Below are 57,671 nucleotides of genomic sequence, written 5' to 3'. Positions count from 1 at the left end.
ATTTGTGTAAATTATTACAGCACGCAGTTGCCATTCACTCTTGGTGGCTACCCCGTGACTAATGAGGAGTTTTACAACGATCACCAGTTGTATTCGCTCCAAGTGATTATCAGAGAATGGGCAACAGATGAACAATTGACAATGGAATTGGACTATAAGATAGCCGAGTACACGGAAGAGGATATTGACCGAATAGCGGATCATCTCATAAGGCTTCTCCATCAGATGATCTCGATTCCAGAAGTACCGCTGTCCAATTTGAACTTCCTTGCTGACGAAGAGTTGGCACTACAACTCCATACGTGGAATGATACTGCTGCTTCCTATCCCAGCGAGAAGACGGTTGTCCAGTTGTTTGAAGAGCAAGTAATACGCTCACCACAGGGAGTTGCGTTGGAGTCAGAAGGGCGCACGCTGACATTTCAGGAACTACAGGATCAAGTGAATCGACTCGCTCAGTCATTGCGAAACCGAGGAGTTGGCCCTGGCGTAATTGTGGCGTTGCTGGCAGATCATTCGCCAGAGATGATCATCGGGCTGTTGGCAGTGCTAAAAGCTGGAGGGGCTTACCTTCCGATTGATCCTCAACTCCCTTCTCAGCGCATCGAATATCTGCTGTCTGATTCTGGAGCGGACCTGTTGCTTCGTCACACTTCGCGAACAGAGGATATTTCGTGGTCCAAAAAAATCCTAGAGCTTGGTGATTCGTCCCTGTATATAAAGGATGGCGCAACTCTGGAATTGGTTAGTCAGCCAGATGATTTGGCCTATGTCATTTATACATCAGGCTCTACTGGAAATCCGAAGGGAGTCATGGTTACTCATCGAGGACTGGTCAACTATATTTCGTGGGCGAAAGACCGCTATCTCTCCGGTCCTGAAGAAGCGTTCGCTTTCTATTCCTCGCTAGCATTTGACTTGACGGTTACGTCTATTTTTTGCCCGTTGGTAAAGGGAAATCGGATGGTTATCTATCCGCACTCCGATTCAGAGTTTGTATTATCGCGAATCTTTAGCGATGGACGCTCCCATGTTGTAAAGCTGACACCTGCCCATCTGTTTTTGCTGCAAGAAATCGCTTTGCCTAGTACCACGGTAAAGAGAGTGATAGTGGGCGGCGAGGACTTGAAGGTGAGTCTGGCTGAGGCAATTCATGCGAAATGGAACGGACAAATTGAAATTCTCAATGAGTATGGCCCTACCGAAACAGTAGTTGGGTGCATGATCTATCAATACGATCCAGTGATCGATACCGAAGGATCTGTACCGATTGGACATCCGATCAGTAACGTGCAGCTCTACATTTTGGATTCATATGGCAACCCAATCCCAATCGGATCGACGGGAGAGCTATTCATCTCAGGAGATAGTGTGGCACGGGGGTATCTCAACCGCGAGGAATTGACGCAAGAGCGTTTCCTACCTGATCCGTTTCAGCCAGGTAAAGTGATGTACAAGACGGGCGACCTGGTTCGCTATCGGCCTAATGGAGTCATGGAGTATCTGGGGCGGGCTGACTATCAGGTGAAGATTCATGGTTACCGTATTGAATTGGGTGAAATTGAACAACAGCTACTTGGTTATTCTTCTGTGCGTGAGGCCGTGGTGATTGATCGCATGGATACGTGGGGGCGTAAGTACCTTTGTGCTTACTTGATCACGGAAACATCTTTCCGGGAAAATGAGCTCCGCGAAGAACTGGCGAGTCGATTGCCCGCATACATGATCCCTTCGCAAATTGTGCAGCTTGAACAGTTTCCGTTGACCTCAAATGGCAAGGTAGATCGAAGACTGCTTCCCGAACCTGTCATGGAGCGAAAAGGTGTGGGGGATGAAACCAGTCCTCGTGACGAGTTTGACAAGCTATTGGTTGACGTGTATGAGGACGTGCTTGGTCATTCGCCGTTTGGTCTACATGACCCATTTTCCCAACTAGGCGGGGATTCGATCAAGGCGATTCAGGTTTCCTATCGATTGCATCAGCGAGGAATCAAGATTCCCGTAAGAGACATCTTGATTTATGACACGATTGCAGAACTAAAAGCGAGAAGTGACTGGAGCTGGGGAGTGGAACAGATCTCGCAAGAGCCGTGTACTGGCGAGTTGCCGTCATCTCCCATCGTTTCTTGGTTTTTGTCACAACAGTTCCGCAATGCTGATCATTGGAACCAGTCATTGCTCCTTGAAAGCAAGGAAAAAGTAACGCTGGAAGAGTTTGAAGCGAGTCTGTATGCACTGGTTAACCACCATGATTGTCTGCGACTCAATTACTCTGCAAAAGATGGGAAGCTCTTTTACAATGAGCGCCACCTGACCAATCGCGTGTCAGTGACTTGCGTCGATCTTTATTCCTTACCGCAAGAAGAACAGGAGAGTAGAATGCTTGAGGCGATGCGAGCTTGCGCTGTTAGCTTCAAGTTGGAAGAATCTTTGCTGTTTACCGGTTGTCTCTTTGAATTAGGTCCTGATCGACCTCAGCGATTGTTTCTGACGGCCCATCATCTTGTAGTGGACGGTGTCTCCTGGAGGATTCTCCTGGAAGATTTGATGAGTGCCTTGGCCAGTCTGAAACGTAATGAGCCGATTGTTTTGCCAGATAAAACACATTCGATGCAAGCGTGGATCAAGGAAGTCTCCGCCTTTTACCAGTCGGATCAGGCAAGCAAAGAAAAAGCATATTGGGACATGTTTTCCATCCCGGAAGACAAACTACCGACTGACTTCGATTTTGGCGAAGATTTGGTAGAATACAGCGCTACATCTACGCGCACACTTTCAGCCGAGATGACATCGCGACTGTTGACGACGGCCAACCGAATGTTCAATACGGGTCCCCAAGACTTATTGGTTGCAGCACTTACCCGGACATTATCTGATGTATTTGATAGGGAGCGTCTCTTACTGGTAATGGAGTCTCATGGGCGGGAGTCTTCTATCCATACGATGAACATAACCAGAACAGTAGGATGGTTCACCAGCATGTACCCTGTTTTGTTCGAAACGAATCTATCCAATCGGACCGATCACCTAAAAGGGGTAAAGGAGAAGTTGCGCCAGATTCCGATGGGTGGGCTTGGGTTTGGCTGGCTAAAGCCTCAGCTGCTCGCGGCTGTGGAAAAGTCCCAAGTTCGATTCAATTATCTGGGATCGGTGGATAATCAACTAAGTGATGATCTGGTACTAATGGGAGGAAACTTGGCAGTTGATGCCGGGGTGGGGAATCATTTGACTGCACTGCTTGACGTGGCTGCTCTCATTCGTCAAGGAGAACTTCAGGTTTCTGTTACGTACAGCTTGCGCAAGTATAGCGAGGAGACCATGGAGAAGATACTTGCGCTGTTTTTCAATGAATTGGAGCAGCTCATTGATCATTGTTGCCGTCAGGAGGTCCCTGAATTCACTCCATCGGATTTTGAAGATGTGGAATTGTCGCAAAAAGAGCTGGATCTGCTGTTTGGTTAGCAAGCGAATCTCATGCGTGTTTAATGAATGACAGGAGGGATTACATTGAGTGTTAAGGTATTAATGGGAAAAAAAGGATTTGAGGAGTTCGCAACAATTGTCAGGTTTACAGAAGCTGAGAGGGAAGAACGCAGTGCATTACTGGAGCAGTCTTATATGCCATTCAAGGTGACTCGCTATTATGCCGAGTTGATTGCGAGTCAATCAGAGCCTTATCGTACCCAGATGATCAATATCGTGCTTCCGCCACCGGGAATAAAGCCCTATAAAGGCCGTTTTGATCCCTATGGAAACAAGTCGTACCGTCAGGATGAAACAGCTTTTCTGCAACACAAGTATAAGAAGACGTTGTTGCTTCACATCGACGATTTTTGTATTGCCAACTGCCAGTTCTGCTATAAAGTGAATGAAATCCGCCATGAGGATATTGGATACACCAATATTATGGACAAAGCAGAAAGGGCAGTACAGTATCTGGAAGCCCACCCGTACATCGATAATGTCCTCTTTACCGGTGGAGACCCTGCTTCCTTCCGTAAAACTTCTGACTTAATCAAGCTGATCAGCACGCTATTGAGTGTGAAGAGTATTCGACTCGTTCGCTTTGCAACCAAGGCTTTGGCCTATGACCCTGCTCGTTTTCTTGATGGAGAGCTGCTGGCGTTTTTCGACCAAGTTAGACAGACGCCGGGCAAGCAGGTAAGTGTGATTTCTCAGTTTAACCATCCTGGGGAAATAAGCGACGTTTCAATTCAAGCAACGCAAGCACTGCTATCCGTCGGTGTCCAGATTCGCGGACAGCCTGCCATCATTCGTGGCGTTAACGATTCTGTCGAGACCTTGATCGACTTGCAGCGCAAGTTTTTGGATAATCGAATCATTTCGTATTATTTGACGGTATTTATGCCAGTCAGGGGAGTCGAGCAGTATGCCATTCCGTTGGACGAGGCTTTCCGGAATGTGGCCGAGTCCAAGCGCAATCTGGGTGGCTTGGAGAAAAAAGGGGTACTTCTTACTTCCCACGACTTTGGAAAATTAGAGATTTGTGGCTTTTATCCGACAGCCGAGCGCCCTGAAAAAATCGTTTTGAAATGGCATCAAGCAGTCGGACCAGACTATCTTCCAGCGCGGTTGAAGGAATTAATTCCAACTCGTTCAGAAGACCTGATGATTTTGGACTACAAACAGGGAGAGATGTACTGCCTCGACCATGTCTTCGAACACAATGGCTTGCCGTACGTGAATGCAGATGGGGAGATCGTGGAAAACCTGCCGAGTGAAGCAGTTCGGTAAGGGAGTCAGGAGAGAAAAATTGTGATGAACAAGATCGACAAAAACAATATAGCTGACATTTTGCCGTTAAGTCCGACGCAGGAGGGCATGCTGTTTTATTACCGACTCCAAAAGGACTCCAATCTGTATTTTGAACAGCATCGGCTAACCCTTCGTGGCAAGTTTCAGCTGGAGTTGTTTACGCAGGCCGTTACGATGGCGTTTGAGGCCAACGAAATGCTCCGTACGGTTTTTCGCTGGGAGGGGCTTCAGGCCCCTGTTCAGCTCATTCTCAAGCAAAAGACATTGGAGATTCCTTATTTCGATTGGAGCGAGTTACCATCTGGAGCGCGTGAAAGAAAACTGTCTGCTTTGTTGTCACAGGACAAGCAAACACCTTTCACGCTTGAGTTGGGCAATACCATTCGCATTCAAGTAGTGAGGATGGAGTTGTATCGTTATGAAGTCATATGGTCATTTCATCACATTCTCATGGACGGATGGAGTTCCGGCATTCTCCTAAGAGAGATATTTACAGCGTATGGGCAATTGTGCTCGGGACAGTCCCCTGCGATCAAGCAGAAGGCGAAATACAAGGAGTATCTGCGTTTTCTCAAAGAAGCTTCGAATGAACAATCGTTATCGTATTGGAAAGATTCCTTACAAGGAATTAGCTCTCCTACGCCGCTTCCCTATATGCGGGATCGTAACGAAGAGCAGCGTTATTCTTCTTATCATCTTCGGCTTAGTCGAACGCTTACGGATACATTGGAGGAAACATCCAAGCGTAACCGCGTGACAATCAGCACACTGTTGCAAGCCGCGTGGGGGATTTTACTGCAAAAATACAGCGATACGCGGGATGCTCTTTTTGAAGTGGCGTACGCTGGTCGTCCTGCCCATCTCACTGGAGTAGAGGAAATCGTCGGACTCTTCATCAAGACGTATCCACTCCGGGTCAAACGGACAGAAACGACAACAGTCAAAGATCTGCTGGGTGTCATGATGGAAGAACAGCACCAGATGGCCCCGCATTTGTACGTGCCATCGGTTGAGTTGAAAAACTGCTCAGAGATGGACGCACAAACCCCTTTGGCGCACAGTTTGTTCGTTTTCCAAAACTATCCCATCGACAAGACGCTGGCCGGATTGGAACTTGACTTCGAGCTGGAGAATATCACTTCACATGAAACAACCGATTATCCATTGGTGCTGGAAGTAACACCAGGCGATGAATGGACAATCCATGTCAACTACCAGGCATGGAAGTTTCAAGCGACGGAAATCGAACGCCTGGCGCTTCACTACCTGAGCCTTCTCGAGCAGATTGCGGCTGATTCGGATCAAGAGATTCGTGACCTTACCCTGCTCAGTGATCGTGAGCGGCAAGAGATGATTGAGGAACAGATGAAAGTCGTGCCAGTTCCGAGTAATTACTGCGTGCACGAGTTGATTGATCAAGCTGCAGAAAAAACACCGGATGCAGTTGCGCTTATACACGGAAAGCAGACTGTGACCTACAAGGAGTTACAAGAACAAGCGAATCGCCTGTCTTGGGCTCTGCAAAAGGAGGTGACAGATGCAGGCCGACCGATAGTTATCATGTGTGATCGTTCCCCTGAGATGATTACTGCACTGCTGGCTATCCTCAAAGCTGGGTGTTACTATGTCCCGCTTGATCCAGACTTGCCAAAAGCGCGAATTGAACAGATCGTAAGCCAGATTCAGCCTAGTCTGATTGTGACAGAAGGCAGCTATCTGGAACTCGTCGCTGACTTGCAAACAAGGGTGTTTCGACTGGATGAACCAGCATGCTGGGCACAGGAGTTAACTCCAACACCACAGCGAAAAGCAGCACCTTCAAGTACGGCTTATGCCATCTTTACTTCTGGTTCGACAGGTACGCCAAAAGGTGTGCGTGTAAAGCATGATCAATTAATCAACGCTCTTTGGTGGCATATAGAATTTGTCGGGTTCGGAGAGCAGACGAGAACGTTGCAGATCGCCACATTAACTTTTGACGCATCGGTTGTCGAGATTTTTTGCACACTGATCAGTGGCGGTACCCTTTGCTTATTGCAGCGACTCGAAAACAAGTCCCCGCAAAAATTAGCGGCTGCCATCGAGAGTCAACAGGCAAACGTGATACTCGTCGTCCCTACGATGTATCACGCTTTGCTTGACCACGTGGCTGATGGCTCGCTGAATTCGATTCAAAAAGTGTTGTGTACAGGAGAGATGCTGTCTTCTTCATTAGTGGAAAGACATGCAGCCTTGCTCCCTCAAGCGCAGATGTACAACTTGTATGGTCCGACGGAAAATAGTATCTCGGCATCGGGGTATTGTGTACCTCGACAAGGGCCTTTTGAAAACCCGCTTCCGATTGGACATCCGAGTTACAATGTTCGTGTCTTTCTTCTGGACCAAGATTTTCATCTGTTGCCCAAAGGGGTAATAGGGGAGATGTACGTAGGCGGGATGGGAGTAACGGAAGGGTACATCGCTGACGAGGAAAAAACCAGAGCGTCTTACTTACTGACCCCATATGGCAGACTTTATCGTACAGGAGACTTGGCTTGCTGGACGGATGAAGGACATCTGCAATATTTTGGTCGCAAGGATTTCCAGATCAAGATTCGTGGCAACCGCGTTGAATTGGAGGAAATAGAAGCTGTCCTGCGCCGTCAGCCTGGTGTCAGGGAAGCAGCGGTAGTGGCCATTCAGGAGTCAAAGCGCGATCCTTATCTGGTTGCATGCTTGGCTGCAACGCATCCCATTGAGGACCACGTACTGCGAGAAGCAGTGCTGACTTATTTGCCTGACTATATGCTACCTGCCTTTTTTGTCCATCTTGATGCCTTGCCTCGGACGCAGAGTGGAAAAGTAGACAAGACTGCCTTGCAACGTCTGGATTACACGAAGTATCGCGCGGGAAAGGAAGAGGCCCCGGCAGATGAACTTGAGCAGCAATTGGCCCAAATATGGCGCGAGCTTTTGGCAATCGAAAAAATAAGCGTGCACGATCATTTTTTCTCGCTGGGAGGCCACTCGCTGAAAGCCGCTCAACTCGTGACCAGATTGCAAAAAGAAAGAAAAACAGACATCACGATCAGGGATGTATTCCAGAACCCCACCATTCGACAATTAGCGGACCGCATCAGGGGGAGACAGCCGATATCCTACGAGCCGATTGATCGGGTCAGTCAAGCCGAGAGATACAGGGCTTCTTCTTCACAGAAACGAATTTTCGTGATGCACGGGATAGAAGGCGAAAGCACCAGCTACAACATGTCGGGTGTAATCTCGGTAAACGGTCATCTGGATGTAAGTCGAGTGAAACGTGTGATTAAGGAAATCATCCAAAGGCATGAAGCATTCCGTACTTCGTTTGCGGTACAGGATGGAGAAGTGTATCAGTACATCAGCGACAAAGTGCCATTTGAGATCCAAACCATGCATAGCGATGGCAGGACATTGGACGAACTGATGGAAGACTTCCGGCAATCCTTTGATTTGATGAAAGCCCCTCTCCTTCAGGTTTGCCTAGTTGAGGTCACAGCTACTCAGCATTATCTGTTGTTCAACTCTCATCATATTATTTTGGATGGTATTTCTCTGAACGTGTTAATGGAAGACTTCGCCAGGTTGTATATGGGTGAAGAGCTGCCTGCACTGCCTATTCAATACAAGGACTACGCCGACTGGCAGTGGCAGAAGCGGGGGAGCGAGCAGTGGAATCAGCAGGAAAAATACTGGGTGGACACTTTCAGCGACCGAATCCCGCTCATGTGTTTTCCACTGGATTACCCCCGTCCTTCCGTTAAGACATTCCAGGGGGATCACCATACGTTCTTCATTTCTGATTCTACGTACAGTGATTTGCATGCATTTGCTAAGCAGAACGAAGTCACAGTCCATGCTGTTTTGATGTCGGCTTATTACGTGTTGTTGATGAAATACACGTCTCAGGAAGATTTCGTTGTCGGTTCACTGGTAGCTGGTCGAAACCATCCCGATTTGGAGCGAATCGTTGGCGTCTTTATCAACTTCCTACCGATTCGCAATCGTCCACGTGCCGATCTTTTGTATACCGATTTTGTACAAGAGGTTCAGCGCAGTCTGTTACTGGCCTACGAACATCAGGATTATCCGTTTGAAGAAATCGTTGCCCGTAGCGCCGCAGGCATTCAGCAAACGCAAAATCCATTGTTTGATACGATGCTGATCTTCCATAGCCAGCGCGAGCAAGAAGTCAAATTTACCCTTGGCGACGTGCAATTTGAAGAGGTTCCGCATGAATCGAAGACGTCGAAGCTCGACTTTAAGCTGGATATTACACCACTCGCCGATCAATTCAGGTGCGTGCTTGAATACGATACCCAGTTGTTTAAAGCAGAGACAATGGAAGGCTTCGCTGGCAACTATTTGCGTGTACTCGCAGCGCTTCTGAAGAATCCAAAACAGCGATTGGATGATGTTGACATCGTGCATCACCAAACAGAAAAAGAGGGCGTGATGAACCGCCTTCATCATGTCGGAGTTGCCGTTCCAGAACTGGGTCCGGCTCAAATCATGTATGGCACTCTCGGATTTGATGCGAGCGATTCCCTCCATGATCCAGAACAAAACGTGTATCTCTCGATGTGCATGAAACCGGGCTGTGTGCCAATCGAGCTAATCGCGCCTGTAGATGAAACGTCACCTTGCGTTCGTTTGTTGGAAGAGAAGGGGACGGGTCCGTACCATCTATGTTATTCTATTTCCAATATTGCTCAATTTTTGAAAAGGTTAGTTGATTCGGATTTCAAATACGATTTGGTCAGCGCACCTAAGCCAGCGGTGCTCTTCAATCATAGACTCGTTGCCTTTCTCTTTGTGGAATCGGTAGGCTTGATTGAACTTGTAGAGAGCGAGGATATGAAGCATGACGAATGGTACAGCAGCGATCAGCAATCTGTTATCCGATTGCTTACATCAGATGCTGATCAGGCACTATCGTTCTTTACCTTCCTCGGCTACCGTGTTCACGAGAAATATCTGGATCGGCAATCGCAAGCCAGTATCATCACACTAGGCAAAGCGGAAGAGAGCAGCATTCAGTTAGTTCAGCCTCGAATGGAGCACTCGCAAGAACAACGGGAGCTCATGAAAAGTGGTTGTGGCGTCTATCAAATCGAGGACAGAGTAACGAATCTGACCGAACGGATCGACACACTGATTGCGTGTGGCATTCCCGTTACGTTTGCAGACCAGGCAGGACGTAATCTGCAACTGACAGATGCCCCCTACCTGATTTTAACGGACGGGAAATCAGCCGCACAAAGAGCTAAGCCGATTCTAGGCGAGTTTCAATCGGAAACAACGCCCATTTATTCCTTCATTCAAGAACGATTGCTGAAGCAGGAACAAGAAGAGGGGATTGTGGCTGTCAGATGTTTTGACATCGAGCTGCGGGGCAGAATCGAACTGGCGTATATGCAGCAAGCATGGCAAGCTCTCGTGCGACGTTTCCCTCAGCTGTCGCCACAAGGCCTATCGGAACCGATTCCGCTCGCGCTTTGTGATTTACAGGAGAAAAGCGAGGCAGAGGCAGCGGTATGGTTGCGAGAACGCTTGACTGCCGAGCAGAAGAGGCCGTTTGAGGACAAAGCAGGATGTTTGGCTCGATTTGAATTGGTAAAGCTGGCGGCTGATCGCTATCGGTTGATTGGAGGTCTGCACAGCTCCTTGAGTGATTGGCGAGGTCTCGGAATTCTCCTGGAAGAATGGGAGGCTCTTTATCAGGCGATTGCACAAGGGCATGAACCAACTGTGGAAGAACCGCCTCGCTACGAAGCATTCGCTGTTTGGCAGAAAAAAATGCTTTATTACGGACATCTCGAGGCCCAGCGTCACGAGTGGTTGACAGCAATAAATCCACATTCTGCTCAACCTTTTGGTACGGGTGGGGTAGCAAAACGAAAGGTCGAGCAGTATATCGACCCGACAAGTCACGCGGATTTACTGCATGTATCTGCTCATTCCAATCAGGAGCTGGGAAACATTTTGCTTGCCTCCTACCTGTTGTTGCTTCGTCAGGTCACCCAGTTGCCGAGTTTGACACTTGGGGTGGTAACGACGAACCGGACGCCAGGTGTGCTGGAACAAACGCTAGGCAACTTTGACAACATCGTACCGCTCACCATCGATATGCAGACGATTCATTCGTTTTCACAATTAGTGGATCATACGAAGCAAGTACGTGCCCGGATGCAAGCGCTCGCGTTGTATCCGTCAGAGCACTGGCAAGCGACGATGAACATGGAATGGCCGACACTTTTTGTCAACCAGACCATTCCGTTCAAAGCTCAGTCGGCAGTTTGGAAACGTGAAGTCAAGCGATCAGTCGAGCCAGAAATGGCCGGAAGTCCGTTAGTTCTTCAGGTAGCAGAAACTTCGGAAGGTATCCATGTCGTTTTTACCTATGATCCAGCTATGCTTCAGACGGCATATGTTGAATCGCTTTCAGATCGTTATGTGAAAATCTTAAAAATGTTAGCAGAAAAAACCAAAATAAAGTAAAAGGGGTAGGAGAATATGGAAATCAGATCCTCAATTAATTTTCACGACGAGCGCTTTTTGATGTTTGTACTGGACCAGATGGCAAATGAGCTTGAGAGAAACGGTGGAGAAGCGATCCGAATGACTCTTGGGAAGTCGGAAATGCCGTTGCATCCCGAAATTATCAATTCTATGCAACAGGCATTGAACAGCTTTGAAAAATATTCGCTCGTGTATCCGGGTGGCCTTCCGGAGCTGAAAGATAAGCTCTCGACTCACTATAAAACAAAATACGATGTGTCCATCAAACCGGAAAATTTCGTGATAAGTGTCGGTACCAGCACACTATTCCGCAACCTGTTCTACCTCTTGCTTAAAGAAGGCGATGAAGTGTTGCTGCCACTACCGTACTACTCGCTTTACCATTTCTGCGCGCTCTTAGTCGGTGCTAAAGTTCGTTATTACAAAATTGATTTGGATACGTTGAGACTTGATGTGGAGTCGTTTAAAGAGAATTTTACAGACAAGACGAAAGTGGTCGTGATCAACACGCCAGGCAACCCGTTGGGAAATATTCTTACAAAAGAGGAATTGTACACGATCGACAGCATCGTAGACGGCCGAGCCGCTATTATCAATGACGAGATTTATGCGAATACCTACTTCGATGACGAGTGCGAATCCGTGATGCAGCTGAAAAATACCAAGTCTACGTTCATCACAACGGATGCGTTTTCCAAAGCGTATCGGATGTATAGCAGACGTGTCGGATATGCGATCGTACCGGATGAGCTGGTGCAACCATTGACGGTCATTCAGCACCACACACTGCTCACAGCTGACCCAGTTGTACAGTTCGGAGCAATGACTGCGCTTGATTACCAGCATGAGGTTGATCATTTGGTCCAACTTTACAAAGGTCGTCGGGACTATACGATTGACGCTTTCCAAAATGTACCGGATGTCCGTGCTCTGCCAGCGCGAGGCAGCTTCTACTTCACGATTGATTGCGAACAATTTATGAAAAGAAAAGGCATCAGCACCTCACTTGAGTTGGCTACACAAATTTTCGAGGCTACACATGTGGCGACCGTACCGGGTTCTGACTTTGGCATCCCGAACACATTGCGCCTCTCATACTCTGCCGCGAAGTATAACGAGGGAATTAACCGTTTGCGGGAATTTTTCACCACCACCTAAAAAGGGGAAGAGTCGCAATGAATGGACGTATGCAGCTCGATCTGGATCTGAACGAGTTTAACCTGCTCACTGATGATGAAGCGAACTTGTTAACCAGAGTCAATCAGACAGACAAACCGTACCGCAACAAAGTAACCATCGCTGAACTGTTCGCCCGGCAAGCGGAAAAAACGCCTGATAGAGTCGCTGTGGTAGAGGCGGATCGAGAAAGAACATACGCAGAACTACACGCGGAAGCAAATCAGCTAGCCCGTATCCTACAAGATGCGGGTGTAATTCCTTCGCAACTCGTAGGAATTCTCGCAGACAGGAGCTCCCGGATGGTAGCGGCAGTTCTTGCAATCCTCCAAGCAGGTGGGGGATACGTCCCGGTTGATCCGCATTATCCCCGAGCCAGAATTCAATACCTTTTGCAGGATAGTCGCTGCAAGGTGCTTGTAACAGAATCCGTGTATCTGGATGAGATCATACCGGATCTCCCTGACAGCATCGAAACGATCATTTGTTTGGACGAGACTTCCTTCCATCACGCAGGATACAAGGTCTATACAGCGTCCGACATTCGCCGTCAAAAGGAAGAGGCGATAGCCCCGGCAGGTTCAGAGGATGATGTTGCGTATGTCATCTACACATCGGGTTCGACCGGTGCGCCAAAAGGCGTCATGATTACGCATAAACAGGTATTGAATACGTTGTTTTGGCTAGAGGAGACTTTTCCACTAAGCGAGACAGACGTGGTTGCTCAAAAAACCTCGATCTCTTTTACGGATTCGGTGTGGGAATTGTTTTGGCCGCTGATGGTTGGATCAAAGCTGTCTATTTTGAAAGAGGAAGACGGCAAAGATCCGGGAGCCTTGTATGACTGGCTGCGGGAGCAACGCATCACAGTCACCCAGTTCGTTCCTGCGATGATGAATGTGTTTCTGGCTCATGTGCACTCTCGTAATGAAGCAGATCCGTTGCCCAATTTGAAGTGGGTATTTAATGGAGGAGAAGCACTGACCGCTAATCTGGTTCGCGAATGGAATCGTTTGTTTCGTGTCGCGCGAATCGCCAATATTTACGGGATGACAGAATCGGCGATATACGCGTCCGTCTTTCTTTGCACCGAACAGCCTGCTGAAGAAACACTCAGAATCCCTATTGGTGTACCTATTGCCAATACACATATGTTCATCCTTGGCCAGACGGGGGAAATTTGTCCCCCTGATGTCAAGGGCGAGATTTGTATCGGTGGAATTGGCATCACCGACGGATATTTGGGCAAGCCTGAGTTGACCGAGAAAGCTTTTACGCATCATCCCATTACTGGAGAGCGCCTTTACCGTACGGGAGATGTCGGATTGCTCAGTGAAACGGGAGTGTTTGAATATCTGGGACGAATGGACGATCAGGTTCAAGTGCGAGGCTATCGTGTGGAACTGAAGGAAGTGGAACGCGCCGTCCTTCAGCATCCTGCCGTGAACCAGGTAGCAGTATTGGCTATGACTGATCAGATGGGCTTGACCGAACTAGCTTGCTACTATGTCGTGCAAAAGGACGGCGTTCAACCGGATGGCCTTCGTGTGCACCTGCAGGAGTGGCTCCCCGAATATATGATCCCGAGTTACTTTATGGAACTGTCCGAGATGCCGCTTACCCCGCATGGCAAGATCGATCGCAAAGCTTTGCCTGCTGTAAAGCCAAGCATTAGTAGCGAATACGTGCCTCCGGCAAACCCTATTGAACAAAAGTTGGCTGAGTTGTGGGCGGATGTTTTACAGATTCCATCCCCTGGTGTACTTGATCACTTTGTCGGACAGGGAGGACATTCGCTGAAGGCCATTCAGCTTTTATCCAGAGTAGAAAGTGACTTTCAAGTGAAGCTTTCCATGCGCGACCTGTTTGATGCTCCTACGATTCGCGGTTTGGCGGATCGGATCACAGGCAGCCTCCAAGAGATGGAGCAAAAACCGATCACTTTGCTCTCTGGTCAGGAATATTACCCTGTCACGCGTGCGCAAGAGCGGCTTTACTTGTTGTGGCAGTTGGAAGAAGATGCTACCAGCTATCATACACCGGGAGTTATGCGGATCACCGGTTCTCTTGATTCGGGGCGTCTGCAAGACGTCGCAGATCAACTCGTCGCACGACATGAGGCGCTGCGCACCTCGTTTCATCTGATGGAAGGTCAGGTCAAACAAAAAGTACACAGTGACCTTTCTGTACGGATCGAGACATGGAAAACAGACGAGGAAGCTGTGGAAAAGACAATCGAACGCTTTTTCCGGCCATTCGATTTAAAGCAAGCACCTTTGCTTCGTATCGGCTTAATTGAGCTTTCATCAGAAGAGCATCTGCTGATTTTCGATATGCACCATATCATTTCGGATGGCATATCCAAGTCTATCTTGCTTGAGGAGTTTTGTTACCTCTACCAAGGACAGGTGTTGCCGGAATTGTCGGTACAGGCCAAGGAATTTGCTTGGTGGCAAAGTGAACAAGCTGCCGAGATCGGCTGGGCCGAGCATGAAGCATACTGGTTGCAAGCATTTTCCGAGCAGCCACAACCATTGGCAATCCCGACCGACTATCCTCGCCCACAAACCATGACATTTGATGGCGACGAGTTGCTGACTGAACTGTCTGGAGAATGGCTGGAAAAACTTGACTCGTTTACCCGTCAAAGTTCTACGACGCTGTACATGCTTCTGTTGGCCGTCTATTCTGTTTTGTTATCGAAATACAGCAATCAGGAAGACATCGTCGTTGGTTGCGACATGGATGGTAGACAACGTGCGGAGTTTGCCCCTGTTGTGGGAATGTTTGTGAACACCTTGGCCTTGCGAAACTGGCCGAAGAAAGAATTGACCGTCGAAGAGTATATCGGGCAGGTACGCCAAAACGTGCTTAGCGGTTTTGAGCATGGAGATTATCCATTCGATCAACTCGTAAGCCAGATTCAATTGACTCGGGATCCAGCAAGAAACCCCTTGTTTGACGCTATGCTGACCCTGCATCATGCAGCGGAACAGCAAAAAGTCAGTCTCGATCAAATCGAGTTTGCACCGTACGAGTTCAGACGCAAATCTGCCATGCTTGATCTGGCTTTGGAAGTGGTGAAGGCTGAGGATCACATAGGCATGCACTGGCAATATAACACGAACTTGTATCACAGAAGAACAATCGAGAAGATGGCTCAAGACTTTGTCATTCTATTGGAGCAAATGGTAGCCCACCCGAACCGAACCATCGGACAACTTCAGATCGGTCATGGAGTAGTACAGGTTGCACAGGGACAAGTGGACGACGATGACTTTGCTTTTTGAGAAATACATGACGGACAGAAAAGAGGGATTGGCTTGACAACGATAACGGCACAAAACATCTTGCTGGCCAGTGGGCAGTTTGATCGCGAAAAAGACTTTTGGATGGAGAACCTCTCTCGAGAGTTTCATTCACTTGACCTTCCAACAGACTCTCGGGCCTCGTTTCAGCGTCAGTCTGAGCTTCGTGAGTTGAACATCGTGTTTCCAGACGAACTGAGCAGGGCGCTGATTCATTTGAGCAATGGCTCAGATCAACGTTTGTTCATGGCTTTGCTGAGTGGATTGGGCATCTTGTTGTCCAAATACACGGGACATCAGGACATATGCGTTGGAACGGCTATCTTTCGTCAAACAGAGCCGGGTGAGTTCTTGAATAAAGTGCTGCCTCTGCGTCATCAGGTACTCCCGGAATGGAGCATCAAGGAGCTGCTGCAAGAAGTTCGGCAGACTTTAAAGGCAGCTGTGGAACATCAGAACTACCCAATCTTGCGGTTGATCGAGGAATTGCAAGTACCGCAGCAGGGGAACAGCACACCGTTCTTTGAGGCGACTTGCTTATTGGACGTTCTTCATGATCAGGACAGCCTGGAACAGGTATCGAGCGAGTTGCAGCTCCTCTTTTCTAAAAAGGGGAACTCGCTCGAATTACTTGTGCGTTACGTGGGGCAAAGATACCAACTCAGCATGATGGAACGGATGATGGAGCACTTGGTCCGTATCTATCAGGTCATCGTAACCCACCCGAATCAAAAAATCGCCGAGATCGCGTGCTTATCTGAGGCTGAGGTACGTGAGTTAGTTCTTTCATTCAACGACAATCGGATTGATTTTCCGCGCGATCAGAGCTTTGATCACCTCTTTGAGGAGCAAGTAAAAAAGACGCCTCATCGCAAAGCGGTTACAGACGGAAAATCAACGTTAACCTACCAGGAATTAAACGAGAGATCCAACCGACTTGCGCGCCATTTTATCCAGCAAGGATTACGACCTGGCACAAAAATCGGTATCTATATGAAGCGTAACGTGGATACGCTAGTTGCGATTCTTGCAGTGTTCAAAGCGGGAGGAGCCTACGTACCGATTGATCCAGACTATCCGCAGCATCGGATCCTGTACATCGTGCAAAAGAGCGAGATTGCAGGGTTAATCACTCAGCCTGACTTGCTAGATGGATTGGAGCAGATTCAAGCATCCTCGCCTGAGCTGAAGTATCTCTATGTCTTTGGTTCATCCGATCAATCCGTAGAGTCACTATCGGGAGAGAACATCGGTCGGGAGAGTGCGGGAACAGACCTGGCTTACATCATCTTCACATCGGGCACGACTGGACAACCAAAAGGCGTAATGGTGCACCATCGCGGAATGATTAACCACATTTTCGCTAAAATCAACGACCTATCCCTCTGCGAAGATGATCTTGTCGCACAAACGGCTTCGCTTTGCTTCGACATTTCCGTTTGGCAATATCTGGCTGTTCTGCTGGTGGGTGGCTCTGTGCAAGTGGTCGATACAGAGACGGTAATGGATACGCAGGCTCTTCATAACGTACTCCGTTCCAACCGCGTCACCGTAGCGGAAGTGGTACCTTCTCTGCTCTCCGTGCTGCTTGATCTCGTCCAAGAATGGCCGGACTCCGAACGCAGCTTCCCTGATCTGCGATGGATGGCAGTGACAGGAGAGGAGTTGCCAGCTCCTCTGGTAAGACGCTGGTTTGCCTGCTATACGGAAATTCCATTGGTGAATATGTACGGGCCAACGGAAGCATCCGATGATATTACGCACCACATTATTCGGGGGATGCCCAGCGATCAGCAGATTGTGGTTCCTATCGGCATACCGATCCAGAACACTCATATTTACATACTCGATCAAAATCAGTGTATTTGCCCACGAGGCGTAAAAGGAGAAATTTGTGTAGCAGGTCCGGGGGTTGGATACGGCTACTACAAAGATGAGGTACGGACACAAAAAGTTTTTGTAGCAAATCCGTATGCCAACTGGGTAGAAGACCCTGACTACCAAGTACTCTACCGTACAGGTGATGTCGGACGGATCACGGAGGACGGATATATTGAGTACTTCGGGAGAATGGACAATCAAGTCAAGATTCGGGGTTACCGAATCGAATTAAGTGAAATTGAACAGGTGATGCGTAGACATCCAGCGGTTAAAGACGCAGTGGTCTTGGCGCTTTCAGAGGAAACAGGTGCAAAGTACTTATGTGCCTATGTCGTTCCCCAGGAGGAATTTTCCGCACGAGATGTGCGTGATTATCTGTTTACTGTGCTTCCGGAATACATGGTGCCGATGCACTATGTAAAACAAACCGTATTGCCACTTACCCCTAACGGAAAAGTGGACAGAGGGGCTTTGCCGAAGCCCGGCATACAGGATCGGGTCGACACATCTATTTTGGTGTCAGCGACAACCGAGACGGAAAAAGCTCTCACCCACATCTGGGCGCATGTGTTACAGCTCGATCCAAACACAATCAGTGCTCGGGACAATTTTTTCGCTCTAGGGGGGCACTCGTTAAAAATCAACGCGGTAGCTGCCCAGGTTGCACAACAATTTGGCGTTCAGCTTCCACTGCGAACCTTGTTTAATCACCCAACGATTCAGGAGCTTGGCAAGGTGATAGATGGCGCAGACAAGACCATTACGAAGAGACGATTCTCAGTCGAAGCCAGAACGTACTATCCGGTTACGGCCGCCCAGCGAAAGTTCTTTATTCTTCAGCAGGTCAATCCGGCAGACACAAGTCTTCACATTACGGCTGCCCGTTTCATCGAGGGTGAGTTGAGCCGTGAGAAGGTAGAACATGCTTTTCAAGGATTGGTTGACCGCCATGAATCTCTTCGTACCTCGTTTGATTATAGTGATGGGCAAGTGGTTCAAATTGTACATGATTCGCTGGCCTTCCATTTGGAAGTGAGCGAAGCCAGTGCAGAGCAGTTGGAGGCCAGTCTGGCAGCGTTTGTACGACCATTCGACTTGCGTCAAGCACCCTTGTTGCGTGCAGGGCTAATCAGGATTGCTCCGGAAAAGCATCTCTTGATGTTCGACATGCACCATATCGTTTCAGACGGTGTATCCATGGATATTCTCGTAGAGGACTTTGTTCGTCTCTATGCAGGTGTGACACTTCCTGCATTGGACGTCCAGCAAAAAGAGTTTGCTGTTTGGCAGGAATCTGCACTTGAGTCAGGGGAGCTTCAAGCTGACTATTGGGCAGACTTGTTTACCATCCCGGCTCCACTACTATCGATTCCGACTGATTATGAAAGGCCAGAATCTCTTACGTATCCTGGTGCGACGATTGAGTTCGATATATCGGCAGAGGAGAGGCAGCGGTTGCTGGAACTGGCAACGCAGGAACATGCGACACTTTACATGGTACTGCTGTCGGTTTACAACATGCTGCTTGCAAAATACAGCGGTCAAGAGGATGTCGTTGTCGGAACTCCAGTAGCTGGCCGTAAATTTGCAGAGTTTGATGAAGTGATTGGGATGTTTATCAACACGATTCCTTTACGAAATTATCCAAAAGGCGAGAAAACCTATCGCGAGTTTCTTGCGGAGGTCCGCGAGCATACGCTTGCCTCTTTTGAACAAGCGGATTACCCGATTGATCTGTTTGTCCAGACTCTTGGTCTTGAACCAAATACAGGTCGTCAGCCTCTTTTTGATACGATTTTCGTCCTGCAAAACATGGACAATCCAGAAGGGGAACTGGAGCTTCAGGGAATGATCGTCAAAAACTATCCCCTGCAAAACAAGACGGCTAAGCTTGACCTTCATCTGTCGGCTTATCCGGTTTTCGACAGACTTACATGTAAGCTGGATTACCGCAGTGACCTGTTCCGCAGAGAGACGATGGAGCAGTTTGTGAGTGACTTCAAAAGCTTGTTGCAGCAGGTGATGGAAGATCCCCAGCGCCTCCTGCAAGACTTTGAATTGACCCGTGAGGTAGCCCTTATTCAAGCACAGGGCGTCGATTGGGATTTTGAATTTTAGAGCAAGCGGTGAGTAAGAGGGGGAGGGCATATGGAGAATACTATTTCGCAAAACATTCTGCTAACCAGTCGGAAATTTAGCCGGGAGGAGCAGTACTGGCAAGAGAAGTTACAGGGGGAGTGGACGCTCTCCCTCCTTCCAACCGAAGGGACGGAGAAGGAAGGCGTTGGGGAGGAGGAGACAAAAGAAATATCGTTTGTCTTTCCAGATGATTTGAACGCTGCCATTGCGGCCCATTGCGGTCATCATCCGATGAAGCTCTACCTGTTCCTTCTGTCGACATTTCAAATCATGCTGAATCGGTATAAGCAGACAGACGACATGATCATTCTCACGCCCGTCTTTCAGAATCCGCTTCCCCCTAATGCTTGGAATCGGGTGCTGCCGCTGCGTGTACGGATGCATCAAGAAGCTACTTTTGCAGAAGTGGCGAAAGAGGGTAAGCAGCTAGTCAAAGAGGCAATGGAGCATCAGAACTATCCGTTTTCGCAAATGATGCAATGGCTTGATCTATCCAACACAGATAGGAAGACACTGCTGGATACAGCCTTCGTACTCGAAAACGTGCAAGATATTGCTGCTTTAGAAGGCTTGTCTCTGCAAGTGGTATTTGCATGCAAGCAAACAGAAGATGGAATGACCGGACGCGTGCGATATGCGGGCGAGCAGTTCCAAGAGGCTGTCATCGAACGGATGATTGGGCATTATCAACAAATTCTTCGTGAAGTCGTCGTCGATCCTAAACGGTCCGTCCAGACAATCGATATGTTGACAGAGGCGGAGCGGACGGATCTGTTGTATACCCGCAATCAGACGGACGTTCCTCATTCTGCTTCCAAGCCGATTCATCAACTGATCGAGGAACAGGCAGCGCGGACGCCGCATCTAACGGCCGCTGTATTTGGCAACAAAACCCTTACTTACGCTCAACTTAATGGCAAAGCCAATTGCCTTGCGCGGATGTTGAAGGAGAGTGGCATTGGGAGAGGAAGCTATGTTCCGGTCTTGATGAATCGTAGCTTGAATTTGGTCATTTCCCTGCTAGCTGTGATGAAAACAGGTGCGGCCTTTGTCCCGCTAGACGTGCAGAGTCCGAGCGAACGGAAAAAGCAGCTACTGGATGAATTGGATTGTCCGGTGACGCTAATCGGGCCAGAAATACGCCAGGAACCGTCATTCGTGGAATGGACACGCGCTGTAATCGTCGATGCGGACGATATCCGGGAAGAACGAGACTTGAATGTCCAGGTAGATGTGGACGACCCGATCTATGTGATCTATACATCTGGTTCCACTGGCAAACCAAAAGGAGCTGTCGTCCCTCATATCGGTATTTTCAACCGGTTTCGCTGGATGGATGAACATTACGGTTGTACGGAACAGGATGCCATTTTCCAGACGACGCCCCACCACTACGATAGTTCGGTCTGGCAACTATTCTGGCCGCTCTTGCATGGTGGCCGTACGGTATTGCCGATTCCGGAGTTCGAGATGACGCTCGATCAAGTGTTACACGCCATTTCAACCTATCAGATTACGATTACGGACTTTGTGCCGTCGGTGTTCAATCTGCTGGTGGATCAAATGGAAACACGGTTGGACATACACGATTCACTTTCTTCGATTCGCCACCTGATCTTGGGCGGAGAGGAAATCACGGCTCACACTGTGCATCTGTTTCTTCAGCGATTTCCCCACGTTCGTATCACGAATCTGTATGGACCGACAGAGACGTCTATTGGTGTCATCTACTTTGAGATCGACCATACCCATCAGGGGCCGATCCCGATTGGAAAGCCGATAGCCAATACGAAAATCTTGCTGCTGGATTCAAATCGCAAACTTGTTCCGGCGGGACATCAAGGGGAGATTTATATAACAGGCTTGTGCTTGGGGCATGGGTACTTGCACGATCCCGAGAAAACTGCTACCAGCTTTGTTGACAACCCTTATCCGGAAATTGGCTATCAAAAGCTTTATCGGACAGGTGACCTTGGGCGTTATCTGCCGAATGGCAATATCAAGTTCTGCGGTCGCATCGATCATCAAGTAAAAGTACGCGGGCACCGAATTGAATTGGGCGAGATTGATGAAGTTCTATTGTCCCACCCGCTAGTAAAAGAATGTGCCGTGCTATTTCAAGAAGAGAAGGCTCGATTGTGCGCGTACTACGTAACGAATGCTCAGGAATTAACCGCAAGTGACCTGCGTGGTTATCTCAGCGAGCGGCTTCCCGATCACATGATCCCTTCCTTTTTTGTCAGCATTGAAAAAATGCCTTTGACAGCAGGGGGCAAGATCAATCGCAAGCTATTGCCTGAAGTGGATGAACAGCAGGCGTCCGATGCTGAATATGTAGCCCCACGAAACGAGAAGGAAGAACAGCTGGTTACCATCTGGAAAGAAATCTTGGGAATCGAAAAAGTGGGGGTACACGACAGCTTTTTCCAGCTGGGAGGGAATTCCCTGCTGTTGCTTAAAATGCATGCGCAAATTGTAAAACAAGTGGATAGCGAGATTAGTGTCGCGCATTTGTTTTCCTACTATACGATTGCCATGTTTGTGGATTTTCTCGAACAAAGAAAACAGGATCAGTTTGCATCTATGGAAGATCAAAGCGATGATGATGAATCCCTTCTGGAATTGCTGAGGGAGGTCAAGGAGGGAGTTCTCTCCGTAGACAAGGGTGCCGAGCTGATCGACAAAAGAAAGGGGAATTAGGATGAGTTTGCTAAAAAAATACATCTTGGAGCAAGTGGCAGCTCATCGGCTGCAAGAGAAGGAAGCACTCCCCTTGCTGAAAGAACTGTCCTCTGCCAACGTGAATACGCGCCAAGATATCGCGATCATCGGTATGGCTTGTCGTTTTCCCGGAGCCAACAGCCTCGAAGAATACTGGAACAATTTGAAACAGGGGCATGATTCAATTGGTGATATCCCTGCTGCAAGGCGTCCAGACGTCGAGAGGGTAGCGAGAGAATTTTTTAACGGCAAAGATTTTAAGTATGAGCGGATGGGATATCTCGATCACGTGGATTTGTTTGATCATGCGTTTTTCGAGATCTCACCTGCAGAGGCTCGAACCATGGATCCTTATCAGCGGATGTTTCTGGAGTTGGCATGGGAAACATTTGAACATGCCGGGTATAGCGAGAAGATGATCAGCGGTTCACCTACCGGCGTATTTCTGGGATATTGTGACAATGAATCCCAATACCAGCGTGTGTTGAAAAACGTTGATTCGTCTTCGCTGGCTGGCAACGTTGCAGCAATTATCGCTTCACGAATTTCCTATTTGCTGAATTTGTCAGGTCCGAGCCAATTGATTAATACATCTTGCTCTTCCTCCTTGGTCGCTCTGCACCAAGCATGTCAGGCCATTGGAAATAACGATTGTCGAATGGCTCTCGTAGGTGGAGTTAACCTTTCCCTGTTTCCGATTCAACAAGATACTGACTTTGGCATCGTTTCTGTAGACCGAAAAACCAAAGCATTTGATGATTTTGCTGATGGAACAGTATGGGGAGAAGGTCTTGGCGCTGTTCTTTTGAAGTCATACGAACAAGCAGTCAAGGATAACGATTACATCCATGCGGTAATCAAAAGCACGGCGGTCAATTGTGATGGACGTTCTACCAGCATTACAGCGCCCAATGCGATTTCTCAGTCTGCTTTGTTGCGAACAACCTGGGAGCGGGCGCGAATCAATCCGGAGAGCATCTCTTATATTGAGGCACATGGGACCGGGACCAGATTAGGTGATCCTGTCGAGATTGAAGGGATCATGCATGCCTTTCAGAAGGTTTCAAAACGAAAGCAATTTTGCGCAATAGGCTCGGTCAAAAGCAATATCGGGCACACGATAGCGGCATCAGGTGTAGCTGGGATCATTAAAACGGTTCTGATGATGAAACATCGTCAGATTCCGCCGACGCTGCATGTGAAACGGCCGAATACCTTAATTCCTTTTATTGATTCGCCTGTTTATATCAATGATGTACTAAAGGCTTGGGATGTCGAGGCGGACCAACCTGTGAGGAGAGCCGGGGTAAGTGCATTCGGCCTGAGCGGGACAAACGCCCACGTCCTATTGGAAGAGCCTCCTGGGCGCGAGGCGACAGCCGTCACTGGAGCTGGTGATTACCTCATTACGTTATCTGCCAAAACAAGTGACTCACTATGGGATTTGCTCGAGAAATACCAAGCATTTTTATCGGGGCCTTCTGAGCATTCCCTTTTGGATATGTGCGCTACTGCCAATATTGGGCGCGGACACTATCGATATCGCCTTGCCTTCATTATCAACAGCAAAGAGGACTTTTTGCAGAAGATCCATCGCCTGTGCGCGGGAGATCGGACAGAGGACGGTGCTCCGATTGTTGATGGGAACGAGGTATTCTACGGAGTACTGAATTCACGTGGTGAAAGTGCATTGCCGATCAGCGTGCAAATAGACAGCGCTAACCCAGTAGAAACGGCAAAACAGTACGTGACCGGGGTGCCTATCAATTGGATTGAATATTACCGTCCTGTCAAATGGAAGAAGGTACCTTTGCCAACCTATTCCTTTGCCAAAACCCGTCACTGGGTGGAATCTGATCAATCTGCAAACGACATGGCAGAGCGGTCCACTGCTGGAGCATCTGAGGCGATTCATAAGAACGAAATAGCAGATGTGCATAAAATTGCTGCCACCTTCTTTACTTTTGGGGAAACCTTACTGAAGCAAGTGAATGCCCGAAAGCAAACAGATTTGGAAGAGGATGAGACTTTTTATTCCGGCTTGTCATCGCTTGCGTGCTTCAAGCAACTGGGTGTTTTCCACAAGCAGGATCAAACATACACGCTGGAAGAATTGCGTGAAGCTGTAGGGATTGATGGAAGAAATGAACATCTCTTCCAACTCATGCTTGGGCTTGTCGTTAAGGCGTCTCTGGTTGAACACGTTGAAGGAACATACCGTCTATCTGCACATGCAGTAGGCCTTGATACGGAAACGTTTTATCAGGATTGTCTGGATCGCTATCCGAATGAGCGGGATACGTTCTCTCAACTGAAAGCGTGTTTTGCTCATTACACAACGATCATGACGGGGCAGAACGTTCGCGTGTCGACCGACAGTACTACTGACTTATTTAAGCCATATGCGGATCGCATTACTCTTGGAAACCCTTCTGGACTTATGGCAGTGGAAACCATTGCTCAATACATCCATTCGTTTAGCCGTCCCGTCCGTATTTTGGAGCTCGGGGGCGGTTCCAGTAGTCTGACTCGCTTATTGCTGCCGAAGATTGAGAAACAAGATGTCATCTACTCGTTTACGGATCGTGCGCAATCGTCTCTCGCAGAGGCAGAAAAAGAGTTCCAAGAGGTGTACCCGTTTGTGCAGTTCCATTCGTTCGACATGGAGCAGGACCCAGCCGGACAAGGCTTCGAACTACACGCGTACGATGTGATTATCGCTAATAACGCTATACACAGGACGAAGGATGTTCGGGCATCCTTATCGATATTGCATCAGTTGCTTGCAGAGAAAGGCGTGCTGTTTGCGATCGAGCTCGTGAAAAATCGTTCAACGGCAAATGTGATCGGGGGGCTTGCCGCAGACTGGTGGCAGCACAAAGACACCGATCTGCGACCGCAAAACAGACTGATGGATGCGCTACGTTGGGAAAAGGCGCTTCGAGATACGAACTATCAATCGGTTGCCATTTATCCGTCGTCAACAGCGCTGGGTGATCTGTCTGATTCAGCGTTATTGATCGGACATTCAGCGTATACGCCACAAGAGTATCGGGAGTGGCTCTACCAGATCAACTGGCAAACAAAAGAGCTGACAACCAATTCTCAGACCCAGCGTTCAGGAATCTGGCTGGTGCTTCAAGATGAAGGCGGTGTTGGAGAAACGCTGGCTGATGCGATGTCATCGGAAGGACATGAAGTGTTCAGACTCCGCAGCGGTGAGGCTTTTGCCTCCGTTTCTTCCCACGAGTTTATCCTAGATCCCAGCCAGCCAGAAGATCTGCGGCGTGTGTTCGAGAGACTTGGAGACAAAAAGGAAAAGCTGACTGGAATTATCCATTTATGGAGCTTGACCTCGGGCGCCCAGCAGCCAAATGATCTCGAACAGCTTGAGGCTCTTGAATCAGCGCAACACCTGGGAGTTTACAGTCTGTTTCATTTGACACAAGTGTTGCTGGAGCTGGATCTGAAGCAGGTGCTTGATTTACGGATCGTTTCGAACTACGCACAAGCAGTGGATGACAACGGACCTGTTTTCTCAGAAAAAGCTCCCTTGTTCGGTCTTGCCAAGGTTATCTCTCAGGAAAATCCAAAACTGCAATGCTTTAGCCTGGATCTAGCAACTGAGGGGCTGTCCGTATCGCAGTTAGCAGGCCAGCTTCTAGCGGAAATTCGCTGCAATCGGGATGACACATTGGTTGCTTATAGAGGAAATCGTATCGTCCCAGAAATGAATCGCTGCGATATCGATCAAATCCCGAAGCGGCCCGTAGAGATACGCGAAAATGGCGTTTACTTGATCGCTGGAGGTACAGGAAAACTGGGACTGGCATTTAGTAAGCATCTGGCCGCGCAAAAAAATGTCACGCTCGTGCTGATTAATCGTTCACCACTTCCACCTAACCACGAATGGCGTGAGCGTTTACAGCATCCAGACTGCAGTGCTGCTGAAGCACGAAAGCTGAAAGCGCTGCTTGAGCTGAAGGAAATGGGAGCGCAGGTAGTCTGCTATGCAGCCGACGTGTCTAACCGTCAGCAGATGGAGGATATTTCGGAGCAAGTCCGAGCCCGTTACGGACCGATCAACGGGATTATTCAATCCGCGGCGCATATCACCTTCGAGACGATTCAGACGAAGAAGTTTTCCGATTTTCAAAATGGTTTGAAAGCGAAGATGGCAGGCACAGTCATACTCGATCAGATAGCTGAACCGGAGCATTTGGATTTCTTTGTCATCTTCTCATCACTTGCTTCGATTTGGGGTGGAGCGACTGGAAGTGACTATGTCTCCTCCAACTGCTTCCTGGATGCCTATAGTGCCGCTCGCAGTCGAACGGGAAAACCAACGATAGCTTTGAACTGGTATGCGTTTGAAGGAATAACAGGTCCTGGTTTTATCGGATACATGCCGATGGATGGAGCCATTCAAGCCTTCGATGCATCGCTGTCTTGCCAAACTGAGCACCTGATCATTGGACAGTTTGATTTGAAAGTGCTGAAGGAATGGTCACCGTCTTTGAAAGTAAAGCTAGGAGATTCGATATTTGCAAGCAGAAAGTCTCATGAAGAACGCGAAGCACTACCCGCAGTGATTATGCAAAATCGTGTTGTTTTGTCTGGCAGGGAGGAAGGCGATCACTACACGTCGTTGGAGCTTGCCTTAGGTCAGATTTGGTCTGATGTGCTGGGTTACACCGAATTGAGTATCGACGACGACTTTTTCAGACTGGGTGGCGATTCTCTTTTGGCAATCGGTATCGTTTCCCGTGTCACCAAGCAGTTGCAAAAAGAGATGACGATCACCGACCTGTTTCAGACACCGACGATTCGTCAATTGGCTATGTTGATGGCTCCGAACGAAGAAACATCTGTGTCAGCGATTCCTGTAGCAGAGCATCGGGATGCTTACCCCGCCACCTCGTCTCAGCAAAGAATTTATGTGCTGGAACAAATGCAGGAAGGGGCAGTTGCCTATAACATCCCAACTGTCATGATGCTTGAAGGAGAGCTAGATAGAGAGGCTTTCGAACGTGCATTTGTCTCGTTGGTTCAGCGTCATGAGTCGTTGCGAACCTCATTTACCATCGTGGATGGAGCTTTGATGCAAACCGTTCACCCGAGCGTAGATTTTACGTTGGCGTATAGCGAAGTCGACGAGAACGAGGCCAAGAAAACGGTCGAACAATTCATCCAACCATTTGACTTGTCAAAAGCGCCGCTTGTTCGCGGGATGCTCATTCGCATTGATGTCAACAAACACTTGTTGCTGTTCGACATGCATCACATTGTTTCCGATGGTGTGTCCATCAACATTTTGATCCGCGAGTTCTTCCAATTGTATCAGGGACTCGAGTTGCCCGAGCTGCGGATTCAATATAAAGACTACAGCGTGTGGCAAACCGAACAACTTGGCAATGGGGTATTGGCTGCTCAGGAGAAATTCTGGCAGGGAGAGCTGGATGGAGAACTTCCTGTGCTTAATCTGCCTACAGACCACCCTCGGCCGTCCGTTCAGAGCTTCGAGGGAGATGTCCTGACCTTTGAGATTCCTCAAGAGATGACAGAGAAGGTACTTGGACTGGCAAAAAACAATGGGGCAACCTTGTACATGACGTTGCTGGGAGCGCTCACCATTATGTTGTCGAAATACGCTGGCGAAGAAGACATTATCATTGGATCGCCAGTGGCTGGCCGTCACCATGCAGACCTGGAAAACATCGTGGGTGTCTTTCTGAACACACTGGCGATGAGAAACTTCCCGCGAAGCGACCGAACCGTAGCGGATTTCCTTCAGGAAGTAAAGGAACGGGCATTGGCTGCGCTCTCTCATGCCGACTATCCGTTCGAAATGCTGGTGGATCGTCTGATGCTGCCAAAAGATACGGCGCGCAACCCGCTGTTTGATGTGATGTTCATTTTGCAAAATACCGGCGACGCGAAGGGAAGCATGAGTGCAAATGGCCTTACGCTCTCTCCTTATCCATTTGAACAACGCTCTGCCCAGTTTGATCTGACCTTTGACATCATCGAGCGAGAACAGCGCCTGATTGTCGATATCGAATACAGCAACAAGCTGTTCAGCAAAGAGACGATCACGTCGATGTCCACACACTTCCAGAAGATACTGGAGCAGATGGTGGAAAATCCTGAACAGTTGATCGGTAAGATATCCATGCTAGCAGAAGAAGAACGTTTGCTGCTGATTGAGCAATGGAATGACACAAGCTTGGAATACTCACGTGAAAAAACAGTCATCCAGCTTTTTGAAGAAGTAGCGGCAACACAGCCAAACGCGCTAGCTGTATCGTGCGGAGATAAGAAAGTTACTTATTCAGATTTAAATAAGCGTGCAAATCAAGTTGCTCGTGTGATCAAGGAACACGGCGTCACTGCTGATACTTGCGTTGGCCTTTTGACGAATCGTTCCGTGGAAATGATGGTCGGACTCTTGGCGATCTTGAAAGCAGGAGCTGCGTTTGTTCCGATTGATCCGGACTATCCAGAAGAACGTATCTCCTATGTTCTGGAAAATAGCATGACTCGCCTCGTCTTAACCCATGATTCTCTTGCAGAGAAGCAGTGGGGAAGTGTTGACCGAGTGGACGTAAACGATTCCCGGATAGAGACGGCAGAAGACTCGAATCTTCCAACACAGTCTGCACCTGGCGATCTCGCCTATGTCATTTACACATCGGGATCTACAGGCAAGCCTAAGGGCGTCATGGTTGAGCACCGCAATTTGATGAACTTCTGCTCGGGGATCGGGGAACACATCGATTTTGCCAGTGCAGACAAAATGCTGGCTGTGACGACGATTTCGTTTGATATTTTTCTGCTTGAAACGATTGTACCGCTGACGAAAGGGATGACCGTAGTCATTGCAACCGAACAGCAGCAAGCAGACCCGCAGGTGCTCAAGGAGTTGATTTTGCAGGAAGAGATCACGTTCCTTCAACTGACTCCATCCCGACTGCAGCTCATGCTGGAAGAGAAGAGCAACTTGCACGCACTTGACTGCCTGAAAGCAATCCTGATTGGAGGAGAAGCTCTTTCAGCGTCTTTGTTCCAACGGCTTCGTAGGCAGACCAAGGCGAGACTTTACAATCTGTACGGTCCGACTGAAACAACGATCTGGTCTACGGTGCAGGACTTGACCGACGCAGAGGAAGTAACGATTGGAGCGCCGTTGCCCAATACACAAGTCTACATCCTCGATGAGCATCTGCAAGTGCAGCCGATGAAGATCAATGGTGATCTTTACATTGCAGGGGATGGGGTAACGAGAGGCTACTTTGGTCAGCCAACACTGACGGCTGAGCGCTTTATCCCTAATCCGTTTCAACCTGGTCAACGCATGTACAAAACAGGTGATCTCGCGAGATGGCTGCCGGATGGGCGTATTGAATACGTGGGACGATCTGACTTTCAGTGCAAAGTGCGTGGTTATCGAATCGAATTGGGTGAGATTGAATCGGCCCTTTCTCAGCATCCGGATATTACGGAAGCGGTGGTCAGTGTGCGAGATACCGCCAGCAATCCTTACCTGGCTGCCTACTATATGGGTCCGCAAATATTGGACAGTGATGAATTGCGAGCGATGCTGAGCAAAAGTTTACCCGATTACATGATTCCACATTTCTATACGCATATGAGTATGTGGCCGCTGACACCAAACGGAAAACTGGATCGCAAATCATTGCCAGAGCCAGATGCAATCCAACACAGCAGTCACACCGAATATCAAGCACCGGCTACCAGACTGGAAGAACAGGTGGCAGGCATCTGGCAGGAAGTGCTGAAACGTGAAACGGTCGGTATGCAGGATAATTTCTTCCAAATAGGCGGTACTTCGCTTTTACTAGTGCAAGTGCATGCCAAGCTTGAACAGCTTTACCCTGGACTGGTTCGAATTGCCGATTTGTTCGCACATCCTACGCTGTCAAGCCTAACCAACTTTTTGAAGAATGCGGCTTTAGACCTGACAGATGAACATGAGGAAACCGATACGGCCACCTATTGGTTGAAGGAGCTGGATCGTGTCTCGTTGATAGAGCTGCCTCCTCAGTATTGGGCTAGTGGAGAAGCGAATGCGGACACAAACCGGGTCCAATTCTCACTTACTGGTGAGCTGTTTGAAAATGTGCAGCAGGTAAGTCAAATGGAGGCTGTTGAGGTGAGAGACGTCCTGCTTTCGATGTATCTATACCTCATGGCGGAATTGACTGGACAGCAGGATCTCTATATGGAAGTGGCTGCCGCCAAGGAACTGCAGACGAATGCCTATCCATTCCGGGTGAACATGTCGGAGGTCAACACCTTCTTCGATCTATTCAAGCAGGTGCAACAGAAACGACAGATCATCGAGAAAATGACGGGAGAAGCCTCGTTGTGGCTAAAAAAATTGCGGACAAATCGCAATGAAGGAACCGTTATTCCATTCTTTGGCAGTGTGAATGCATTTACAGATGCAATGTTCACACATCATGAACATGAGCTTACCTTCTGGATCAAGGAAGGAAAAGACGTGATAGATATCGTGTGTGTGTTCGACCCTGATTGCCTACGGGCAGAAAAAGTCACGGAGATGACGCAAGATTACCAGCAATTGCTCAGGATGCTAGTGAATGAATACATGACGTAGAGAAGGGTGATCAAAAATGGACAAAATCGCACTCTTATTCCCGGGACAAGGTTCGCAATATGTTGGAATGGGCCAAGCATTATGTGAGGCCCATCCCATTGCGGCTCGCACCTTTGAAGAAGCAAGTGATGCGCTTGGATTTAACCTGCAAACACTTTGTTTTGCAGGGGATGTACAAGAACTGACCAAAACAGAGCACGCTCAGCCGGCAATCCTGACGGCAAGTGTCGCAGCCTTCCGCGTTTATTCACAGGAAATGGACATCGAGCCACAGTGGGTGGCTGGTCACAGTCTGGGCGAGTTTACGGCCCTGACTTGCGCCGGTGCCATCCAGTTTGCAGATGCCGTCCGCCTTGTCTATCGGCGCGGTCAGTTCATGCAGGCGGCTACGCCGCAGGGTGTCGGTGCCATGTCAGCAATTTTCGGGTTGAATGCTCAACTTGTCGAGGAGATTTGTCGGGAACATTCTCGTGACGGTGCGATCGTCGTGGTCGCCAACCATAACTCCTTAGATCAGATTGTCATCTCCGGACATGCACATGCGGTGCGACAAGTAGAAGAAGCGTGCAAGCAGCATGGCTCGACTTCCGTTGTCAGCCTCAAGGTGAGTGCGCCTTTCCATTCGCCACTCATGGTGCAAGCAGCCGAGCAACTAAATGAAGAATTAAAGCGGTACACGTATTGCGATCCCAAGTGGCCTGTCATTTCCAATGTGACAGCACAACCTTATGTCCATGCAGATCAACTTGTCGATTTGCTCACAGCCCAGACAACCAGCCCTGTTCGCTGGCAGTCCACGATGGATTACTTGGTAAAACAGGGAGCGAATACCGTAATTGAGCTCGGACCGAAAAGTGTACTGACAAATTTGGCCAAAGGATATCCCCTACGCGCCTTTGCTTTTGACAAGCAGGGGGAGATCAATCGTTATCAGCAAGAGCTTCTGGATGCTAAAACGCGTAATCAAGCAGCCATTGCCCAATTGGTTGATTCTTGCATTGCGATTGCCGTTTGCACAAAAAACCGCGGTCTCGATGAAGAAGCGTATCAGCAAGGAGTGATCGCTCCCTATCAAGCGCTACAACAACTGAGGCTACAGCTGGAACAAGGGGAAAAAGAGGGGAGCTATGGGGATGTACGCGAAGCTTTTTCTCTGCTTCGTATGATCCTGCAAACAAAAAAAGCTCCTGACACGGAACAAGCCATGCGCTTTGAACAGCTGACTAGCAAACCGGACTTGCAACAGCGATTTCCTGAGATCAGCAACGAATGGCAAGCAAGCTAAGCCGAACCAGGTGAGCAGAGGACCCAAGGAGGAAGAATGCAGTGAGCAAGCCATTAGGACTGAACCGAATCAAACTGAATAAACAGCAGACGGATGCTCATTCAACAGACAGCAAACCCAATCAACACGATATCGCGGTGATTGGTGCTGCTTGCCGATTCGGAAGCGCAGAAAACCCGGCAGAATTTTGGCGTCTGTTGCAAGCTGGTCAAGATTGCGTGCGTGAGCTTCCCAAAGAGCGCCAGAACGATTTGATTCCATTGTTACTCGCCAAAGGTATGACGATGGAGCAAATTCAATTTCGAGAAGCTGCCTACCTGAATGAAATTGATAAATTCGATCCGCAATTTTTCGGTCTTTCTCCGAAGGAAGCCAGTCAGATGGACCCAAATCAACGCTTATTTTTGCTGACATGCTGGGAGGCGATTGAGGACGCTGGATATGGTGGAACGATGCTCGCAGGCAGCCGTACGGGTGTATATCTGGGGTTTAGCAGTGATTTTGGTGAAGAGTATAGACGAATGATTCGAGAGCTGGAACCAGATGCGCTGTCCACCTCAATCATTGGCAATATGAAATCGGTGATCGCTTCTCGCATCTCCTACCTGTTGGATCTCAAAGGTCCGAGCATGCTTGTGGATACTTCCTGCTCCTCTTCGCTGATGGCTGTTCATCTGGCATGCCAGGCGATTCGTCGAGGAGAATGTGAGATGGCGCTTGCTGGCGGTGTCAAGCTCATCCTGCTGTCTTTACAAGATGGAAGCAATGATTTGGGGATTTTATCTCAATCTGGTCGTACTCGCCCTTTTGACAATGATTCAGACGGTACAGGTGTCGGTGAAGGTGTTGGCGCCGTTTTGCTGAAGCCGTTGGCAAAAGCTCTTGCAGACGGCGATTCGATTTATGCGGTGATCAAGGGAAGCGCGGCCAATCAAGACGGTCATTCTTTTGGTCTTACGGCGCCAAATTCACTGGCACAAGCCGAAGTGATCCAGCAGGCATGGAAAGATGCGCAGATTGATCCCCAAACCCTTTCCTATATCGAGGTGCACAGCATAGGTACCAAGCTGGGTGATCCGATGGAGATGGACGGCCTAGAGAGAGCGTTTCGCCCATACACAAGCCGACGCCAATTTTGTGGGATCGGCTCCGTAAAGACGAACATCGGTCACACCGACCATGTAGCGGGCATGGCTGGTCTTTTCAAGGTAATCCTGTCTCTTAAACAAAAGCAGATACCTCCGCATTTGCACTTCCAGCGGGCGAATCGGATGATTCCTTTTGAGCAATCTCCCATTTACATCCATGACACATTGACAGATTGGGAACCAGAACAAAGTGTACGCCGGGCAGGAATCAGTTCCTTTGGGATGAGTGGAACGAATGTGCATCTGGTTGTTGAGGAAGCGCCATCCATACAGCCCCCAAAGCAAGACGAAGGGATTCAGACTATCGCTTTATCAGCTAAAAGCAAGGAGAGCTTGCTCGACCTGTTGCTCCGCTTTCAGAAGTGGACCAGCAAGCCTGTGGAGGAACTGCCGACATTGGAAAGTCTCAGCTTTACGGCAAATACGGGCCGTAGTCACTACGGCTACCGTTTGCTGCTGATTTGCAAGGACATGGACGATTTTGCCGCAAAAATCTCCAAGCTGTGTGCGAGCGACTGGACAACACTTTCTGACCCGGATATTTTCTTCGGCTGGCACAAGGTTATTTCGCAGGAAAAAGCTGATAGAGAACCAGGGATTCTGACTGAGGCAGAACAACAAGCGATGAATAAGGCTGCTGATTCTCTTTTGCAAAAGCTTTTATTGGCGCAAAGCAAAGAGTTGTCTGATCTGAAAGAGCTCGGCGAATTGTATGTGAGCGGGGCAGATGTACGCTGGAGTGCCATGTATACGTTTAAAAAGCCGCGGCGCGTGCACCTCCCTGTTTATCCGTTTGAGCGTAAACGTTGTTGGCTGGACATTTCTTCTCTTCATTCTCTTGCTCTTGGCAAGGATGCCGGGAGAGAAAATGACAAGGTTGCACCGCAAAAATCTGGTGAAGTGAAGCTGCCAAACGTGGTGGTACGTGGGAGAAAACATGATACCTACACCGCTTTAGAGCAAGAGCTGGCTCGCATTTGGGGATATGTCCTGGGGCTTGAAGAAGTAGATGTCCATGACAATTTTTACGAGCTGGGCGGGGACTCGATCATTGCGATTAAAATGGTCAGCGAAATTTCCAAGCGGATGAACCGAGAAGTAGAAGTACAAGACCTGCTTACCCATTTGACGATTTCCGACTTTGCTGCCTATCTTGATGCGGCTGGGCATGAGGTTGAACAGGTTGCGAAAGCAGAGGCAGCTGCTACTGCCGTCCAAACTGTTCAACAACGAAACACAAAATCATCGCATGGTACGCAAATCAAGCGCAGCTCGTATGCTGATGTCAGTCATTTATCCTGGCGTCAATGGAATTGTTATGATCGCGGTCTCGCTTTATTAATGGAGGAGCAGGATGCCCATCTGATTCCGTATTTTAAGCTTTTTCTCGGGTTGAAGCGCGGCTATCAGCTTGATGCCGAGGGGTACCCCTATTCGTATCGGGAACATGCTGAGGTTATGGGATATTTGTCGGATGAGGAGATGCTTTACAAATTTGGCTATCGGGTCAAACTCGTACCTGTCGCTCGTCTGGATGAATTGCATGAGTCGATCATTCGCCAATTGGATCAAGGCAAGCCAGTAATGGTTGCATTTGACGAGTACTACACCTTTTACACACCGCAATACCAGAAGGAACATACCGATCATCTCACCGTCATCACTGGCTATGACCATGAAAAGCAGGTCTATACAATCATCAATCACAATCATTTGACTCGCGGGCAAGCTCAGCGAATCCAGTACGATAAATTCTCCACAACCTATCAAACGCTTGAGGAGATTTATGCAAATATTGAGCCGCATTCTCGGCTGATCATGGTGCTCGATCGCATTTCAGATGACGAGGCAAGCTTGCGTGCGAGCGCAGAGCAGGAATTGCTGCGTTTACTAAAAGCGGTCGAGAGTAAACAACAATCTGGCCGTGAGCTTACGCTGTTGTTATCGCTTACGGAGCAGCCAGACACCTATTTTCATGAAGCCAATTTAAACGAGCTCTACGTTCAATTAGGCGGAAAAGAACTGTGCGTGGAAACATTATTGGACTGGTACATTCCACACGCAGATCAGTCTGTACGAGAATTGGCAGAGGAGATTTTACAGACATCGAATAACGCGGTGAATCGCTATGCCCTTAGCTTATACAAAGAAAAAATGTTGAAGCGATCTGATGTGGAAGCTGCTGCCGACAAGTTGAGTTCTCTCACTCGTCAATTTCTGCAACAAGTATTCGCCTTGCGTGAACGTGATTCGGATATCCGCTAGTCGCATGTGTTTACCATTACGATAGACAGGGAGGAGAGTGCTCATGTCACTCGCCGAGATTCAACCGAGCAAGCATCCGAACCTGGATTGCATCGGCGCTTCTATCTTCACGGTTCTGAAATACCTGAATTTTTCCGCCTTGGAAACAGCTTGGAAGCAGTGCGGTGCCATCTATCTTAAAACGCAGGATTCTCCTTATGGAGATGTAAACGGTCAATACATGAGAACAGTCAGTGAGCTTATGTGGATACACAATATCCGCGTAGAAGGACGGGCTGAACCAGAAGACGACTTGTTTTTGGCAAATATACAAGAACGTCTGGAACGGGAGGTACCGACAATCGTCCTCTGCAACATGGCAGAACTCCCGTACAACCCTTATTATCAGGACCTGCCTGAAATGCATAGCATCATTGTCACCGGAAGAGAAGGTAACCAGCTGCTGATCGTCGATGATTACTACCGCTACAAAGGTCTGTTGTCCATCGAGCAATTTTTACAGGCGAGTAACTCTTCCTATCGGGATGCAGGTACAGGTGAATGGTATCCACTCCACAATCGTTCATTTGAATTGGTACTTTCAGATTCCCAGCATCCGACGCCTGATCAGTTACTAGAAGCGGTCAGGAGCAATCTCAGCGTACTAGAGGGACGGTGCGACATAAGTCACATCAAGCGGGAGTTGGATGTGCCCGACGATGTCAACATCGAGGTAGGGCTGAAATCCCTTGATCCTTTTCTCAAAGATGTAGAGGCTTTTCTCGCTAGCGGAGTGGAGATTACAGACGATCATCTCGATATCCTTAACCACAGCTTGATCAGCATGGCACAAACACGAGCGATGTATGCCAATGTGCTGCAAGCGATCAGTGAGAAGTACGAAAACTTTGCAAATCTTGCCGAGCTGTATCGCAGTATCGGACATCAATGGAAAATTACGACCAATATGATTCTCAAGGCTTTTGACAGTAATCGCAGTGATATGGTTCATCGCGTTCTGCAAAAAATCAGCAGCATTAAAACGCAGGAATTCGAGGCAGTCACCAAAACAAGAGAAGTGCTGGAACGGGTTGACGTTGTTGTGTAAGCATTTACCACATGGAGGGACTCATATGGAAAAGGAAAACGAAGTATACGAGACGCTCCTGCAGTTGTTTTCTGAGTACGTGAACGAAAGCGGAGAACTTACGGAGTACATTGATTCACTAACCTTTATCAAGTCGGTTGTAAAGGTTGAAAAAGAGTTTGGGATTGAATTCGATGATGACATGCTCCATTTAGAAAACTTTCAAGATATGAAAATGTTGGCAGGTTACATCCAGCAAAAAATGGATGCAAAATCCGCTTGATTCAAGGGACCAAGATAGATTCAGCCGATTGGACGAAGACGGGAAAAAACGGGAGAGAGGGCTCAACATGCTAACGAAAATGATGGCCATAAGTCACATGATTGGCAATACGCCTTTAATCAAACTTGAGCATGAGCACATCAATCTGTTTTGCAAGCTGGAGTACAACAACCTCATGGGAAGTGTAAAAGTGAGGCCGGCCTTTTACATATTACAGGAGGCGATCAAAAGAGGAGAGATTACGCCGGATACTACCGTAGTCGAGTCTTCTTCGGGAAATTTTGCGATCGCTTTGGCGACTTTATGCAAGCGAATCGGAATTAAATTTATTCCAGTCATTGACCCCAATATTAATCCTGTATATGAGAATTTGCTCAGGGCGTTTTCCCATGAGGTCGTAAAAGTAACGGACCGTGACGAGACAGGAGGATTTCTCCTAACGCGCATCCAAACGGTCAATCGTCTGCTTAATGAGACGAAGAACTCGTTTTGGACCAACCAGTATGGAAATCCGGATAGCGCTCGAGCCCATTACTTCGGACTGGGAGCCGAGATCGCAGACAGCTTCGAGACATTGGACTATGCGTTTATCGGCGTTAGCTCTGGCGGCACGATTACGGGAATCTCGCAACGATTGAAGGAACGTTTTCCGAACATAAAGATCATTGCTGTCGACACGGTAGGATCAGTGATTTTTGGACAAGAGCCACAAAAACGTTACATCCCTGGAATTGGATCGAGCATGCGACCTGACATACTCAAGGGCGCGATTATTGATGAGGTCGTTCATGTTTCGGAGGAGGACACAGTCGAGGCGTGCTATCAGCTGTACACGGAGCATGGCATTTTTGCTGGAGGATCTTCTGGGACTTCCTACTGGGCGATTAAAAATTATTTCAAAGATCAAAAGCATGCAGTCAAGCCTAATGTCGTCTTTTTATGCCCAGACGGTGGCATGCCATATGTCAATACCGTATACAACCAGGAATGGGTCCAGTGGTTGCATCAGCAAAAGCATTCTTTCGTCGGCAATTAAGCAGTGTCCAATAAATCTACTACGATAAGCAGGGTGGAATGTACGATGTTATATTTAAACACGAGTGATATTGAAAAGGTCGGCAAGAATTGGAAAGAAACCATTGATGTCATTGAACATGCCGTGAATTCCTTATATAAGGAAGATTATGCACAGCCGATTAAACCTTACTTGCGATATCATGACATGTCAAACCGCATTATTGCCATGCCAGCATTTGTAGGCGGAGATACTTATATGGCGGGAATCAAGTGGATTGCCAGTTTCCCGAAAAACCTCCAAGAGGGTATCCAACGCGCGCATTCGATTACCATCCTGAACGAAGCCAGAACGGGTAAGCCTGTGGCAACGATTAATACCGCTCTGGTCAGCGGCATTCGAACTGCTTCTGTTTCTGGTCTTCTCCTCAAGCATTACGAACAAGTACGTCCCCTGCAAAATGTAACGGTCGGAATAATCGGATTTGGTCCGATTGGCAGACTTCATCTGCAAATGGTTACGGCCTTGTTAGGAGAAAAGATCGACAAGGTGGTTCTCTATGACATTGCGGGTATCCAGCAGGAGCATATTCCAGCTGAGATAAAAGAGAAAACGGTTATCGCGCAAACGTGGGAAGAAGCATACTGCGAGGCAGATGTGTTCATTACGTGCACGGTGTCACCGCATGGTTTTATTGACAAGCAACCCAAACGTCATTCTTTGTTGTTAAATGTGTCGTTACGCGATTTTACACCAAAAATTCTCGACTATACCCGCTCCATTATCGTAGATGACTGGACTGAAGTTTGCCGTGAGAACACGGACATCGAGATCATGCATCTGGAGAGAGGATTGCAAAAAGAAGATACCAAATCGATCACAGATATCGTCTGCCTTGACCAGATGAAAGAATTTCCGCAAGATGAGCCCATCATGTTTAATCCGATGGGGATGGCGATTTTTGATATCGCCATTGCTGCCTACTATTACAAACAAGCACTCTCGCAGGGGATCGGAACTCACTTGCAAGACTAACTGGAGGTTACCATTTTGTACGATGTGCTAGCAAATCTAAAACTGGTAGAGTCATCTCGTATTTGTTTGCACGAGTCACATGAAAACAAGCGACTACACAAGACCAGACAGATCATTGAGGAGGAAGGGATTTTGCGCCATCCTCCACTGGCGATTCTCATGCAAAACGGCCAGTATTTGATCATTGATGGTGCACATCGGACCTTTGCTCTTCAAGCGCTTGGGTGCAAACATATCCCCGTACAGGTAGTGGAACATGAGGATTTTCACTTGGATATGTGGGATCATATTGTGCCAGTCGCTGCATGGTTGCAATCAGTGGAGCAAGATTCTGTGTTTCGATGGGAAACAGAGCGTTTACGAGAAACACCTGTGGCAGAAATGATGATAGGGAACAAGGAACGTTTCTATCTGTATCCAAATGAGAAGCGGCAGGATGATGAGTGGCGAATGACACTATGGCGTCAATTAGTGGACAGTTACAACTATAGCCACCCGGTGCATCGTCTGCCCACGGGGATGCTCGAATGTCCGGAGGCTGGAGCAGCCTTGATACGGTTCCCGCCAATCAGTTTGTCGGAATTAGAGCGTATCGTATCGGAAGGGCATGTTTTGCCTGCGGGTGTTACCCGTTTTGAAATAGACGGGCGTCTATTAAACTTGTGTATCCCGATTAGCCTATTGAAACAAGAGCAAATCGAACAAGAACAGTGGGAGCGATTGGTTAAAAAATGGAGAGAAACCTTGCGCCTCTACTCGAAACCCGTGTATATGTGCGATGCCTAATAAAGAAACCGTGGCGAGTTTGATTCGCCACGGTTTCTATCCAATCCCAATTTACATCACGTACTCGTTTACTTCCGGTTGCGGTCTTTCCCACAGACGCAGTGCCTAAAAAGGAGTGGATCAATCTGCAAAAGATCATAGATGAGTCGAGACGAAAACTGACGTTCTTGCTGATGTGTCTGGTTCTCGTACTATCCGGCAGTATGACCGTGTACGCCGAAACGAGCGTACAACAGGATTCGGAAATCGCAACGGCAATTGAACAGCTGGTCAATAAAACGATGGAGTCGGAGAAAATCCCGGGTGCAGCCGTAGTGGTCGTCAAAGAGGGGAAAACCATTTACAAGCAATCGTTTGGCTACTCTGACATCCAGAAGCAAGAGCCAGTAACTGCTGATACATTGTTTGAAATCGGATCGAACTCCAAAGCCTTTACGGCGCTAGCCGTTCATCAGCTTGTCGAGCAAAAACGACTTTCACTGGACGACCCGGTTCAGAACTATATCCCGTGGTTTGGTGTTACCTATAAGGGACAGCAGGAAACGATCCTGATTAAGCATTTGCTTTACCATACCAGCGGGATTCCGTTTGAAAGCATTGGCGCCATCCCTATTTCTTCCAGCGAAAATGCAATTGAAGAAACTGTGCGAGCGATCAATCATACTGAACTGGTCCGCAAGCCGGGGACCGAGTATGAATACGCGACAATTAACTACGATATCCTGGGCTATGTGGTTGAAAAAGTCACCGGAGAGACCTATGAGCAGTATGTGCAGCAACAAGTCATTGCCAAATTGGGACTAACCCATACCTTTTTGAAGGCACAGGCACCCGCTGAGGAGATGGCAAGAGGGCACAAAATCGAGTTCTTTTCCCCGAAAGTGTACGATGCGCCGGAATATCGCGGAAATACGCCAGCCGGTTATGTCGTTTCCAATTTAAACGATATGGAGCGATGGTTGCAGCTTCAGTTGGGGATGGAGGTATCTGCGTTTCGTTCCGAGCTGGTGAGTGCTTCCCATCTTCCTGATCGTTCGGTAGCCCCTGCTGCAGACGGTTTCTCGTATGCGTCAGGCTGGATGATTTATCAGGATGGTGGAGGGCAAATTTCGCACGGTGGCAACAACCCTGCATTTTCTTCGTACATGGTATTTCGTCCAGAAGAAAAGCTGGGCGCCGTCGTTTTGACCAATATCAACTCGTTGAACGCATCTGTTATCGCAGAAGGGGCCGTCAATCTCGTACTCGGCGAAGAACCTCCCGTAGTCGTGTCTGACACCAATCTTCAAGCGGATCGACTGGCGAGCATTTCTCTCGTAATCCTTGGGATCCTCTTGTTGCTACTTGGTGGGGGAATCGTGCAGATTTTCGTGCAAGTCTATCGAGGTGAACGCAAACTCGCCGTGAATGCGGGGCGAATCTGTTTTGCATCCTTCGTTGCATTTGTTGTCATGGGCAGTGTTTTGACCGCCGCCTTATACTATTTGCCGGATGTATTTTTTATGGGCTTACCATGGCCGTTCATCGAGGTCTGGCTTCCCATCACCATTTTTTACGCCATGTACGCATTGGTGACAGGACTCGCTCTGTTTAATGTCTACATCACGCTCATCCGCTTGTTCCCGAAATCGCAAGAAACATCCATGACGTCTATTGTCATCCAGGGGCTTATCAGCGGATTTGGGAATGCGCTGATCATTTTTATGATCAATCTGGCGCTCACTTCTACGAACAAGTTTCATGCAGCGATTTTCCTGTATTTTCTCCTGGGTATCTTGTTGTATATCGTCGGGGAGAAAATGATGCGTAGCCGACTGATCGTGATTACAAATGAAATCGTATACGAAAAAAGAATGGAACTGATCCGCAAAATTTTTCGGACCCCTTATCAAAAGTACGAGACACTTGATAACGGTGAAATATATGCGGGGTTAAATAACGATACGGAAACGATCAGTACCTTTGCCAATAGTGTCGTTGTGGCACTGACGAGTGCGGTTACACTAGTGTTTTGCTTCATTTATCTGGGATCCCTGGATCTATACGGATTTTTGTTTTGTCTGGCTGTCATTTTTGTGGCTGTAGGTTTGTACACGCTGGCAGGTCGCTTTGCAAATAAAGTATGGGAGGAAACCAGAGACATCCAAAATGTGTTTTTCTCCTATATTACCGATATGATCGGAGGCTTCAAGGAGCTGTATCTGACGCAGTCGCAACGAAAAGAATTCGAAGCAGACATGGAAAGAAGCTGCTCTGACTACCGACATAAGAAATCAGCGGGCCAATTTAAGTTTGTGAACGTGTATTTGATTGGGGAATTGCTTTTCGTTGTGGTAATCGGCACAGTTGCCTTTTTATTCCCGGTTCTATTCCCTTCGCTTCAAAAAGAGATGCTGATTAGTTATGTGTTTGTCTTTTTGTATATGACAGGACCCGTTCACGGTATTTTGAATGCAGTACCGGAGCTCATTCGCATCAAGATCAGCTGGCAGCGATTGAATGCGTTGCTTGATTCGTTATCAGTGGAAACGAGAAGAGAAGAGGAAACCTTGGCTGAGCGGAACGCGCAAGATTTTGAGTCTTTTTCAACGGAACAAGTGCGTTTCCGATACAAGAACAAGGAGGGCGAAGAGTTTTCCGTAGGGCCGCTGGATTTCTCCTGCCAAAAAGGGGAAATCGTCTTCATTGTTGGCGGGAACGGTAGTGGGAAGTCAACGTTTGCCAAGCTGATTACCGGATTGTATGAGCAGGATGAGGGCGAGTTTTTCATGAATGGCCAAAAAGTGAATGCTGATCAACGGTGCGAATTCTTCTCCGCGATCTTCAGCGATTTCTATTTGTTTGAGAAGATGTACGGCATCGACTACCAAGCAAAGCAAGAAGAAGTGAGCAAATATTTAGAGGTGCTTCGCATTGCTGACAAAGTAGAAGTGGATGAAACGGGTACATTTAGCACGACGAAGCTGTCTACGGGTCAACGTAAACGTCTTGCCTTAATGCTCAGTCTGGTAAGAGACCGGCCCATTTTCCTCTTTGATGAGTGGGCAGCGGACCAAGATCCAGAGTATCGTCAATTCTTTTACGAATCCTTGTTGCCAGAAATGAAGAGACAGGGCAAATGTGTCATTGCGATCACACACGACGATCGCTACTTCCATCTTGCTGATCAGGTTGTGAAAATGGAGAGTGGGCGAATTATTTCGCAACAAACCTATGCGCATGCCTGATGCCAAACCAAGCAGAGAAGACCGAACGGGGAATGATGCCCGGGCGGTCTTTTCTTGAATGATTGGCAAGGCTCCATTTGATTGGAGACGCTAGACAAATAATTCAGACAGCTATATAATTGGAAGCAGTTGGAATGAAATGCACGAACATCATGCGGGTGTAGTTCAATGGTAGAACTCCGGCTTCCCAAGCCTGCGGCGTGGGTTCGATTCCCATCACCCGCTCCATACAAATGGTCGAAAAGCCTTTGAATACAAAGGCTTTTCTTGTTTGTACAGCAACACCAGTAAGTTCTGGTGACCTCATGTAAGATCAGAAGGGATCGTTCATTCAAGAGACAAGTGTTCCCACATTACCAGTTGCCTTGACCGGGAACGTCGTTACGTGGAATACTCTGACCAGGGTCCTCACTGAACACTCGAATGCTAATGATGATCTATCCGTTTCTACTAAGCGCCAACAAACGTTTTAGGTTGTCATCAATAAATTTATTATCGGCACTATTGATTCCGCGACCAGCAAAATGGCCCCAGATCGACTCGATAGGTTTAAAAATAGCATGAGGTATTAGCTTAGCTTCATATTCGTTATCGTCTGCCGAGCAGAAGAGATCCGTGCTCCCTGGCATGACGCAGGCAAGTGCTTTAATGCTTTTGAGCGCCTCATCGAAATCTCCGTTATAGGTCGGGTTTGCACTAATATCTGCATGTTGTCCTGTCCATAACATGGCCAGGACATTGTGCGGATCCATTTTCATAAAGCTATCTTCCCAGACGCCAGACACAAAATCTGCCAATGAGTCAAATCCCAGCCCACGATAAAGTTCATTTCTGTAAAACGCCTGCGATACACCCCATCCTGCATAGACACGGCCAACGGCGCGCATGTCCGCAGAAGTCAACTGGTTTAGTTTACTTGAATCGAAGCGGGTCGCAGCCATAAGCGGAGCTTTCATACCGTCCAGGACCACATACGTTTGGGGCCATGTCTTTGCAACTCCGGCAAAAGGTGCAATTCGTTCAACCATGTCGGGATAACTTGCCCCCCATTGGAATGCTTGAATGCCTCCCATTGACCAGCCTACTACGAGAGCGATCTTTTGGATGCCGAATTTTTCGGTCACCAGCCGATGCTGTAGTTTCACGTTGTCATAGATCGTTATCTGCGGAAAATTAGCCCGGTCGAATGGGGGAGGCGTGTTACTGGGAGAAGAAGATAATCCGTTGCCCAGCAGATTTGGAACAACAATGAAATATTTCTGCGGGTCTAGTGCCATGCCGTTTCCAATCAACCATTCATTCTGAACATGCTGGTCGCCAAAAGCGGTTGGATAGACGATGACATTATCTGTCTTTTCATTTAATCTTCCATAAGTCTTATAAGCAATAAAAGCGCTCGGTAACGTAACCCCTGATTGCAAGGTTACGTCACCCAAATCAAAAATCTCATAATCCATCATATTGTCTCTCCCTTCAAAATGAAACCATACATTAAGGTTGTATTTCTTGTTGTTAGTATAGATCTGTGATAGTCTCAGTAAAAGTGAATAAAACTCAAAGTAATATTCAATAATCTTGAAAGTAAAAGGGGATTGTATGATGGAATTGCGCCAACTGATTACGTTCCGCACGGTTGCATCAACTTTAAATTTCAGTCGGGCTGCGGAAGTGCTGAACTACGTCCCCTCCAACGTCACGATGCAAATAAAAGCATTGGAGGATGAGCTTGGTGTTCGTCTCTTTGACCGCTTGGGCAAGCAGCTCGTTCTCACAACTGCGGGAAAACGCTTTTTAACTCATATTCAAAGCGTTTTAGACAAATTGGACGAAGCTCGCAGTGTTGTTCATGACAATGAAAATGTAAGCGGGACCCTAACTGTAAGTGCTAACGAAGTTCTTTGCGCCTATAGGCTTCCAGTTGTCTTTCACCTATTTCGTTCGCGACATCCGGGAGTTCGTCTCATCTTCCGCTCCGTTCCAAATCAACAACTCAAGCAAACGCTTTTTGAGGGAGCCGCGGATGTCGTCTTTATGTTGGACGAACCCATTCGCTCGAGCGCACTTGCAGTGGAGCCGTTGGTAGAAGAAACGTTCCGTTTTTTCGCCGCTCCAGACCACCCACTCTCGAAACTAACTGTACTGCATCTGGAAGATTTTCATGGACAAGTGTTCCTGACGAATGAGAAGGGTTGTCCCTATCGAACCATGTTTGACCGGCAATTTGAGAAAAAGGGCATTGATAGTCTTACGTATTTAGAGTTTCAAAATGCCGAAGCTATTAAACAATGTGCAATTACGGGAATCGGTATTGCCTTTCTTCCTGAAATGACAACGAAAGCGGAAGTTGAACGGGGCGAACTTGTTGCTCTTCCATGGCAAATTCCGGACTTGCACGTGTATACACAGATGTTATGGCATAAAGACAAATGGCTTTCACCAATCATATTATCTTTCATAGAAGCAGCGAGAGAGGTTATCGCTATAGAGGAGGAGAATAAAAGCCGCTTGTCACTCTTTTAGAGGGACAGGCAGGCTTTTCAGGCTTTACAAAACCGGCTGTTTTTGCTTTCTGAAATCCTTAACGTTGTAGACTCTTTTCTGATCCATGGCTATTCCATACCCGCAGGATTCTCAGTCTTGCGAATTGAATAAACCAATGAGCTCTCATGATAATTCGCTTAAACAAGCCCTGCTTTCTTTGTTTGTATCTCCATTTCAACATCGAAACCTGTCCTTTTCTTTATAGCACCAGTAGGGGGGAGTGTTGAAACGATTGTTTTGAAATGACACATGAAAAAATGGAATCGGAGGATTGACATGAGAACCATACCACTCGGCACGAGCAAGTTGAAAGTACCAGTCATCGCAATCGGTTGTATGAGGATTGGGTCACTAGACAAGCTGCAAGCGGAGCGCTTCGTACAAACGGCACTTGAAGAAGGAGCGAACTTTTTCGACCATGCAGATATTTATGGAAAAGGCAGATGTGAGGAAGTATTTGCAGAAGCGATTCAGATGAGCCCTAGCGTGCGCGAGCGTATCCTGTTGCAATCAAAATGTGGCATCCGGCCTGGCATGTTCGACTTTTCCAAAGCGCATATTTTGAATGCGGTGGATGGCATTCTCAAACGCCTAAAAACTGAATATTTGGATGTTTTGCTGCTTCATCGACCAGACACGCTTGTCGAGCCGGAAGAAGTAGCGGAAGCGTTCGATCTTCTGGAAAGTACGGGTAAAGTGCGCCACTTTGGCGTTTCCAACCAAAATCCGATGCAGATCCAGCTGTTAAACAAATTTTTGAAGCAACCAATCGTTGCTAACCAGCTGCAGCTCAGCATTATGAACGCGACGATGATCTCGCAAGGCTTCAACGTCAATATGGAGAACAACTCGGCTGTGAACCGCGATGGTAGTGTACTCGACTTCTGCAGGCTGCACGATATTACGATTCAGCCTTGGTCGCCGTTCCAGTATGGATTTTTCGAAGGATCTTTCCTTGGGAACGAGAAATTTCCTGAGTTGAACAAGAAAAGCGATGAAATTGCAGCTAGATATGAAGTGTCCAACACGACAATCGCCATCGCTTGGCTACTACGGCACCCGGCGAACATGCAACCTGTCATTGGCACGACGAACATCGACCGAATGAAAGATTGCGTGAAAGCAGCCCATATTCGCTTGACGCGAGAAGAGTGGTATGACATCTATCGCGCTGCCGGAAATGTGTTGCCATAGCTGTCATCCATTTACGAAAATACCTGATCGATCTTGGCTCTGTCATAGTCTAAAATCCAATGCGAATAGCTTTCGTAAATCCCTCTGATGGTTTCAGGAGAAGTGGCTAATAAATCACAGCCTCGATCGTCATAGATGTGAAAGATAGTTTGTTTAGTCGTATTGATAAAGTAGACCCGATGAAAAATACGTGGTTGTAATCCCATATCCTGACGGCAGATCGCTTTTATCATCGGAACAAATGAAAAGTCCGATGTCTTACACTTCAAGGCGAATCGATGCGTTCGATAGGTTTCATTTTCATCGTCTTCTGGAAAAACATAAGGGATAGTGTGTTGTTGCAGCTTATACAAAAGGGATTTGTTCTTCACATACTTGGAAAAGGCATTCAATTTACGCTTGAAAGCCCCACCGTCCCCAAAATCGTTTACATCCACGACGATAAAAATGTCATCATGAGGTGCATGCAAAGACTTGAATAAAGTAATCGCTCGGCCATAAACCCCCTGTAAATAGGGACAATTTTCATAAACGTTATGGTAATCGTAGTTCACACCCAGCTCAAAACGAATTCCAATATCCCAGCTATAAAACAAGGGCGGTCTAAGCATTAACGCTGGAAATGTATGATGTAAATACTTGTGTAACGTCATCAAATCACCTCGCTCTACTCGAATGTATTTTTCCTATTCCTGTAAAAACCTCTTTTGTTTCCATTCTTTGTATAGAGTAAGGTCGCTGCTCACTTGTCGAAACACCAATCCAATGATTGTCGCGTCATCTAGTAAACCAGCAAAAGGAATAAAATCTGTGATGGCGTCTATGGGTGAAACAAAGTACAAAATCCCGCCAATAATCATCAAGATGGATTTAACAGGGATCGTTCGATATTTTCCGCTCGTCCAATCACCGAAAATACTAAAGAGTAGCTGTAAATTCTCCCAAACATCTCCGATCGCTTTTTGGTCAGCTTTTTTCATTGCTTTTTTTAAGAGATGAGATGCTTTTTCTTTATCGTTCAGATATTCCGAGGCTTTTGATTCATAATTTTTAAGAAACCTCTTTTCATGTCTAGCCATAGGACCTCCTATGTTTCGCCGAAGCCAAAAAGGGCGAGAAGACGCTCATTTTTGGCTTTGGTGTTATTGAAACCACTTGTACATGACCGTTCCTAGCGTCTTTTTCTGGTGTTTACACCAAGATGACTTTCCCCGTACGATGACGGCTCTCCGCAAATCGCACGGCCTCTTTTACATCATGCAGTGCAAATTTTTCTCCAGGCTCTGCCAAAAGGAGTTTCCCATTATCAACAAGCTCGATGACTTTCTCAAATGTATCGTGCCAGGTAGACACAGATATGCGTTGATTCCAGTGGCGCAATAAAAACAGTTGTGGGAGAACGCCAAGCTCTTTCGAGATGATCGACCAATCCACTTGAACTCCCGATAGAAGGCCTAACGACAAGAAAATCCCGCCGGCACGTGTAGACTTCGCCAGCTCTAAACCGTCTGGGCCGCCAATCGAATCAATAGACGCATGTGCACCTTGTCCGTGCGTTACACTCATGATGGCATCATAAGTCGACACACGTGAACTGTCGATGACATGCCACGCTCCGAGTTGTATCAACTCCTCGGTGTATCTTGCGTTTCGGACAATGGCGATCACCCGAAAATCGAAAAGAGCGGATAGCTGAATAAACAAACGGCCAATGGCTGAGTTGGCTGCATTGACTAACAAAACCTGCTGAGAAGACAGTTGAAGGGTCTCATTGCATATGACCCACGCAGTGATGGGGTTTATGTACAACCGACAGGCGATATCATCTGGGATCGAATCAGGAACCCCAATGGCTAGCTCTGCTGTCGTTTTTACGTATTCTTGCCACGTACCCTCACCGCGCAAAGGCAGAACACGTTTCCCGATAAGAGAGCGGGGAGCAAAAGGACCTGTATCCATTACGGTACCAACTCCCTCATACCCGGGAATGGCGGGAAGGTTGATACGATGCTTGTAAGCACCACGAATTGGAATGACATCAGAAGGATTAATGGGACGTGCGCTCATTTTTACTAAAATTTCATCTTGCTTCAAAGGTTCAATCAGCCGTTGTTCGACCTCCAATACTTCATGGGGCTCGCCAAATTGATTGTAACGTACAACTTGTGCATACATGGTTGGGGACTCCTAACTTTGTCAGCCATAACTGACGAAGGAAAGTTCTTCGCCATTGCGTATGGGATCGGAATGTCTTTATCATAGGCGTTTCGCTTTCAGAATGCTTTTCAAAATTATACCAATAGTTCGAGGAGGAAACAATTTGACATAAAAAGCGATGGATAAAAGAAAAAGAGCGCATCTGCGCTCTTTCGGATCATGCTTTTGCTCGTGGTGCACTTTCAAAGCCTACTTTTTTATGCGTGCCATCACAGAACGGTTTTTTCTCGGATTGACCGCATCGACAGAGTGAAAAAGATGAACCGACATCATACTTGTCACCTGCGCCATCCAGCAACTCAACTTCACCGGTAACACGAATTGATCCATTGTCGTTAATCTTGATGGTTACTTTTTCTTGATCCACATGTCATCCCTCCTTTTTTACTATCTTTACCTACTATGATCCCGGGCAGAAGGGTATGTGGAAATATTTGCATCTCTACATAGGAAGAGCCTGCCACAGCGAAAGTGAACTTGCTGGCAGAACATGACGAATTCGTGTTAAAATAAGGACAAGGTACGGTTATTTTTAGCAGGGAAAGGGTTATGCCTCATGACGATTTCGATGGATGACTTAGAGCAATCCTGCTGGGAATGCGAAGGCAAGGGGATTCTTGTGAATGAAAACAAGCAAGAGGAATCATGCCCAAAATGCCAAGGTAAGGGAGCAATTCTTACCGCACAAGGTCAGACCCTACTACACTTTATAAAAAAGCATTTGTAAACGAACGAGCTCGAAGAAAAAACGGGAGGCCGTCAGATCCTCATTTGGTAAAGGAGGGGGAACTGGCGGCCTTTTTAGTGAGTCATAAAATTAAATTGACGAAGCACGATTCGGCTGTTTTTTGCTACCACTCTGGCGACCGATCAGCAAGAAAACAAGGAATAAGACAAGCGGAATCGCTACAGTAGATGTGTCACCATGTAAAAGAAGCGTGATTGTAGCACCCAGCATAATCACTGCGAGCACGTAGGCGGCGTAACGTGTATACTTTTTCATCAGTAACCCTAGTCCGCCGAGCACTTCTCCTAAACCGATCACAACTTGAAACCAAGAGGGAAACCCGAGTGCTTGGAAAGCAAGTGTTGCCTCTGGATGTCCTATCAGCTTGTAAATACCAGATGAAACGAACATCAAGCACAACCCTACGATCACTACCCATTTTGCAAAAATACGCAGACCTGTCATACTGAAATCCTCCAATCGTTTCGTTGATGGACTCAGTATAAATCGTTCATTATGACATCTTTTGTCATATAGCTAACGGAACGTTCTGCAAAGGATCGGCTATCATCGGGCTCCTTTTTAAAAGTGCCTGCTCCCATCACTTGTATTTTTCAGTGTACTCGGCGTAGTTTACTACTTCAATGACACTCGACCAACGGAGAACGGTACCTACAAACCGGTTAATGTCTAAACCTTGCATGCCGTATGTTTCGGCGGTATTTGTTGTTCCAGTTGCGTCTTTAATGAATGTCACTTTATATCCGCGATCATAGGCAGCGATCGCCGTAAACATACAACAAAATTCCGTCTCAAAACCGATGATAAAAAGATGATCGACCCCTAACTTTTCTAAAGTGTGTGAGAGCTCCGTTTGGAAGAAGGAGCTAGGAGTATGCTTCTCGATTAAGTAGTCGGAATAGTCTTTTAACGAAGGGTGTATTTCAGAGCCGATAGAGCTTCTATTCAGTGGACTTTCTTCTGCATCATCGATATGTCTGATAAAAATGACAGGGCGATTGCTCTCTTTAAAATCTTTTATTACCTGTTCCATCAAAAAAAGTTCCTCTTTGTAATCCCCACAACTCACAATTCCGTTTTGCACATCAATCACTAAAAGTGCGTTCATTGCTACACCTTCCTTTTACCTTGTTGAGAGATAATATACCATGAGATAATGAAGGGAAGGAAATAATAGGAAAGGTTGATTTACATGAGAGTTTCATTTTCTTATGCATTCATACTTGTTGCCTTTATTCTTGCTACAGGATGTGGTTCAACCAATTCAAGTGCTTCATCCGCGTTTTCCAATTTAGCCACACAAGGCTCTTCTTCCACGAGTGAAGCTAAAGGGGGAGTGGTGGAATCAGAAAATAATAATGTCGCTACGTATCTTTCGATGGCTGTACTCGCCCTACATGAAGTGAATGGCTTTAAAGCTGGAGAAGAATTTCCACCGGAATCCAAAGCGTTTTTGGCGAAGTATGCTCATCTGTTCCCGGCAACCGGGGAGAAAGTGAAGGAAGCCAAGCAATTAGTTGATCAAAATGTGCAACCGAAACATATCAATAAAAATATTTCCAAGTATCATGCCTCGATGATTCAAGATAAAGGAACAGTGCTAAGCATCGAAGAGGAAGAAATACCGGAAATGGGAACCGTTTCTGTCTTGCATGTCGTCAATGACGAGGAGCATAGCTACCAAGTCGTTTATCTAGGTGGATTAGATATCTACGAAGAAGATACAGTTGAATTTCTGGGGGTTCCAACCTTACTCTCAGGTTTCGATAATGTAAGTGGCGGATATACCAATTCGATCATTATTGCAGGGAGCTATGTTGGAAAAAGTGTGAACTAAGCTAGGGTAGTATGGATTTTCGTAGAAAACAAGCTGTTGACCAGTTCGCCTCCTTGTCTGCCTGAATATAGTGGGAGTAAGCCAAGGGTGGAAGGATGGAAGTAATGGCGAAAAAGAATAGGATGAAATGGAAGTTAAAACGAAAAAGTACAACGCGGCTTCAAAGACATGTTCATGAGTTTTTAGGTAGTACGCAGCTTGCAGAACAAGGAGCAGATCGGCATAACCACCGTTTTGCTGGTGTCACTGGTCAAGCCATCCCGAGAGGAAACAGCCACGTTCATGTCATTCGATCCAGCACAGATTTCTTTAATCATCTGCATGGTGTGAGAATTGTTACTGGACCTGCCATCCCGGTTGGGAATGGGAAACATGTTCATTTCGTAAGTGGATCGACCACATTCAACGATGGTCATGTTCATCGGTTCAAATTCGCGACGTTGATCCAGAAGCCGCTCCTCTAAAATAGCTTTCTTGGCCTCGAATGATACAGTTCGAGGCTTTTTGTATGCAGTTTGGCCTTCTATTTTTGATATGATAGAAAGGTGTTAGTTTGTACGAATACTTGATCAGTAAAGATTTCTGGAGGTTGCCATGCGCTATCAAGTCATCTTATTCGATGTAGATGATACACTTCTTGACTTCAAAACGACAGAAGAAAATGCTTTGCAAAAGACGTTTTCCCAGTTTGGACTCGCTACGGGATCGTCTGATTATGGAGCGACCTACAAAGAGATCAGTAAAGGATTGTGGGAGGATTTAGAAAAGGGGCGGATCACTCTAGCAGAGCTGGGTGTAGAGAGATTTCGTAGACTTTTCAAAGCTGTTCAGCTAGACGTCGATGCAGAGGCGTTCGGCAGCACCTATCTTGAATCCTTGGGCAAAGAAGTGCATTTGGTACCTGGAGCGGTTGAATTGTGCAACAGTTTGGAGGATTGCCGCTTGGCGATCATTACGAATGGGTTCGCCTCTGTGCAAACGGCAAGAATTGCCGCTTCACCGCTTTGCGACTCTTTTGAGCATCTGATTATTTCCGAAGAGGTCGGCTATAAGAAGCCGGATCGGGAAATTTTTGACTACGCGTTTTCCAAATTGCAATGGACGGAGAAGGCGAACGTATTGATGGTGGGAGATTCGTTGACCTCTGATATACAAGGGGGAGCGCATTACGGGATCGATACGTGCTGGTTCAATCCGCTGGGCAAGCAAAATCAGACGAGCATTCAGCCGACGTACGAAATCAGAGAGCTGAGCGAGCTTCAAGAAATTGTGCGGAAGGGTATCGTGAATTTGTAGGATCTTTCCTGTATGATGAGAAGGTATTGATCTACAGGTAAATCTAGAATCTAGTGATTGGAGCCCTATAGATATGTATCAGAATTTAGAAGAGTGCATCCTTGACTTGGAAAGGCACGGACATTTGGTCCGTATTCGCGAAGAAGTAGATCCCTATCTGGAAATGGCCGCCATTCATTTGAAGGTGTATGAAGCAGGCGGACCAGCTTTGTTGTTTGAAAATGTAAAAGGCTCAAAATTTCGCGCGGTATCCAATCTATTTGGTACAATTGAGCGCAGCAAGTTTATTTTCAGAAGCACCTGGAAAGCCGCTGAAAATATCATCGCCATGCGCAATGATCCGATGAAAGCGCTAAAGCAGCCATTTAAAAATATCGAGAACGGCTTTGCTGCTCTGAAAGCATTGCCTGCAAAAAAATCCACTAGCATGCCGGTAACTGCACAGGAAATCAGCATAACGGACCTTCCACTTATCCAAAGCTGGCCGATGGATGGTGGAGCTTTTGTGACGCTGCCCCAAATCTATTCGGAGGATCCGGACAAGCCGGGAATCATGAATTCCAATTTGGGTATGTACCGTGTGCAGCTTACTGGTAATGAGTATGAAGTAAACAAAGAAATTGGCTTGCACTATCAAATCCATCGTGGAATCGGAGTCCACCAAGCCAAAGCGACCAAAATGGGGATGCCGCTGAAAGTAAGCTGTTTCGTAGGCGGGCCACCTGCACATACTTTGTCGGCTGTAATGCCGCTGCCAGAAGGCTTGAGCGAAATTACTTTTGCAGGTTTGCTCTCTGGGCGTCGTTTTCACTACAGCTATATCGATGGTTACTGCATAAGCAATGATGCGGATTTTGTCATCACAGGAGATATTTATCCTGGAGATACGAAACCAGAAGGACCATTCGGTGACCATCTGGGCTATTACAGTCTGATCCATCCATTCCCTGTGATGAAGGTAAAGAAAGTGTATGCCAAGCCGAATGCCATTTGGCCATTCACAGTTGTGGGCCGTCCGCCACAAGAGGATACATCGTTCGGTCAGTTGATTCACGAGTTAACGGGTGATGCGATCAAACAAGAAATCCCGGGTGTTAAAGAAGTCCACGCAGTAGATGCCGCCGGTGTACATCCGCTGCTGTTTGCCATCGGAAGCGAGCGGTATACGCCATATCAGCAAGTCAAACAGCCGACGGAGATGCTCACCATTGCCAACCGCATTTTAGGGACGGGACAATTGAGCTTAGCCAAGTATTTATTCATTACCGCCGAAGAAAACCGACCATTGACGACGCATGATGAAGTTGATTTTATGACCTATATTCTGGAGAGAATCGATTTGCATCGCGATGTTCATTTTTATACAAACACGACTATTGATACGCTGGATTATTCGGGAACGGGCTTAAACAGTGGCAGTAAGGTTGTCCTCGCAGCTTACGGCGATCAAAAACGAGAGCTGTGCAAAGAGGTACCGGATGAACTGAAGGATTTGCGAGAGTTTGAGAATGCCCGCCTGATTATGCCAGGTGTGGTGTCGATCCAGGGTCCTGCATTTACCGATTACGCGAGCGCCCAGCAGCAATTACAGAATCTGTGTGATGCGATTCAGGCGAGGGGGCCGATCCCGTCTTGCCCGATGATCATCCTTTGTGATGATAGTACCTTCCTGAGCGCGTCGCTACAAAACTTCCTGTGGGCAACCTTCACACGAAGCAATCCATCCCACGACATGTACGGTGTGAACAGCTACTATGAGAACAAGCATTGGGGTTGCGATAATCTGATTATTGATGCCCGCACCAAACCACATCAAGCACCCCCATTGGTACCAGATCCAACGGTCGAGAAAAATATCGAACGACTGTTTGTCAAAGGTGCGAGCTTGGGTGGAATTCTGTAAGCACCTCCTACAAGTAGAGGTATTGGTAGAGGTCCGTAACCTTTCGTTGCGGACCTTTTTTGTGTAATGATACTATTTGGATGGAGGTTTTCACCAAAAAATGGTTGGAGGGGTACGGAATGCTTTTCATGAAGCGAAAGCAGTCTTCGTGGATTTATTTCCTCATGAGCTGGATGGTTGCATCAGCCTTGCTTGTTACATCGTCACCAACAGTCACCTTGGCATCTGAAGAAATGGAAGAGTCAATACCGGTTGAACTAAATATAAGTCCAGACAAAGACAGGTATGCTCCCGGTACGAAGATTCAGGTGGAGGCCGTTACGAAAAAAGAGGGAAAATCATTCGAAGCGAAAATCGTGGTTAAGGCAAAAATGGATAAAGAGCAGACGATAACCATTGAGCCAGACACGAAAATAAAGGGAAAGAACTATGTGTCAAAGGCGACATTTACACCGGAGGATATTATCGGCGACAGAGTGGGAAGTTTGGGTATCGAGTTTGAGATCATTATGAGTGATACAGATAAAATATGGGTAGGAAGAGCGAATAAAAGGATCTTTGTAGACAACATGCCGGTAACGGTGCCTTCTGTAGATTCAGAATTTTTTATTTCACCTGAACAAAAACTTAAAGTTGGTGAAAAAATAAAATTCACTGTACATACTCCGTATAAGGGAATGATTCGAGAAGACGCGAAGTTTTTATTTTTCTCGTTTAATTCAGTAGATACGACTCAAAAGGTAGAAAAAGTAAGAACCACACATGATCGCAAGAAAGGGGTATACGTAACAACAGGCTACTTTACTCCACGTAAAGAGGGAACCTATACTCCTTTCTTTTTCTTGAAAATGTATGATAAAGAAAAAGATGAGGAGATAAGTGGAAGCGGAGTGATAAAGTTTGACGTGACCGAAATCAATGAAGAATATGATGATGAAAATAAAACGCATAAAGTACTGCTAAAGTTCAAGCCAGAGCAAAAAAAGACACATAAGTTTGAGGCAACAGTGAAAAACTTCGAAACGGATACAAAGGCAACTGCAAAAACGACGATCTATGTCAAATAGGTTATACAGAGAGGATGGTCCCAGTTTTAACCGGGGTCATCTTTTTCATTGCTGTCGGATCAAACTGATAATTGCAAAAATTGCACGATTGATGGGGAAAGGAATCGTTCTTTACCACCGAGAAAGCGTTTTCTATAATGAATCTCAAGCAAGGACACAGCTTTTTATGGAAAGGAGAAAGGAATGGTCTTTTTAACCACACGTTCCCATTCATTACTGAAGGTGATACTCGACAGCTACTATCCGCTGAAAATTAAGGATGTAGCGCGCGATTTCCAAGTTAGCGAGCGAACCGTCAAGTACGATCTGGAGAACGTCAGGCAATGGCTAAAGGAACGAAATGTCATCCTCCATTCTCAACCGAATAAAGGGCTGTGGATCACGGAAGAACAAGAGCATCGAAATGCTTTGAAGGAAAATTTGCAAAGGGATGACAGCAAGACACTCATTCTGCCGCAAAAGGATCGGGTCAAGCATTTTTTGTTCATTCTTCTGTTGTCAGATGGGTATCAGAGGATGAACGATTTGGCCGACCACATGGGAGTCAGTCGCAATACCGTCGTTGCCGATGTTAAGGAAGCGGAAAAGCTGCTCGATGGCTGGCGTCTTGAGCTCGTCACGAAGCAGAGGTACGGTGTACGTGTGGACGGGAGTGAGCGGCACAAGCGGTATGCTCTCGAAAACTTGATTCACGATCTGTTGGATGGAAACGACATGTATCGGATGGTACAGGGGATGTTTTTAGAAAATGGACATGAGGCGAGAACGGGTCCGTTATTGGAGAAGTGGTTGATCAGCCGGGCAGAATTAGGGGAGATTATTCACAGCATCAAAGCATGGTTGAATACTGCTGCGGAGACGCTGACAGACCGAGCGCTGATTAGTTTGCTGATTCGCTTATGCATTGTCGTCCATCGCGTACAGCGGGGTCAATTGGTCACTGCGGATGATGCCGAGATGGGAGAAGCGAGGCATTGGATCGGGTACGAGCTGTTTTCACACGAGGTTCGAGCATTATGTCAGCGATTGAACGTCGTTATTCCCGAACACGAGATTGCGTATGCGTGCCTTCCTCTGTTAGGGACCGAACAGGTGCCACGAGAGGCGCGAGCAGAGAGGATTGTTTTGGACGTTTTCCAGGCCACCAAAGAGCTGACGGAAGCGGTTAGTAACCGGATGCTGGCACCGTTGTACGAGGATCAGGAACTGGTCAGACTGCTATTTGCTCACCTGGATGACAGTTTGAACCGTTATCGTCAGGGAGTTCTTTTTGCGAATCCTCTGACGGAGGAGATTCGCCGTTCCTACGCACGCATGTTTGATGCAGTCAAGCGCTCATGCGAAGAAGTGTTTTGGCATCGCGGGGTGTATTGGCTTGATGCCGACATTGCTTACTTTGTTCTGCATTTTCAAGCAGCTTATGATCGCTGGCTGGAGCAGAAAAAGGCAGATGCGCTCGTCGTGTGCGGAACAGGCAGAGGGACTTCACGGTTTTTGAAAACGTACCTGGAAAGCGAATTGCGTTCACTTCGGGTCGTAGGCCTGTGTTCCAGCACAGAGGTAGAGAAGTATTTGG

General features: G+C 47.4%; 32 protein-coding genes and 1 tRNA gene (2 of these 33 only partly in view). 26 read left to right on the top strand and 7 right to left on the bottom strand.

Annotated elements, in window-relative coordinates; translation table 11 throughout:
* From edeP to KB186_RS01795, 17 genes are all read left to right on the top strand, one after another.
* Positions 1–3,462 carry the 3' portion of an edeine non-ribosomal peptide synthetase EdeP gene (gene edeP / locus KB186_RS01875; protein WP_255688314.1) on the top strand. The gene continues 1,044 nt to the left of window position 1, outside the view, so 3,462 of the gene's 4,506 nt are visible here — the last part of the coding sequence; its start codon lies beyond the left edge, outside the window; the stop codon is at positions 3,460–3,462.
* Between the two features lie 45 nt (positions 3,463–3,507).
* Positions 3,508–4,755: a lysine 2,3-aminomutase gene (locus KB186_RS01870; RefSeq protein ID WP_232773004.1), complete on the top strand. Its 1,248-nt coding sequence runs from the start codon at positions 3,508–3,510 to the stop codon at positions 4,753–4,755.
* Between the two features lie 24 nt (positions 4,756–4,779).
* Positions 4,780–11,295, top strand: a complete 6,516-nt coding sequence (edeN, locus tag KB186_RS01865; protein WP_232773079.1) for an edeine non-ribosomal peptide synthetase EdeN — start codon at positions 4,780–4,782, stop codon at positions 11,293–11,295.
* A gap of 15 nt (positions 11,296–11,310) precedes the next feature.
* Positions 11,311–12,474 carry a pyridoxal phosphate-dependent aminotransferase gene (locus KB186_RS01860; protein WP_232773003.1) on the top strand — a complete coding sequence of 388 codons (1,164 nt, stop codon included), beginning with the start codon at positions 11,311–11,313 and terminating at the stop codon, positions 12,472–12,474.
* 17 nt (positions 12,475–12,491) lie between these two features.
* The gene (gene edeL, locus KB186_RS01855) at positions 12,492–15,782 is read left to right on the top strand and encodes an edeine non-ribosomal peptide synthetase EdeL (protein ID WP_232773002.1); all 3,291 of its coding nucleotides are present in this window, start codon (positions 12,492–12,494) and stop codon (positions 15,780–15,782) included.
* Positions 15,783–15,815: 33 nt separating this feature from the next.
* Positions 15,816–19,799 (top strand): edeine non-ribosomal peptide synthetase EdeK, encoded by a 3,984-nt coding sequence (gene edeK, locus KB186_RS01850; RefSeq protein ID WP_232773001.1) that lies wholly within the window; start codon positions 15,816–15,818, stop codon positions 19,797–19,799.
* A 30-nt stretch (positions 19,800–19,829) separates the two neighbouring features.
* Positions 19,830–22,520 carry an edeine non-ribosomal peptide synthetase EdeJ gene (gene edeJ / locus KB186_RS01845; RefSeq protein WP_232773000.1) on the top strand — a complete coding sequence of 897 codons (2,691 nt, stop codon included), beginning with the start codon at positions 19,830–19,832 and terminating at the stop codon, positions 22,518–22,520.
* A gap of 1 nt (position 22,521) precedes the next feature.
* A complete protein-coding gene (gene edeI / locus KB186_RS01840) occupies positions 22,522–31,182 on the top strand; it encodes an edeine biosynthesis hybrid PKS-NRPS EdeI (RefSeq protein ID WP_232772999.1) in 8,661 nt (2,886 codons plus the stop codon).
* A 16-nt stretch (positions 31,183–31,198) separates the two neighbouring features.
* Positions 31,199–32,467, top strand: a complete 1,269-nt coding sequence (gene fabD, locus KB186_RS01835; protein WP_173607813.1) for an ACP S-malonyltransferase — start codon at positions 31,199–31,201, stop codon at positions 32,465–32,467.
* Between the two features lie 41 nt (positions 32,468–32,508).
* On the top strand, positions 32,509–35,880 hold the full coding sequence (gene edeG / locus KB186_RS01830) for an edeine polyketide synthase EdeG (RefSeq protein WP_173607812.1): 3,372 nt from the start codon (positions 32,509–32,511) through the stop codon (positions 35,878–35,880).
* A gap of 43 nt (positions 35,881–35,923) precedes the next feature.
* Entirely contained in the window at positions 35,924–36,967 is a 1,044-nt protein-coding gene (locus KB186_RS01825) for a BtrH N-terminal domain-containing protein (RefSeq protein ID WP_173607811.1), read from the top strand.
* A gap of 25 nt (positions 36,968–36,992) precedes the next feature.
* Positions 36,993–37,229: a phosphopantetheine-binding protein gene (locus tag KB186_RS01820; protein WP_047067460.1), complete on the top strand. Its 237-nt coding sequence runs from the start codon at positions 36,993–36,995 to the stop codon at positions 37,227–37,229.
* A gap of 67 nt (positions 37,230–37,296) precedes the next feature.
* Positions 37,297–38,265, top strand: coding sequence for a 2,3-diaminopropionate biosynthesis protein SbnA (gene sbnA / locus KB186_RS01815; protein WP_173607810.1), 969 nt, complete (start codon positions 37,297–37,299; stop codon positions 38,263–38,265).
* 45 nt (positions 38,266–38,310) lie between these two features.
* Complete coding sequence (gene sbnB / locus KB186_RS01810) at positions 38,311–39,279, top strand: 2,3-diaminopropionate biosynthesis protein SbnB (protein WP_173607809.1); 969 nt, start codon at positions 38,311–38,313, stop codon at positions 39,277–39,279.
* Between the two features lie 24 nt (positions 39,280–39,303).
* Positions 39,304–40,065 (top strand): ParB N-terminal domain-containing protein, encoded by a 762-nt coding sequence (locus KB186_RS01805; RefSeq protein WP_232773078.1) that lies wholly within the window; start codon positions 39,304–39,306, stop codon positions 40,063–40,065.
* A 167-nt stretch (positions 40,066–40,232) separates the two neighbouring features.
* The gene (gene edeA, locus KB186_RS01800) at positions 40,233–43,292 is read left to right on the top strand and encodes a cyclic peptide edeine export ABC transporter EdeA (RefSeq protein WP_232773077.1); all 3,060 of its coding nucleotides are present in this window, start codon (positions 40,233–40,235) and stop codon (positions 43,290–43,292) included.
* 154 nt (positions 43,293–43,446) lie between these two features.
* Positions 43,447–43,520: transfer RNA gene (locus KB186_RS01795), tRNA-Gly, on the top strand.
* Positions 43,521–43,729: 209 nt separating this feature from the next.
* Here KB186_RS01795 and KB186_RS01790 read toward each other — a convergent pair.
* Complete coding sequence (locus KB186_RS01790) at positions 43,730–44,749, bottom strand: alpha/beta fold hydrolase (RefSeq protein WP_232773076.1); 1,020 nt, start codon at positions 44,747–44,749, stop codon at positions 43,730–43,732.
* A 142-nt stretch (positions 44,750–44,891) separates the two neighbouring features.
* Here KB186_RS01790 and KB186_RS01785 point away from each other — a divergent pair, with 142 nt between their 5' ends.
* Entirely contained in the window at positions 44,892–45,812 is a 921-nt protein-coding gene (locus KB186_RS01785; RefSeq protein WP_232773075.1) for a LysR family transcriptional regulator, read from the top strand.
* A gap of 297 nt (positions 45,813–46,109) precedes the next feature.
* The gene (locus KB186_RS01780; protein WP_232772998.1) at positions 46,110–47,027 is read left to right on the top strand and encodes an aldo/keto reductase; all 918 of its coding nucleotides are present in this window, start codon (positions 46,110–46,112) and stop codon (positions 47,025–47,027) included.
* A gap of 11 nt (positions 47,028–47,038) precedes the next feature.
* Here KB186_RS01780 and KB186_RS01775 read toward each other — a convergent pair whose 3' ends face one another.
* The 4 genes from KB186_RS01775 to KB186_RS01760 form a co-directional block, all read right to left on the bottom strand.
* Positions 47,039–47,680, bottom strand: coding sequence for a DUF3885 domain-containing protein (locus tag KB186_RS01775; protein ID WP_173607806.1), 642 nt, complete (start codon positions 47,678–47,680; stop codon positions 47,039–47,041).
* A gap of 33 nt (positions 47,681–47,713) precedes the next feature.
* Complete coding sequence (locus KB186_RS01770) at positions 47,714–48,106, bottom strand: YkvA family protein (RefSeq protein WP_232772997.1); 393 nt, start codon at positions 48,104–48,106, stop codon at positions 47,714–47,716.
* A 112-nt stretch (positions 48,107–48,218) separates the two neighbouring features.
* Entirely contained in the window at positions 48,219–49,202 is a 984-nt protein-coding gene (locus KB186_RS01765; protein WP_232772996.1) for a zinc-dependent alcohol dehydrogenase family protein, read from the bottom strand.
* Positions 49,203–49,401: 199 nt separating this feature from the next.
* Positions 49,402–49,611, bottom strand: a complete 210-nt coding sequence (locus KB186_RS01760; protein ID WP_173607803.1) for a CDGSH iron-sulfur domain-containing protein — start codon at positions 49,609–49,611, stop codon at positions 49,402–49,404.
* A 189-nt stretch (positions 49,612–49,800) separates the two neighbouring features.
* Between KB186_RS01760 and KB186_RS01755 the strand changes: the two genes are divergently transcribed.
* Positions 49,801–49,971 carry a tryptophan RNA-binding attenuation protein gene (locus KB186_RS01755; protein WP_069844814.1) on the top strand — a complete coding sequence of 57 codons (171 nt, stop codon included), beginning with the start codon at positions 49,801–49,803 and terminating at the stop codon, positions 49,969–49,971.
* Positions 49,972–50,061: 90 nt separating this feature from the next.
* Here the strand turns inward: KB186_RS01755 and KB186_RS01750 are convergent, their stop codons facing one another.
* Together KB186_RS01750 and KB186_RS01745 are read right to left on the bottom strand one after the other, a co-directional pair.
* Complete coding sequence (locus KB186_RS01750; RefSeq protein WP_232772995.1) at positions 50,062–50,436, bottom strand: DoxX family protein; 375 nt, start codon at positions 50,434–50,436, stop codon at positions 50,062–50,064.
* Positions 50,437–50,572: 136 nt separating this feature from the next.
* A complete protein-coding gene (locus tag KB186_RS01745; protein ID WP_173607801.1) occupies positions 50,573–51,100 on the bottom strand; it encodes an isochorismatase family protein in 528 nt (175 codons plus the stop codon).
* Positions 51,101–51,331: 231 nt separating this feature from the next.
* On the opposite strand from KB186_RS01745, the gene KB186_RS01740 reads away from it, so the two are divergent.
* From KB186_RS01740 to KB186_RS01715, 6 genes are all read left to right on the top strand, one after another.
* Entirely contained in the window at positions 51,332–51,829 is a 498-nt protein-coding gene (locus tag KB186_RS01740; RefSeq protein WP_232772994.1) for a hypothetical protein, read from the top strand.
* A 104-nt stretch (positions 51,830–51,933) separates the two neighbouring features.
* On the top strand, positions 51,934–52,293 hold the full coding sequence (locus KB186_RS01735; RefSeq protein WP_173607799.1) for a YmaF family protein: 360 nt from the start codon (positions 51,934–51,936) through the stop codon (positions 52,291–52,293).
* A gap of 130 nt (positions 52,294–52,423) precedes the next feature.
* Entirely contained in the window at positions 52,424–53,125 is a 702-nt protein-coding gene (locus tag KB186_RS01730; protein ID WP_232772993.1) for a YjjG family noncanonical pyrimidine nucleotidase, read from the top strand.
* Between the two features lie 73 nt (positions 53,126–53,198).
* Positions 53,199–55,028, top strand: a complete 1,830-nt coding sequence (locus KB186_RS01725) for a UbiD family decarboxylase (RefSeq protein WP_232772992.1) — start codon at positions 53,199–53,201, stop codon at positions 55,026–55,028.
* A 119-nt stretch (positions 55,029–55,147) separates the two neighbouring features.
* Complete coding sequence (locus KB186_RS01720; RefSeq protein WP_232772991.1) at positions 55,148–56,095, top strand: hypothetical protein; 948 nt, start codon at positions 55,148–55,150, stop codon at positions 56,093–56,095.
* Positions 56,096–56,278: 183 nt separating this feature from the next.
* A protein-coding gene (locus KB186_RS01715) for a BglG family transcription antiterminator (protein ID WP_232772990.1) crosses the window boundary here: on the top strand, positions 56,279–57,671 show its 5' portion. The gene runs 578 nt beyond the window's last position; only the first 1,393 of its 1,971 coding nucleotides appear in the window; it begins with the start codon at positions 56,279–56,281; its stop codon lies off the right edge, out of view.

It is taken from the genome of Brevibacillus sp. AF8, assembly GCF_021270385.1.
GTDB lineage: Bacteria > Bacillota > Bacilli > Brevibacillales > Brevibacillaceae > Brevibacillus.
Note: the sequence above shows the minus strand (reverse complement) of the source record. Positions and strands in the feature narration are given on the sequence as shown.

Excerpts from the sequence above, each read along its gene's own strand:
- KB186_RS01790 (WP_232773076.1), bottom strand. The coding sequence starts at position 44,749 with ATGGATTATGAGATTTTTGATTTGGGTGACGTAACCTTGCAATCAGGG.
- KB186_RS01735 (WP_173607799.1), top strand. The coding sequence starts at position 51,934 with ATGGCGAAAAAGAATAGGATGAAATGGAAGTTAAAACGAAAAAGTACA.
- KB186_RS01720 (WP_232772991.1), top strand. The coding sequence starts at position 55,148 with ATGCTTTTCATGAAGCGAAAGCAGTCTTCGTGGATTTATTTCCTCATG.
- edeJ (WP_232773000.1), top strand. The coding sequence starts at position 19,830 with ATGGAGAATACTATTTCGCAAAACATTCTGCTAACCAGTCGGAAATTT.
- fabD (WP_173607813.1), top strand. The coding sequence starts at position 31,199 with ATGGACAAAATCGCACTCTTATTCCCGGGACAAGGTTCGCAATATGTT.
- edeL (WP_232773002.1), top strand. The coding sequence starts at position 12,492 with ATGAATGGACGTATGCAGCTCGATCTGGATCTGAACGAGTTTAACCTG.
- KB186_RS01755 (WP_069844814.1), top strand. The coding sequence starts at position 49,801 with ATGACGATTTCGATGGATGACTTAGAGCAATCCTGCTGGGAATGCGAA.
- KB186_RS01745 (WP_173607801.1), bottom strand. The coding sequence starts at position 51,100 with ATGAACGCACTTTTAGTGATTGATGTGCAAAACGGAATTGTGAGTTGT.
- KB186_RS01860 (WP_232773003.1), top strand. The coding sequence starts at position 11,311 with ATGGAAATCAGATCCTCAATTAATTTTCACGACGAGCGCTTTTTGATG.
- sbnB (WP_173607809.1), top strand. The coding sequence starts at position 38,311 with ATGTTATATTTAAACACGAGTGATATTGAAAAGGTCGGCAAGAATTGG.
- KB186_RS01765 (WP_232772996.1), bottom strand. The coding sequence starts at position 49,202 with ATGTATGCACAAGTTGTACGTTACAATCAATTTGGCGAGCCCCATGAA.
- KB186_RS01725 (WP_232772992.1), top strand. The coding sequence starts at position 53,199 with ATGTATCAGAATTTAGAAGAGTGCATCCTTGACTTGGAAAGGCACGGA.
- KB186_RS01750 (WP_232772995.1), bottom strand. The coding sequence starts at position 50,436 with ATGACAGGTCTGCGTATTTTTGCAAAATGGGTAGTGATCGTAGGGTTG.
- KB186_RS01825 (WP_173607811.1), top strand. The coding sequence starts at position 35,924 with ATGTCACTCGCCGAGATTCAACCGAGCAAGCATCCGAACCTGGATTGC.
- KB186_RS01730 (WP_232772993.1), top strand. The coding sequence starts at position 52,424 with ATGCGCTATCAAGTCATCTTATTCGATGTAGATGATACACTTCTTGAC.
- sbnA (WP_173607810.1), top strand. The coding sequence starts at position 37,297 with ATGCTAACGAAAATGATGGCCATAAGTCACATGATTGGCAATACGCCT.
- KB186_RS01785 (WP_232773075.1), top strand. The coding sequence starts at position 44,892 with ATGGAATTGCGCCAACTGATTACGTTCCGCACGGTTGCATCAACTTTA.
- KB186_RS01770 (WP_232772997.1), bottom strand. The coding sequence starts at position 48,106 with ATGGCTAGACATGAAAAGAGGTTTCTTAAAAATTATGAATCAAAAGCC.
- edeI (WP_232772999.1), top strand. The coding sequence starts at position 22,522 with ATGAGTTTGCTAAAAAAATACATCTTGGAGCAAGTGGCAGCTCATCGG.
- edeN (WP_232773079.1), top strand. The coding sequence starts at position 4,780 with ATGAACAAGATCGACAAAAACAATATAGCTGACATTTTGCCGTTAAGT.
- KB186_RS01775 (WP_173607806.1), bottom strand. The coding sequence starts at position 47,680 with ATGACGTTACACAAGTATTTACATCATACATTTCCAGCGTTAATGCTT.
- KB186_RS01820 (WP_047067460.1), top strand. The coding sequence starts at position 36,993 with ATGGAAAAGGAAAACGAAGTATACGAGACGCTCCTGCAGTTGTTTTCT.
- KB186_RS01780 (WP_232772998.1), top strand. The coding sequence starts at position 46,110 with ATGAGAACCATACCACTCGGCACGAGCAAGTTGAAAGTACCAGTCATC.